40 protein-coding genes are annotated in these 51867 nt (G+C 42.8%); 23 read left to right on the top strand and 17 right to left on the bottom strand.

Annotation, left to right across the window (positions count from 1 at the left end; all coding sequences use genetic code 11):
* Positions 1-181 precede the first annotated feature (181 nt).
* A complete protein-coding gene (locus tag LZ23_RS19435; RefSeq protein ID WP_045216930.1) occupies positions 182-1249 on the bottom strand; it encodes a phosphotransacetylase family protein in 1068 nt (355 codons plus the stop codon).
* 202 nt (positions 1250-1451) lie between these two features.
* Between LZ23_RS19435 and rnc the strand changes: the two genes are divergently transcribed.
* Positions 1452-2189 (top strand): ribonuclease III, encoded by a 738-nt coding sequence (rnc, locus tag LZ23_RS19430; RefSeq protein WP_435050746.1) that lies wholly within the window; start codon positions 1452-1454, stop codon positions 2187-2189.
* 79 nt (positions 2190-2268) lie between these two features.
* Here rnc and LZ23_RS19425 read toward each other — a convergent pair whose 3' ends face one another.
* Positions 2269-3186: a flagellin N-terminal helical domain-containing protein gene (locus LZ23_RS19425; protein WP_045216928.1), complete on the bottom strand. Its 918-nt coding sequence runs from the start codon at positions 3184-3186 to the stop codon at positions 2269-2271.
* A gap of 233 nt (positions 3187-3419) precedes the next feature.
* Positions 3420-5033 carry a glycosyltransferase family 4 protein gene (locus LZ23_RS19420; RefSeq protein ID WP_045216926.1) on the bottom strand — a complete coding sequence of 538 codons (1614 nt, stop codon included), beginning with the start codon at positions 5031-5033 and terminating at the stop codon, positions 3420-3422.
* Between the two features lie 136 nt (positions 5034-5169).
* Between LZ23_RS19420 and LZ23_RS19415 the strand changes: the two genes are divergently transcribed.
* The 10 genes from LZ23_RS19415 to LZ23_RS19370 all read left to right on the top strand — a co-directional run bounded on the left by LZ23_RS19415 (position 5170) and on the right by LZ23_RS19370 (position 16161).
* Positions 5170-6672 carry a sensor domain-containing diguanylate cyclase gene (locus tag LZ23_RS19415; RefSeq protein ID WP_084591149.1) on the top strand — a complete coding sequence of 501 codons (1503 nt, stop codon included), beginning with the start codon at positions 5170-5172 and terminating at the stop codon, positions 6670-6672.
* Positions 6673-7258: 586 nt separating this feature from the next.
* The gene (locus LZ23_RS19410; RefSeq protein ID WP_045216923.1) at positions 7259-8167 is read left to right on the top strand and encodes an NAD(P)/FAD-dependent oxidoreductase; all 909 of its coding nucleotides are present in this window, start codon (positions 7259-7261) and stop codon (positions 8165-8167) included.
* A gap of 2 nt (positions 8168-8169) precedes the next feature.
* Positions 8170-8718, top strand: a complete 549-nt coding sequence (gene amrA, locus LZ23_RS19405; protein WP_045216922.1) for an AmmeMemoRadiSam system protein A — start codon at positions 8170-8172, stop codon at positions 8716-8718.
* A gap of 109 nt (positions 8719-8827) precedes the next feature.
* A complete protein-coding gene (locus tag LZ23_RS19400) occupies positions 8828-9289 on the top strand; it encodes a chemotaxis protein CheW (protein WP_045216920.1) in 462 nt (153 codons plus the stop codon).
* A gap of 361 nt (positions 9290-9650) precedes the next feature.
* On the top strand, positions 9651-10787 hold the full coding sequence (locus LZ23_RS19395) for a response regulator (protein WP_045216918.1): 1137 nt from the start codon (positions 9651-9653) through the stop codon (positions 10785-10787).
* The gene (locus LZ23_RS19390; RefSeq protein WP_045216916.1) at positions 10787-11248 is read left to right on the top strand and encodes an ATP-binding protein; all 462 of its coding nucleotides are present in this window, start codon (positions 10787-10789) and stop codon (positions 11246-11248) included. Before LZ23_RS19395 ends, LZ23_RS19390 begins: the two co-directional genes overlap by 1 nt.
* A 137-nt stretch (positions 11249-11385) precedes the next feature.
* Entirely contained in the window at positions 11386-12465 is a 1080-nt protein-coding gene (locus LZ23_RS19385; protein WP_045216915.1) for a protein-glutamate methylesterase/protein-glutamine glutaminase, read from the top strand.
* The gene (locus LZ23_RS19380; RefSeq protein ID WP_052507537.1) at positions 12462-13301 is read left to right on the top strand and encodes a CheR family methyltransferase; all 840 of its coding nucleotides are present in this window, start codon (positions 12462-12464) and stop codon (positions 13299-13301) included. Before LZ23_RS19385 ends, LZ23_RS19380 begins: the two co-directional genes overlap by 4 nt.
* A gap of 443 nt (positions 13302-13744) precedes the next feature.
* Positions 13745-15175 (top strand): cardiolipin synthase, encoded by a 1431-nt coding sequence (gene cls, locus LZ23_RS19375; RefSeq protein ID WP_045216913.1) that lies wholly within the window; start codon positions 13745-13747, stop codon positions 15173-15175.
* Between the two features lie 161 nt (positions 15176-15336).
* On the top strand, positions 15337-16161 hold the full coding sequence (locus tag LZ23_RS19370) for a rhodanese-like domain-containing protein (protein WP_045216912.1): 825 nt from the start codon (positions 15337-15339) through the stop codon (positions 16159-16161).
* A 370-nt stretch (positions 16162-16531) separates the two neighbouring features.
* Here the strand turns inward: LZ23_RS19370 and LZ23_RS19360 are convergent, their stop codons facing one another.
* Positions 16532-16933, bottom strand: a complete 402-nt coding sequence (locus LZ23_RS19360; protein ID WP_045216909.1) for a response regulator — start codon at positions 16931-16933, stop codon at positions 16532-16534.
* Between the two features lie 458 nt (positions 16934-17391).
* Between LZ23_RS19360 and LZ23_RS22970 the strand changes: the two genes are divergently transcribed.
* From LZ23_RS22970 to dxs, 4 genes are all read left to right on the top strand, one after another.
* On the top strand, positions 17392-18174 hold the full coding sequence (locus LZ23_RS22970) for a biotin--[acetyl-CoA-carboxylase] ligase (RefSeq protein WP_084591148.1): 783 nt from the start codon (positions 17392-17394) through the stop codon (positions 18172-18174).
* 183 nt (positions 18175-18357) lie between these two features.
* Entirely contained in the window at positions 18358-22038 is a 3681-nt protein-coding gene (locus tag LZ23_RS19350; RefSeq protein ID WP_045216907.1) for a pyruvate carboxylase, read from the top strand.
* A 208-nt stretch (positions 22039-22246) separates the two neighbouring features.
* A complete protein-coding gene (locus LZ23_RS19345) occupies positions 22247-25846 on the top strand; it encodes a PEP/pyruvate-binding domain-containing protein (RefSeq protein WP_045216905.1) in 3600 nt (1199 codons plus the stop codon).
* Positions 25847-26182: 336 nt separating this feature from the next.
* Positions 26183-28075: a 1-deoxy-D-xylulose-5-phosphate synthase gene (gene dxs, locus LZ23_RS19340; RefSeq protein ID WP_045216903.1), complete on the top strand. Its 1893-nt coding sequence runs from the start codon at positions 26183-26185 to the stop codon at positions 28073-28075.
* Positions 28076-28103: 28 nt separating this feature from the next.
* On the opposite strand, the gene tmcA is transcribed toward dxs, so the two are convergent.
* The 10 genes from tmcA to LZ23_RS19290 all read right to left on the bottom strand — a co-directional run bounded on the left by tmcA (position 28104) and on the right by LZ23_RS19290 (position 38867).
* The gene (gene tmcA, locus LZ23_RS19335; RefSeq protein ID WP_052507535.1) at positions 28104-28502 is read right to left on the bottom strand and encodes an acidic tetraheme cytochrome c3 TmcA; all 399 of its coding nucleotides are present in this window, start codon (positions 28500-28502) and stop codon (positions 28104-28106) included.
* Positions 28471-29784 (bottom strand): electron transfer complex ferredoxin TmcB, encoded by a 1314-nt coding sequence (tmcB, locus tag LZ23_RS19330; RefSeq protein WP_045216901.1) that lies wholly within the window; start codon positions 29782-29784, stop codon positions 28471-28473. The genes tmcA and tmcB overlap by 32 nt, the downstream gene beginning before the upstream one ends.
* Positions 29785-29878: 94 nt before the next feature.
* The gene (gene tmcC, locus LZ23_RS19325) at positions 29879-30538 is read right to left on the bottom strand and encodes a TmcC family electron transfer complex membrane anchor subunit (RefSeq protein WP_045216900.1); all 660 of its coding nucleotides are present in this window, start codon (positions 30536-30538) and stop codon (positions 29879-29881) included.
* 114 nt (positions 30539-30652) lie between these two features.
* On the bottom strand, positions 30653-31906 hold the full coding sequence (gene tmcD, locus LZ23_RS19320; RefSeq protein WP_045216898.1) for an electron transfer complex subunit TmcD: 1254 nt from the start codon (positions 31904-31906) through the stop codon (positions 30653-30655).
* Between the two features lie 238 nt (positions 31907-32144).
* Positions 32145-33218 (bottom strand): phosphotransacetylase family protein, encoded by a 1074-nt coding sequence (locus LZ23_RS19315; RefSeq protein WP_045216896.1) that lies wholly within the window; start codon positions 33216-33218, stop codon positions 32145-32147.
* 258 nt (positions 33219-33476) lie between these two features.
* Positions 33477-35582 (bottom strand): acetate--CoA ligase alpha subunit, encoded by a 2106-nt coding sequence (acs, locus tag LZ23_RS19310; protein ID WP_045216895.1) that lies wholly within the window; start codon positions 35580-35582, stop codon positions 33477-33479.
* A gap of 143 nt (positions 35583-35725) precedes the next feature.
* Positions 35726-36679, bottom strand: coding sequence for a pyruvate synthase subunit PorB (gene porB / locus LZ23_RS19305; protein WP_084591147.1), 954 nt, complete (start codon positions 36677-36679; stop codon positions 35726-35728).
* The gene (porA, locus tag LZ23_RS19300) at positions 36672-37844 is read right to left on the bottom strand and encodes a pyruvate ferredoxin oxidoreductase (protein WP_045216893.1); all 1173 of its coding nucleotides are present in this window, start codon (positions 37842-37844) and stop codon (positions 36672-36674) included. Before porA ends, porB begins: the two co-directional genes overlap by 8 nt.
* Before the next feature lie 175 nt (positions 37845-38019).
* A complete protein-coding gene (locus LZ23_RS19295) occupies positions 38020-38304 on the bottom strand; it encodes a 4Fe-4S binding protein (protein ID WP_045216892.1) in 285 nt (94 codons plus the stop codon).
* A 17-nt stretch (positions 38305-38321) separates the two neighbouring features.
* Positions 38322-38867, bottom strand: coding sequence for a pyruvate ferredoxin oxidoreductase subunit gamma (locus tag LZ23_RS19290; RefSeq protein WP_045216890.1), 546 nt, complete (start codon positions 38865-38867; stop codon positions 38322-38324).
* 1088 nt (positions 38868-39955) lie between these two features.
* Between LZ23_RS19290 and LZ23_RS19285 the strand changes: the two genes are divergently transcribed.
* The 3 genes from LZ23_RS19285 to prxU all read left to right on the top strand — a co-directional run bounded on the left by LZ23_RS19285 (position 39956) and on the right by prxU (position 42347).
* Entirely contained in the window at positions 39956-40378 is a 423-nt protein-coding gene (locus LZ23_RS19285) for a DUF4079 family protein (protein ID WP_045216888.1), read from the top strand.
* 197 nt (positions 40379-40575) lie between these two features.
* Positions 40576-41079, top strand: a complete 504-nt coding sequence (locus LZ23_RS19280) for a CinA family protein (protein ID WP_045216886.1) — start codon at positions 40576-40578, stop codon at positions 41077-41079.
* A 548-nt stretch (positions 41080-41627) separates the two neighbouring features.
* Positions 41628-42347 (top strand): thioredoxin-dependent peroxiredoxin, encoded by a 720-nt coding sequence (gene prxU / locus LZ23_RS23705; protein WP_084591146.1) that lies wholly within the window; start codon positions 41628-41630, stop codon positions 42345-42347.
* Between the two features lie 220 nt (positions 42348-42567).
* Here the strand turns inward: prxU and LZ23_RS19265 are convergent, their stop codons facing one another.
* Positions 42568-42984 (bottom strand): secondary thiamine-phosphate synthase enzyme YjbQ, encoded by a 417-nt coding sequence (locus tag LZ23_RS19265; protein ID WP_045216881.1) that lies wholly within the window; start codon positions 42982-42984, stop codon positions 42568-42570.
* An 868-nt stretch (positions 42985-43852) separates the two neighbouring features.
* Here LZ23_RS19265 and cobT point away from each other — a divergent pair.
* From cobT to LZ23_RS19250, 3 genes are all read left to right on the top strand, one after another.
* Positions 43853-44914 (top strand): nicotinate-nucleotide--dimethylbenzimidazole phosphoribosyltransferase, encoded by a 1062-nt coding sequence (cobT, locus tag LZ23_RS19260; RefSeq protein ID WP_045216879.1) that lies wholly within the window; start codon positions 43853-43855, stop codon positions 44912-44914.
* Positions 44915-44936: 22 nt separating this feature from the next.
* Complete coding sequence (locus LZ23_RS19255; RefSeq protein WP_045216878.1) at positions 44937-46079, top strand: site-2 protease family protein; 1143 nt, start codon at positions 44937-44939, stop codon at positions 46077-46079.
* A gap of 289 nt (positions 46080-46368) precedes the next feature.
* Entirely contained in the window at positions 46369-47067 is a 699-nt protein-coding gene (locus LZ23_RS19250) for a hypothetical protein (RefSeq protein WP_045216876.1), read from the top strand.
* Positions 47068-47225: 158 nt separating this feature from the next.
* On the opposite strand, the gene LZ23_RS19245 is transcribed toward LZ23_RS19250, so the two are convergent.
* Positions 47226-48476, bottom strand: coding sequence for a BaiN/RdsA family NAD(P)/FAD-dependent oxidoreductase (locus LZ23_RS19245; protein WP_045216874.1), 1251 nt, complete (start codon positions 48474-48476; stop codon positions 47226-47228).
* A gap of 1057 nt (positions 48477-49533) precedes the next feature.
* Positions 49534-49938: a permease gene (locus LZ23_RS19235; RefSeq protein WP_045216968.1), complete on the bottom strand. Its 405-nt coding sequence runs from the start codon at positions 49936-49938 to the stop codon at positions 49534-49536.
* 229 nt (positions 49939-50167) lie between these two features.
* Between LZ23_RS19235 and LZ23_RS19230 the strand changes: the two genes are divergently transcribed.
* Both LZ23_RS19230 and LZ23_RS19225 read left to right on the top strand, forming a co-directional pair.
* Positions 50168-50842 carry a phosphoadenosine phosphosulfate reductase family protein gene (locus LZ23_RS19230; RefSeq protein ID WP_052507532.1) on the top strand — a complete coding sequence of 225 codons (675 nt, stop codon included), beginning with the start codon at positions 50168-50170 and terminating at the stop codon, positions 50840-50842.
* A gap of 215 nt (positions 50843-51057) precedes the next feature.
* Positions 51058-51684, top strand: a complete 627-nt coding sequence (locus LZ23_RS19225) for a DUF3334 family protein (protein WP_045216871.1) — start codon at positions 51058-51060, stop codon at positions 51682-51684.
* The last annotated feature ends 183 nt before the right edge of the window (positions 51685-51867 follow it).

Below are 51867 nucleotides of genomic sequence, written 5' to 3'. Positions count from 1 at the left end.
AGGCAAATGTGCATCAATCATAAGCAAAAATCGTAAAAATATGAGAATTGTAACCGTCTGATTTTGTTAGCAAAACGATTATAGTTACTTGTAAGTTTTTCTTTAAAAGGGCTAAACTGTTACCTTAGAATTGATTGGCTCTCACGCTTAACGTGAGAGCCATGGCAACGAAGAAAGTCTGCTACCACTTTAAGTCAAAAGTTTCCTTAATATATTGATAGTCTACTGCTGAATTGACAAGCTGGCTGCCGTGCTGAATTTTGATGACGTCTCTTAATTTGTGCCTGGAAAGCAGGGTGTCCATTTCTCTGGCAACTGCATAAGTATCGTCGCGGACCATAATGATGGGTATCCCCAGTACTTCAGAGCGAGTGAGAATGATATCATTGGGGTAAAGATTGCCTGTCAGGATAAGGCATTGTGCATTTCCTTCCAACGCTACAAGCTGAACATCAGAGCGATCTCCACCTACGATTACTGCAGAGCGTTTGCTTTTTTTAAAGTGCAGCATGAAGTTTTCCACCTGCATGGTTCCAATGATAAAATTTTCCACTACCTTGTCTGCTTTATCCGGGGCGGAAATTATTTTTCCACCAAGTCGTTTTGCCAGGTCTGAAACTTTTATGGCTCCCATAAGGGGATCTTTGGGAATGATTCCCAGGATCTTGATCCCTTTGCTCTCAAGAAACGGGGCAAGCATGGAGTTTATTTCTTCATTAAAGTAGGGTGGAATATCATTAAGAATGGCCCCGAGCATCCTGTCTCCAAGAGAGTCTTTAAGCACTGTCATGTAGTCATAGTTGAGTTCTTTGTTGAATCGGTCAATAACAACTGCGTTCAAATTCAAGGCCTCTACTACACTTACTCCGTCCAGACCGCAATATTTGCCTGAATACATGCTTCCTGAACCAGAGACGATCATTACGTCTTTGTCCTGGCTTATATCTTGATAGTTTTTTTTTATCACAGGCAAAAGATCCTCGCATTGTCCACGAAAGGCCTTGACCTTGAAATCCTGGTCTACGAGAACAGGGGTAACCTTGGATGGATCCTCAGACAGCCCTAAAACTTCCTGAACAAAAAATGCATCTTCATCCCCCAGCTTTCCATCGATTTCCTTGGGCATTACACCAACTGGCTTCATGTATCCTACGTTAAGTCCCATTTTCTGGAATTTTTTGCCCATTGACATGGCAATCATGTTTTTTCCGGAATATCCTGTAGTTGAACCGATATACAAACCAAGCATAAGCCCTCCTAAAAATAATTATATGAACTTGAGAATTAAAACTATATGTTGGCTTACGGTAAAGATCCAAAAGAAATAGACGAAAGGGTAGAAATTTCAGGTAAGAGGGTAAAAGATTTTTAGTCTGATATTCAGGGGATTGACCGTTGATGATTTGTGTGTAAAAAGAAAATCAATATTTTGACACAGGAAGTGTTTTCAAATGATAATTAATTCAACGCAACATGAGGCAATTTTTACCGTAATCATGGAAAATCAGGAACTAATTCAAAAAAAAATTGGTTATTATTTTAAACACAAAGACCTTCTTAGCCAGGCGTTGACTCACAGTTCATATGCCAATGAACATGGAATTGAGCATAATGAGCGTTTGGAGTTTTTAGGGGACGCAGTGCTTGAGTTATGTATTTCGCGTATTTTGTTTTATTCTTTTCCTGAAGCTTCTGAAGGGCACTTAACCAAACTCAGGGCAGGTCTTGTCAGTGAACCGTCCCTGGCAAGGATTGCCAGGACACTTTCTCTCGGGGATTATATTTTACTGGGAAAAGGTGAGGATCATCAAGGAGGACGAGAAAGGGATTCTGTACTCAGCGATACTCTTGAGGCTGTTCTGGGTGCTGTGTATCTTGATTCGGGATATGAAACTGCTCATGAATGCATAAAAAAAATTTTCATGAATTTCATACCGGACAGCGTTGAAAGCCTTCCTTCCTGCAAAGATTATAAAAGCAGGCTTCAGGAGGCCACTCAAAGTCTTTTCAAAGCTCGCCCGGTTTATGCCCTTATGGAAAGCTCGGGTCCGGAACATGAAAAAACTTATCGGGTAAGAGTGGAATTGCCCAATGGCGTATACGTGGATGCCTCAGCCAGCAGTGTGAAAAAGGCGGAACAAAAGGCTGCAGGCAAAGCAATTCAAGAGCTTTCCCGTGCTTCTGCCTGATTAGTGACCACTTTTTTGGTTGAATGGCTGGAGTCGTGACTCCAGCCATTCATGTCTCTGGTCACACCTCAATCACGTCTTATCCCTGGATAAGCTGCATTGCCATTCTAGGCAGGTTGTTGGCCTGAGCCAGCATGGCGACCGCTCCCTGGGTAAGAATCTGGTTACGGACAAATTCTGTCATTTCCTGAGCCACATCAACGTCGGAGATGCGTGATTCTGCTGCCTGCAGATTTTCAGACTGGATCTGAAGATTAGTGATGGTGTTTTCGAGTCTGTTTTGCAGCGCACCTAACTGAGCTCTGATTTTATCCTTGGATATAATGGCCTCATCCAGGGCTTCCAAGGCTTCCTGCGCTCCCTGTTGGGTAGATATGGAAAAGCCTGCTCCTGCTGCGGCTGAGTTTCCTACTCCAAGAGCTGAAGCCGTGGAAGTTCCTATTTCAATATAGTAGTAGTCCTCAGCTGCGTCATTTCCAGGGCCAAAGTGGATTTTCAAAGGCCCCTGAGGCTGGACGCCTGAGCCGTCATAGCTCCCCCCCCATTCAGCAGGATTGCCTGCACTGGCTGAAATATTGCCGTTTAGAAGATATATACCGTTAAACTTTGTGGCATTGGCGATACGGGTGATTTCCGAGGCCATAGCCTGGTACTCTGAATCAATAATAAGTCTTTGATCAGAATTATAAGTACCAGTTGCTGCCTGTTCAGCCAATTCTTTCATGCGAATGAGTTTCTCATCGATAACTCCGAGAGCACCGTCAGCTGTTTGAATCAGGGATATGCCGTCATTGGCATTGCGAATGCCCTGGTTCATGGCTGCTATATCTGCTCGCATAAGCTCTCTGACAGCTAGTCCTGCAGCATCATCTGCTGCTGTTCCTATTCTGAGACCTGATGAAAGACGTCTCGTGGATGTTGCAAGGTTGCCATAAGCGTCACCAAGGTTGCGTGACGCGTTCATTGCCATTAAATTGTGATTGATGACCAAAGACATAGGATTAACCTCCTCAATTAGTATTCAAGTATATCGCAATCCGTGTGAGTTGTTTTGAAAACTTTTAAGCAATGGGTGTGCCATTGAAAAAAAATCTTTTTATTACAGTTAGTTACGTGAATTGATTAAGGTGCGATATTTGAGAAAGTCAAAATCAGGACAAAATTTCCCAGTTGAAATTCCGGACTAAAAAATTGATAGCCGGAGTTTAAGTTGCGAAAAATTGGTCAGACTCAGGAGGTTTGCAGGAGTCCCTGCTTGACAGCCCAGGATACTAGTATGCGGGAAACAGACGGAGAAAGATCTAAGGATGCGGAAAGCCTTGCAATTAGGTTGGATGATTTTATAGGAGCGCGGGATAAAAATAAAAGCATTCTTATTTTCTGGGGATCGATCATCTCGGACATGCCAGCATATATAACAGGAAAATCTTTCTTTTTATATACAGCCTGTCCAAGTTTGCTCAGACTTAAAACTGAATTGATCCAGGAATTTGTGGTGTAGTGTTTAAAAATCTGCGCGTATGGAGTGTGCGCGGCATGGCTGGTAATGTCCATACTCTCTCTATGTTCAGCCTTATAAAGGTTGTCCCAGAGTTCCAGATACTGCTGGATAACCCGGGACCAGTCATAATCTTGTACTGATTTTTTCAGGTTGGCACCCAAACTTTTTCTCAAGTCAGGATTGACTATGAGTAAGGATAAGGCTTTGATCAGGGCATGAATATCCACAGCACAACTTTGAGCCAGCAAAAGATGTGATTCGCTGTCGAATAAAATTGGGGCCAGATCATCGATAAACTCTGTGCTGTCAGGTCCAAGAGTAGGTATGAGAAAACCGTTTTCCTGATCTTTAATCAATTCCTTATAACCATTATAGTCTGAAGCTACCACGGCAAGTTCTGCTGCACCTGCCTCTAAGATGGTTAGCCCAAAAGTTTCCTGAGGATTGTCAGACATGGAAACAAAAATATCTGCATGATGCATCAATTCCATTTTCTTTGCCTGGTCCGGGTTGGGAAAAACCATAAGTTCCAGGCCAATGTTACGGGCAAACAGTGCGAGTTTTTTTATAGTATCATCTTTTTGATCCACACCTCCTGCCATGACCAGTCTGACAGAATCAAGGTTCAGTCCGTATATTTTTCCCAACTGAAAGCTTCTAAGGATGGGCAGGACATCCATTTTGGAATAACAGGAAATCCTGCCAAGGCACAAAATATTGACTTTATCATTTTTTAAAAGATTTGAGTTCCCAGGCTTTTTTGCAGCACTGGCTATATCTTCTGTATTGATGCCGAGAGGAATAGTTACCAGTTGTGGATGGGTAAAGTCAGCTGACAGCCTGTAGTACTTATGGAGATGTTCAAAATAATTCTCAAGAACCTTTCTGCCGCATGCTGATGAGCAGATAATAGCGTCTTTTGCTGACCAGCCAGGCCAGAGTTGCTTAAGAAGTTGATGAGAATAGCTGCTGTAGCTTAAACTGTGTGTGATGCTGGTTATGGAAAAAAGCGATTTGCTGTATTTATTCCTTAGCAAGGCAAGATGTACAGGGTAGTTGATGCAATCAGAGAGATGGAAAACCTTATATGGATTATTTTGCAGGCATTGAATCAGTCTTGTTCTTGGAATAAATGATATTTTTGGATGAATGGCTGTAAAGTTTTGCTTAATGAATGCTTTACAGGTGGAGGCAGTTTTTTCTGAAGACACAAAGAAATGGTACTCGTCAAAAGGGTCTGCCTCGAGCAGCGCCCTGAGAAATCCTGTGTTGGCCTCTATTCGTCCCAGAAAAGGACCTGCCTCATAGAAAGGGTCTAAGGTGCCCCAGATATGCCTGATCATTTGTAATATGTATCTGAAGTTGTGTTTTAGAGTTTTTGGTCATAGCCAGCTTCTTGAGGTAAAACTGGTAGACATTTACTTTCAATCAATCAAGTGATTATTTTTGGATCTTTTTTTGCATGCAAGTTAATAATCAATGATCTTAAATGATAACACCATCACTAAGGAGCTGAGCATGCAGCAGGAAACCATATTCTGGCTTCTGGACTTACCTGAGGAAATAGCAAAGGAAATAGAGCATAATTTGCCACATGGATGTCAATTGTTTGTCACTAACTCCATAGGCACAATGGACCTGAATAACACTGACCCATCGAGCGCTTCAATTATTTTTCTCACGGCCAGTACTTTTGAGAAGTCTGAAAGTGATTTTCATCAAGCTGTTGCTGATCAATATAATGTTCATCAGGTTCTGGTTATTGATGAAAAGAGCCATGTCAATGAAGCTGAAAGTAATGATATGGGGTCATTCCTGGGCATAATACGCAGACCAATAACTCCTGGATCATTGAGCAGACTCAGGGATAAGGCACTGGAAATCCAGGAGCTTTACACAGATTTACACCTCATGGCCAGGGAGATAACCTTAGAAAGGGAATTGCTGGCCAGAAAAAATCTTCAGCTTGAGTTTCTTAACAGAATATTGACCAAATCATCTTCCTCTCTCAAGATAGATGATGTTTTGAGGATTGCCAAACAGGAATTTTCAGGTCTGATAGACTCCAGAGCCATAGCTACAGTATTCTGGAAAAAAAATGAAAACCAGGAAATAAATGCCGAGCTGCACTTGCCTGAGTTTAAAAATAAAAATCTCAAAAACAAGTGGCGGGAGAATCTTTTAGGGATAGGGAGAAGATTTACCCACAGGAACATTGAAAACTTTAAAGAGATCAATCTCAATTTTGAAGATAATACAATAAGCTGGATGCCCAACCCTCTGCAACAGATAGTTATTCCTCTGAAAACCGGTCAAGAAAGTTTTGGAGCCCTGGTTGTGGCATCAGACAATGTTTTGAAACTTGGTAAAGATCAGCTGCAAATTATCCACAGTGCCGGGAATCACCTGGCTTTGGCATTGCGTAACGCTCTTAAATACAGAGATTTGAGATTTGAAGCAGATTTGGACGGCTTGACCAGTGTGTATAATCGTCAGCATTTTAATAGGGTGTTGCGCATAGAGTTGAAAAGACACCAGAGAAATCCCAAGCCTTTAAGCCTGATTATGCTGGATCTCGACTATTTCAAACGCCTCAATGATACGTATGGCCATATTGCCGGTGATTTGGTATTAAAAAAAGTTGGATCACTGCTTGAAGAGACTGTTCGTGAAACAGATATCGCAGCTCGATATGGGGGCGAGGAGTTTGTAGTTATTCTACCTGAGACTAATGAGGAACAGGCGTGGCTTCTGGCGGAAAGACTCAGGAAAAAAATTGGTAAAACAAGTTTTTCTTATGATAATAAAAGGTTCAATGTTACTGCCAGCATTGGTGTGGCTTCACTTAAGCCCAACCCTCTTACCCCGGGAGACAGTCTAATCAGCCAGGCTGATCAGGCCCTGTACATGGCAAAAAACAGCGGCAGAAACATGGTCTGTACTTCAGCAGATATATGTGTTGGAGAGGCTGTCTCAAGTTAAAATTTTTGTAACAGCTTCTACCCCATGGATTCACATGGTCAATCCATGAGGTAGAAGCTGTTACTATTTTAAAATGTGTAATGCTCCCTTCCAGCTTTCGCCGGAATGACGGAGAAAGGCAGCTGCCTGCTTTAACCGTCATCCCGGTCCCAGGTCTTCTTATCCGATTTTGCTGAAAACTAAGTCTCTGGACAGTCAAAAGTTCTTGTGCAACCCCTTGGATTTATTGCCATTTTACAAGCTTTAGATATCCAGTCGTTTTCAAAGCCTAACCATTTGAAATCATAATGTTTTTTTCTTAAACTAATAACAATTAACTGATAACTTTTAACTCTCAAGTAAGTCTATTGAATCATTTTAATCCAGTTACTGCTGGTTGAATTTTATTCTGTCTTTAGATCAAACGGCCGAAATCAGATTTGCCCGACTACTTTTCCCATGCAGTTGATGCTGCTCTTGTTCACTGTTTTATAAAAGTTTGCCAAATCCAAAGTTTACAAACGGGGTAAAAGTACTGTATAAGATACTGAGTGTTTCCTGAGTGTTTTGCAGTCTTCATTTTATAGTTAATTTAGAGGTAAACTTTATGGATACAACAGACATTGCCATTATCGGACAGGGGCCAGCAGGTCTTTCTGCTGCCATATATACTGCCAGGGCCGGAATCAAAACTACTGTGCTGGGCTGCGACCCAAAGGTTGCCGGTAATTATGACATTGACAACTATTTTGGTTTTCCAGACTCAATAACCGGAAAAGAGTTAATTGAACTGGGGTGTAGCCATGCTGCCAAATTCGGGGCTGATCTTCGCTGTGAAAAGGTGCTTGGAATATATCATAACGATCAGGGTGGTTTTGATATCAAGACTGACAAGAAAAAAGTTTCCAGCAAAGCCATCATTCTGGCAACTGGAGTAAGCAGGGTACGTCCAGGAATTAAGAATATTTCTGAATATGAAGGTCGCGGCATTTCTTATTGTGTCAGTTGCGATGGATTCTTTTTTAAGGGTAAAAAAGTCTTTGTTCTTGGCGAAGGAATATTTGCCGCCAATCAGGCCTTAGAGCTTAAGAACTACACTTCTGATGTTAAGATCTGCACTCAAGGTAAGAAGGAAAAAATTACTGAAAGCTATGCAGAACTTTTAAAAAATGAACATATAGAGATTTTGTCTCAAAAAGTTGTTGAGCTTAAGGGTGATAATTTTTTACAGCAGGCAGTCCTTAGCGATGGCAATGTAATGGATGTTGATGGAATTTTTATCGCCATGGGCGAAGCCTCATCAACTGATTTTGCTTATGCTTTGGGTATTACCACAAGAGGAGTATTTATCGAGGCTGATTATGATCAAAAGACCAATATTCCTGGTGTTTTTGCCGCAGGTGACTGCGTGGGCAGGTTTTTACAGATCAGTGTAGCTGTAGGTGAAGGAGCAATTGCAGCGCATTCAGCAATTGCTTATCTGAAAGAAAAAAAAGCTGCTGAGAATCAGGGGTGATTATGAGCGATTTTACTTTTGAACTTTCAGCACAGGAAAAAGATTATCTGAAGCAGTTAGCCTGGCTGAGCATTAAGGTCGCTTTTGAAGAAAATATAAATTACCCTGAGCCTCCAACGGAAAAAATGAAGGAAAAGTTAGGGGCATTTGTTACCTTGAAGATAAAAGGTAAGTTAAGGGGATGTATAGGGCATATTATTGGTGATAAGCCTTTGTGGAAAACAATTATCAGAATGGCCTCTCAGGCTGCCTTTCATGATCCTCGCTTTCCACCTTTACAGAAAGCCGAACTTAATTCAATCAATCTGGAAATTTCCATTCTGAGTCCTTTATCCAAAGTAGACAATCCTCAAGATATTGTACCAGGTAAACATGGCCTGCTCATCAGGCAGGGAGCCCATAGTGGCCTGCTTTTGCCTCAGGTAGCAGTGGAATGGAAATGGGACAGAAATACCTTTTTGGCTAATACATGTCGTAAAGCAGGCCTTCTGGACAATTGCTGGCAGGACCCGAATACTGAAATATTCTGGTTTCAGGCTGCAGTGTTTTAGACGCCCCCTTCAGTTTTGTGTGTCTCAAGATTGGAGTTCGGGGCACATACTATGGACAAAAACTTTAAGTAATCAGGCAACTTTCCAAGGCAGATAAAGGGGAAATATAATGACAGAAGACAATATTGCCAAGCATGGTAAGAAAGGAACTTTTCAGATTTCCTGTTTTTATGTAGGAGAAGCTTTATGCGGCATAGACATAGGGTTTGTTCAAGAGATCAATAAGCAGGTATTGCTGACATCAGTCCCTCACTCTCCGGATTATGTCGTAGGTATTATGAATCTTCGAGGAAAAATTGTAACCATTATCGACCTTGGGAAGAAACTGGGTATTGAATCAACAGCAAACATTACAGATGATACCAGAATAATTATTGTAAATTCAAAACAGGAATTTATTGGTTTTCTTGTTAATAAGGTAACGGATGTAGTTGTAGCAGACCGGGAAAATGTTTCACCTGCCCCTTCCAATATAAAAGGGGTCAAGGGCAAATTTTTTCAGGGAGTGTATAAGTATAAAAACAAACTGGTAGCTATACTTGATGTTGAAGAAGTGCTTGAAAACGAGTAAAATTATATTTTACATATGAGGTACCAGTTTAGCCCCCATGGGCTGACAGTGTCAATTCATGAGGTTTAGATTATTGCAAAATTCTTTTTTGTTGCTTAAAATATTTGTTCAATTTGTTTTTTTTACTGTGTTCTGACCTGAAAACCTCGTAACAGTTTAGCCTTTTTTTAAGGAAAGCAGGGGACAGGCACCCCCGCACTTATTATTCTGATGGGTGATTGACAGTATTTAATAATAAGTGCGGGGAGAGCCAGTCCTCATGCCGCATGCAAATGGCTAAACTGTTACAAAACTTCAAACTTCAACTCTTAAGACTACCTGCATAATGCTTTGACTGACTTTTGAGTAATACAAAATATACATGAATCAAGAAAAAAAATTCAGGCCCGCGCTAATCCTAATTGTAGATGATTCTCCCTTGAACAGAAGGCTACTAAAGGTCGTTCTCCAAAATTCCGGTTACCAGACTATGGAGGCTGAAAATGGAAAGATGGCCAGAAGTATGGCTTCTGAGAATTTGCCGGACCTGATCTTGCTCGATGTAATGATGCCTGTTGAAGACGGTTTTGATACATGTAAAGGTTTAAAGCAAAATCCTCTTACCAAGGATATACCCATCATCTTCATTTCCGCACTGAACGATACTGAAAATATTGTAAAGGGATTGGAACTCGGTGGTGTGGATTATATAGGGAAACCCTTTGCCAGGACAGAAGTGCTGGCCCGAATCAGGGTTCACCTTGAGCTTAAGTTTGCCAAGGAAAAGCTTGTTGAATCTCAGGTCAGACACTTTGCTGACATCAGAGAAGCCCAGGAATCGTTTTTAGTTGATCCTGAAATGTATCCGGAAGCGCGATTCAAGTATATTTTTCGGCCCATATTAGAAGCGGGCGGAGATTTTCTTGATGTCATCAGAACCGGAGAAAACACCTATGTATACACAGTTGCGGATATAAGCGGGCATAACCTTGGCACTGCTTATGTAACATCTGCCCTGAAAGTATTGTTTGATCAGAATATTAACCCCTACACCCCGGTGGAGGAAGGCTTGCGGATGACGAACGCAGTTTTAAACAGAATTCTGCAACCTTCCCAGCACCTGACTGCAGCCTTCCTTTTGGTGGATAAAGGTATGAACAAGGCATTTCTCTATAATGCAGGTCATCTGCCTGCGGTTAATGTCAAGGCTTCGACAAAAGAGGCTAAGCTGCTGGAAGCTGAAGGAGACATTTTAGGACCTTTTGAACAGGTTGAGTTTTATCCGACTCAAGAACATGTTGAGCCTGGAGACAGATTCTTTCTTTTTACTGATGGACTGGTGGAACTTTTTGGCGATTCGATGAGGACACGGACCCAAGGCATTGAAGAGGTGATGAAGCAAGCTGCTGCATCTGCAGACCTCCCCTTAGGAGAATCCCTTGAATTTATTTTTGAGCATTTATGCCCGGATAAAAATTTGCTCCAGGATGATGTAGTTATTCTTGGGACGGAGGTCTGATGACTATAGATTGCAAAATCACTAAAACCAGCTTGAGTTGTGAATTTCCTGCTGACCCAACTCTTGTGGAATCACTAATGGAAAAGGTTAAGCTTTTCCTTGATGCTGCGTGTGATGAAAAAACTTTTTTTAATTTGACTATTGTCTTGAGAGAATCGCTGAATAATGCTATTTTTCATGGAGCAGACCAGGATCATTCCAAAATTATTTCCTGCAGGGCCTTGTTGACTAAGGACAAAGTGGAGTTTGAAGTTTCAGGGCCTGGTCCTGGTTTTGACTGGCGGGACAGCCTTAAAAGAAATCCTGCAGGCAGTACTTCTCATTGCGGTTGGGGGCTTTTTTTAATAAGACAATATTCTGACGGGTTCGAGTATAATGATTCAGGAACAGTTTTAAGGTTCTGGATTATGTTGAATCCCCGCAGGTCTGAGCACACAGTCAAATTAAATGATTGCTCCTGATTACATTTATATTTCCGTTGCTAAAATGATAAGTACACAATCACAAAGTTTAAAATATAAATTCCATGTAGTTTAACAATTTTACCAATAACCATGTTTTGACTGTGTTTTAGCTGTTAAGACATGCAGGAGTTGAGATGGCTCTCAGGGTTCTCGTTGTTGATGACACAATTGTATACCGAAAAATCATTGGTGATGTGTTAAATGATTTTCCTGATGTCGAGGTGGTCGGAACAGCAAGCAATGGTAAGATTGCGCTGAATAGGATTGAATCTCTTAAACCTGATCTGATAACCCTTGATGTAGAAATGCCGGTTATGGACGGCGTGCAGACTCTTGAAGAAATTCAAAAGAGAAAGATCAATGTCGGGGTGGTGATGGTCAGCACCCTGACTAAAAGAGGCAGCGATATCACCATGAAGGCCCTTGAATTAGGGGCATTTGACTTTATTACTAAGCCAGACAAGGAGTCGCGCGAAGAAAATATCAGTATTCTGCAAAGAGCCCTTTCTCCCCGGGTCAAGCATTTTTTAAAACGCTTGGACATTAAGAAAGCACTACGGAAAACTGATAAGGATCCCCGGGTCAAACCCAAACCTGCCTCAACTCCTACAATCCATTCAGCGAGAATGGCGCATGAAAAGTCAGATATTGTTGCCATCGGTATATCTACAGGTGGGCCCAATGCCTTGACAAGAATGCTGCCCATGTTGCCAGGAAATCTTAATGTTCCAGTGGTAATTGTGCAGCATATGCCTCCCATATTTACCAAATCTCTGGCAGAAAGTCTTGATCAGAAATGCAGCCTGCGCATCAAGGAAGCAGAAGATGGAGAGATCCTGCGTTCTAATCATGTTTATATTGCCCCTGGTGGAAAGCAGACTAAAGTTGTCACCGGTGCAGCTCAGAAAAAGATTTTACGTATTACTGATGATCCACCTGAAAATAATTGCAAGCCTGCGGCAGATTATCTTTTTCGTTCCGTAGCCCGGGAATTTAAAAACAAAGTCACAGGTGTGATTATGACAGGGATGGGCAATGACGGCACCTTGGGGCTCAAAGTAATGAAGGCCCTTGGAGCTGTTGTGATTGGACAGGATGAGGATACCTGTGTTGTGTATGGCATGCCTAAGATGGCCCATGATGCAGGAGTCGTTGATATTATGGTACCTTTAGAACGGATAGCAGCCGAAATAGTCAGCACTGTCAAAAGATGAAAATTACTCCCGACGAACTGAAGATTATTTCACAGTATATATATAATCTTTCAGGAATCTACCTTGACCAAAGTAAGGCATACTTGCTGGAAAACAGGCTCAAACCGTTGTTGCAGCAGGAAAAACTTGCCTCCTACAGGGACCTTTACAACAAATCCAGATCTGATGGCACCAAAAAGCTGGAAAAAGCCATAATTGATGCCATCACAACTAAGGAAACTCTTTTTTTCAGGGACAATGCTCCTTTTGAGCTTTTGAAGCATAAAATTTTGCCGGATATCATTGATGCCAGAAGTAAAAAGACACATTCTTCCATGCCGGTTAAACTCAGAATCTGGAGTGCTGCATGTTCCACAGGCCAGGAAGTTTACAGCATAGCTATTGCTGTCAAAGAGATCATCCCTGACCTCAATAAGTATCAAGTGAACATTCTTGGCACGGACATTTCTGATGAAGCCATAGCCAAGTCAAGCTACGGTAAATACAATAAATTTGAGATTGAAAGAGGCTTGACCAGTGACAAACTTAACAAATTTTTTAATCCCACTCCTGATGGCAACTGGAGAATAAAAGACGAGATCAGAGCCTTAGCGAATTTTCGCAAGATCAATCTTATGCAGCCTTTCTCAGTGCTTGGTAAGTTTGATATCGTTTTTTGCAGAAATGTAGCCATATATTTCAAGCCAGACGACAAAAAAAGGCTTTTTGAAAGAATTGCTGGCGTATTACAGCCTGATGGGTGTCTTCTTATTGGCTCAACTGAGTCTCTTTCAGGCGTGACAAGGTCATTTGTTCCCAAAAGATATCTTCGTTCCATTTTTTATCAATTAGATTAGTAACTTAATCTTGAAAGCCTGTCATAAAAAACAAGAAATTGTTATCAGTTAGTAGTTAGTAGCTCCTCCCCCGGGCGGCCCGGGACCGAACCTGCGAGTAAATTGATATAGCCTCAACGCGAGATTGCTTCGCTTCGCTCGCAACAAGGATTGCCGCGCTCGAAGACTCGCTCGCAATGACACCTGAGTTGTCAGGGATGTGGTAGCTGAAAACCTGTCACCCACGAGGGAGCCTAAGCGACCGAAGCAATCTGTATCGTAAAACCGTAATGCTCTGAATTTATTACATATACGTTTGTAGTTACTTGTAAGCTAAAAGTTATTTAACATCCTGATTCTTAAACTTTCTGTTTGATTTTCATGAATGCGTAATGCATGAATTGATTCTATTTTAGCTGCTTTGAGCAGATTATTGTTATCCTCCAAAGGCTTTTTTTACCTTGATGGCCCTGTTTATCTTTTTCCTGATCATGCTTTTAAATGTCTGGGCAGCCGGACATGCTCTAATGTACAAACGAGACCCGAGAACTGCATGGGGTTGGATTGTAACCTGTCTGCTTATCCCCACATTAGGACCAATTCTCTATTATCTTCTGGGCATCAACCGCATTAAAACCAGAGCTAAAAAACTTAAGGCTGAACCTCTGGCTCTGACTCAACAGGGGAGGGGGGCTCCTCAAAGCACCCTGACTTCCAGAGTATTAGTGCAGGATGTTGATAAGTTTCACTCAAATTTAAGAGCTGGATTGACGGACAAACTGACCAACCGCCCTTTGCTGGGGGGTAATAAAGTACATGTTTTGTTTAATGGCAATCAGGCCTTTCCTGAAATGCTTGCGGCCATTAACAGCGCAAGGAAATATGTATATCTCCAGACGTTTATTTTTGAAAGTAACAATTGGGGGATGCGTTTTGTGGGGGCTTTATCCCAGGCATGTAAGCGTGGTCTGGATGTTAGGGTTTTGGTGGATGGAATTGGAGAGTTGTATTCATGGCCAAAGATAAGTCGCTACCTCAAAAGGGCAGGTGTTCCTTTTTCTCGTTTTCTCCCTCCAAAGCTTATTCCAGTGTCTCCTTTTCTCAACCTGCGCAATCATAGAAAAATGTTAATTATTGATGATATGATGGGATTTACAGGTGGTATGAATATAGGCGACAGACATGTTGTTGACTATGAAAAAAGCAAAGGAGCACAGGATATTCAATTTCAGTTCAAAGGCCCTGTAGTATCCCAGATGAAAGACGTATTCATGGAAGACTGGTCTTTCTGTAAAGGATTTCATTTGCCGACCAGGGATTCAGGCCATGATCTGCAGGTCTTTGGAGATGCTTTTTGCAGAACTATCACTGTTGGACCTAACCAGGATATAGATAAATTGAGAATGCTTTATACAGGGATGGTTTCTCAGGCGAAAAGTAAGATTATTATCATGACTCCATACTTTCTTCCATCTCAGGAACTCCTTGGTGCGCTCCAGGTAGCTTCCCTGAGAGGTGTAGAAGTTACTATTGTTCTGCCTGAAAAGAACAACCTTCCATTTGTTCACTGGGCTACCCGCAATATGCTTTGGGAAATCCTTCAATACAGGGTTAATGTATATTACCAGCCACCACCTTTTGATCATTCCAAGCTGTTTCTCGTGGATGATGAGTACTGTGTTATCGGGTCGGCAAATATGGATCCCCGCAGTCTGAGATTGAACTTTGAAATGGTGGTGGAGGTATATTCCAAAAGGCTGGCAGCTATTCTTTACTCTCACGTTGAGCAAAAGATAATGTCGTCCAGGAAGCTGACTCTGGAGGAAGTGGACTCACGTTCTATTCCTGCCAGACTCAGAGATTCCTTATGCTGGCTGTTCAGCCCATACCTATGAATATGTAAATGCATGAGACTCATTTCAATATAAACTTAAATGGTTGAGATGAGAATCTTCAGACGGGTAATATGGTCAGGCATATTTATACATGAGAGTTTGCATTGCCAGCCGGTGAGTTCTTCTTCCCATTAACTTTTTTCTAAGATACGGAGATTGTCGTGAATGAACAGCAGATAATTGACCTTTCAGCACAGGAGTTTAAAGATTTCACAGGTAAGCAAAAAGAGGATTCATTCAATCTTGTTGATGTAAGAACACCCCAGGAATACGCACATTTTCATATTCCCGGAGCCGTTCTTGTGCCTCTTTACGAGCTTGAGGGCAGGCTTGGTGAAATTGCAGCTGATAAAAACACAGTTTTTTATTGTCGCAGCGGCAAAAGATCCATGAGCGCTTCCATCCTGGCCAGGGATAGTGGGCTCTTGCATCAGGATATTTATAACCTGGCAGGCGGTATTCTCGCTTACCAGGGAAAAACATTGGCTAATTATCCCAAGATTAATCTTTTTTCCAGACTGACTAATCAAAAACTGGTATTGCAAAAAGCCATTGATTTAGAAAAAGGTGCTCAAAATTTTTACTCGATTCTGGCTGACAGTATACAAGACCAGGAGTTGCAAAATAAAATCAGCAAGCTGGCCAAGCTTGAAAAGGGGCACGCTAAAATGGTCTACAGTCTGAATGCTCAAGCCTTTGATGATGATTTTGAAATGGTTTTTGCCAAGGCTGGTGGCGATATCATGGAAGGCGGGTCAGAAATTTCTGCCTGGATTGATGAACTCAAAAATGTCGATGAACCAGGATTGCATTCATATCTGCTGGAAATGGCTCTTGAGGTGGAAACAATGGCGTATGACATGTACCGTAACTTAGCTCAGAAAAGTAACTCTCAAGAATTGTCAGAATGTTTTTTCAAACTTGCTGAACAGGAAAAAGCTCATATGCGTATTGTCTCTTCCATGTTTAAAGACTTGAATATCTAATGCGGGCTGTGCCCACATCCCAAAAATATTTTAACCGCCCGTTCGAAGATTTACCCATTTGAATAGGGCTTTGCCGTAGACCGAAGGTCTATTCAACAGGGCGAGCTCAAGGCGCCCAGTTAAACCCTGCTGCGCAGGAACGCTTTCAGCGTTGTTTAACCAGGCAGGCAAAGGGTGCAAAGGAAGAAAGAAGTTTTTTTATTTTCCGGGGAACCCAGTTAAACCCGTCTGCGACGGAGACTATGCCTGTTTAACAAGGCAGGCGGCAAATAAAATGGCAGCCTTTTTTATTGTCTTTAACTTTGAGTCCTTCGCTCCTTTGCGGTTCTAATTTTCCTGTTTTTTATGACAGGGTTTCAGGAGTAAGTTACTAATCTTCCAACAGTCTAACTTCGCGCAGAGCCTCGAAGACCTTATCCTTGGAGATGGGCTTAGATATGTAAGCGTCTGCCTGTCCTTGAAAAAATGCTTCAGTGACATTTTTGGTATCAGACAAAGCAGTAGTCATGACAGCTTTAACTTCATCTCCAATTGGTACATTCATCTTGGTTTCCGTTTCTCTGATGGCCTTGAGGGAACTTTGCCCATCCATTACGGGCATCATAATATCCATAAAAACCAGGGTGTAGGGATCATTATTCTGCAGGGCCTCGCGAAACATTTCCACAGCCTGCAGCCCATTTTCAGCAGTATCACATGTAAAATGCTGAGAAAGAATTTTGGCAAGTACCATTCTACTTGTCATATCGTCTTCTACAACCAGAGCTTTCATTATTTCCTCCGCTTTTTTTTAAAGTAACGCAATATTCCTAATAAAATAATATTCATGTCCTATTTTTATCGATATCTTATTAAGTTCAGTTGCAATAGTCAATAATTACTATTATTTTATCTTTTCCCGGGAACCAAAGTAATATTAATCTGTTATATATTTCCTCGCAGGGGTTGTCCCAGTTTCCAGAAAAAGGACTGTGCCTTAAAGTAATTCTCAGGTTTGATCCCGGGGCGCTCGGGTCAAACCCCTTTTTTACAAAAATACTGGTAATCATTTTAAAACTATGTATAATCAATATTTACGGGGAGTTGGAAGTTTAGCGACAGGGTAACTATTCACCTTGTTGCGAAATCAGCCAGCATCCTCATTTGTTTTCTGTTGCTGCAAACTCCCAGCATGAGCTCGTAAGTCAAAACCATTAATTGTTTCAAATTGCTTAGAGGTCTTCCCTGCCCATGTGTAAATCTGTTTCTTGTGCTATATTGCCCGAATCAGCAGGGTTGAGAACTTTTAGTTTTGAATCATGCACTTCTGCTCTGGATGAAATGTGGAGCTTAATTGAAGAAAACTCTGCTGCCCATGGTGACTCAGTGATTTGCCATGTGCAGACACGAGGACGCGGACAAATGGGCAGACAATGGTTTTCTCCCTCTGGCAACCTTTATGCTGCCTGGTATATTCCATCAGTTGAATCCATTTTGAAAAAAGAGCTTCTACCCCTTGTTATAGGTTTATCACTTAAACGAGCTCTTGCTGAATTTGGCTTTCAATTGTCAATTAAATGGCCTAACGACTTGATATATAATGAAACTAAAATCGGAGGTATTCTCATTGAAGACAAGCAGGGTGCTCAGGTTGCGGGTATAGGATTAAATTTATGCTCTTGTCCTAAGCCGGCACAAATGAGGGAATTCAGCATTGTTCCAGCTGGCAGTCTTGGGTTGGACAGGAACACAGTTGATGTTAATGTTTTCTGGTCTGAACTGGTTAAATATTTATATTCCAGCTATATTTATATATTGTGCAATTTTTCTTTAATTGACTTTATACGGGAAATTAACTTAAATATGTGGCTGATAGGTGAAAAAGTACGTGTTGATTCCAGCAATGGAGTCAATTATGGAGTTTTTTCAGGAATAGGACAATGTGGCGAGATACTGCTCATCAATGAGCATGGAGAGCAGGGAATCGAGCACAAGGTCAGTAGCGGCACTATTTCCCGTTTGATCCAGGATTAAAGAAATGCTCACTGAATGTGCCATTTAGACAGATAATTATCCATTTATGCATTGTTTGTGAATGGTTCAGACTGATCTTACATAGATAATCTTGCATGGATGATAATGGTTTAAGCTGTTTTTTATTGTGGTTGCGGGCACAGTTCGCATTTAAGTATTAAATTTTTAAAGGAGCTGATTTTTATGGGTATTAAATCTTTCGAAGAAGTTGTGTCTGAGCTTAAGGGCAAAAGGATACTGGTGGCCAACAGAGGAATTCCGGCCAGAAGGATTGTTCGTTCCATCAGGGAAGTTTTTCATGCTACACCGATGATGACTGCTACTGATGTTGATAAGACAGCTCCTTTTACTTCAGGTGCTCAAGAGTTGCTTTTACTTGGGAAAAATCCAAGAGCGTATCTAAACATTGACAGGATTATTTCCAGGGCCAAGGCTTTGAAAGTGAGAGCTATTCATCCGGGTTGGGGATTTTCTTCCGAGGACTTTTCCTTTCCTACAAAATGCAAAGAAGCAGGCATGGTTTTCATTGGACCGGATCCTGAAGCCATGGAAACTCTTGGCAACAAGGTGGCTGTGCGAAATCTGGCCAAGAAACTCGGAGTACCTGTTGTACCAGGTTCTGAAGGGGCGGTTACTGTAGAAGAAGCATTGGATCTGGCCTATGAAATAGGCTTTCCGGTCATGCTTAAGGCAGAGGGTGGCGGCGGAGGTCGCGGTATTTATGAAGTTTTTAAAGAGGAGCAGTTGGAAAGGGCTTATGTAAAGGCCTCTGCTCTTGCTCAGGCTTCTTTTGGCAATCCCAGACTTTATGTTGAAAAGCTTCTGACTTCTGTAAGACATATTGAAATCCAGGTGATTGCTGACAAGTATGGCAATGTGTTTGCCTTTGATGAAAGGGATTGCACGCTGCAGAGAAATCATCAGAAGCTGGTGGAGATAACCCCTTCTCCATGGCCTAAAATGACTGAAGAGTTGCGTGAGAATCTAAAAGAATATGCAAGAAAACTGATTAAGGCTGTTAACTATCATTCTCTGGCGACTGTTGAATTTCTGGTGGACAATGAAGGCAATCCCTATTTAATTGAAGTAAATACCAGGCTTCAGGTTGAGCATGGCATAACTGAATGCAGATATGGTGTTGATCTTGTTGAAGAACAGATTGCTGTTTCATTTGGTTCAAAGCTGCGTTCCAATGAATCCAATATGACAGCCACCAGCCATGCCATGCAGGTTCGGGTAAACTGTGAAGATCCCCAGAAAAACTTTTCCCCCAATGCAGGTCTGGTGACAAGGTACCAGTCTCCCGGTGGCCAGGGCGTAAGAGTGGATTCATGTATTACTGCAGGTTACACTTTTCCTTCCCAGTATGACTCAGCAGCATCCCTTCTTATTGTTTACGGCAAATCCTGGGACAAAATCCTGGGTACAATGGAAAGGGCCTTGCGAGAGTATATTATAGGGGGTGTCAAAACCACCATCCCCTTCCACCGCAAAATAATTACTCATCCACAATTCAGGGAAGGGCATTATGATACCAATTTTGTAGCCAATACTCCTGAATTGATGGTTTACCGTGATCAGGAGCCTGAGTCACTTCGTCTGTCCTGCCTTGTTGCTGAGATTTCCGCCAAGGGATATAATCCTTATGTTCAGCTTGGGGAATACAGAACAGTACACGATAAAAGGCTGGGCAGATTCAAACCTTCATATCCGGAATTTCATGATGATCATGACAGCCCTTACCCCAGAGGGGACAGGGATGCTATTCTTGATTATATTCGCGATTCAGATCATGTACACTTCTGTGATACAACGACCAGAGATATAACTCAGTCCAATAGCGGCAACAGGTTTCGTCTGGCTGAAGATCGACTGATTGGACCCTACCTTGATAATTGTGGCTTCTTCTCCCTTGAAAACGGTGGAGGTGCTCATTTTCATGTGGCTATGATGGCTAACATGACGTATCCGTTTACAGAAGCCAAAGAATGGAATCAATTTGCTCCCAAGTCTCTTAAGCAGATACTTATCCGTTCCACCAATGTTCTGGGCTATAAACCCCAACCCAGAAATATTATGCGTCTGACAGGTGAAATGATTTGCGAAGACTACGATGTTATCCGATGCTTTGATTTTTTAAATCATATTGACAACATGGTTCCTTTTGCTGAGGTGGCCATGAATTCCAGAAAAAATATCTTTGAACCAGCAATTTCCATGTCTTATGCGCGAGACTTTGATATAGAACACTATATGGGAGTTGTGGAAGAAATAATTGACATGATTAAGAAGGTTACCGGATTGTCCAGGTCTGCAGCTCAGAAAAAATTTATTCTGGGGCTTAAGGATATGGCTGGGGTCTGTCCGCCAGCCTTTATCCGTCAGTTGGTTACAGAAATTCGTGATGAATATCCGGAGCTTGTGGTTCACTATCATCGTCATTATACAGACGGTCTGTTTGTTCCTGCTGTTGCTGAGGCAGCAAGGGCAGGGGCGCACATTGTGGATACAGCCATTGGAGCTGCCGTAAGATGGTATGGTCAGGGAGAAGTTCTTTCCACTGCTGCCTACATTGAAGAGCTTGGCATGAAAACCAATCTGAATAAGGAAATGATTCGCAAGTGCGGCTTTCTTCTAAAACAGATTATGCCCTATTATGATCGTTATACAGCACCTTATTTTCAGGGTATTGATTATGATGTTGTAGAGCATGGCATGCCTGGTGGAGCAACTTCTTCTTCTCAGGAAGGTGCCATGAAACAGGGGTATATCCATTTGCTGCCCTACATGCTTAAGTTTCTCGCCGGTATTCGCAAAATCACCAGATACCATGATGTAACTCCTGGTTCTCAGATAACCTGGAACACATCCTTTTTGACAATTTCCAATGTTTATAAAGAAAAAGGTGATCATGGGGTTAGAAAGCTGCTGAGGGTTCTTGATAAAGTCAATTCTACACCTGAAGACCAGCTGGATGAAAAAACAAAGGAAGACAGGCTTGAAATATACAAGCACAGCAATGATGCATTCAGAAATCTCTTGATTGGCAAGTTCGGAAGGCTTCCTCTCGGCTTTCCTCCAGACTGGGTGTATGAAAGTGCTTTTGGTGAAAAATTTGAAGAGGCCTTGCGTACGAGAACAGAAGATTCTCCTCTTGCCAGTCTGGAAGATATTGATGTTGATAAGGAAAGAGAGAATCTTATCTCTCACATAGATAGAGAGCCTACAGATGAAGAACTTGTTATTTACCTGAACCATCCAGGGGATGCTTTGACAAATATTCAGTTTAAGTGTCAGTTTGGTGATCCCAACCAACTGCCCTTAGATGTCTGGTTTGAAGGTCTCCGCTCAGGCGAAGAGATGACCTTTGAGGACAGCAACGGCAAACCTCACAACCTGATGATTCTGGATATTTCCGCGCCTGATCATAATGGTATGAGTGTGGTTCGCTACTCTCTTGATTCTGAGTTTTTAACTTATCAGGTAAAAGTCAGTGAGGGATTCGGAGGTCCTAAAGATGCCTTAGAAATGGCAGATCCAAAGGATATCTATCAGATTGGCGCTCCCAACAATTGTGACTTATGGGTAATGCATGTCAAACCCGGTGATAAAGTCAAAAAAGGAGAAGAGCTTTTCAACATATCCATTATGAAGCAGGAAAAAGCAGTTACATCTCCTGTTGATGGCATAGTCAGACGAGTTCTCAAATTTGCTGATTATCAGGAAGACAAGATTATGGTTCCTGTTCAGGAAGGTGAACTCCTTATAGAGTTAGGTCCTGTTCCCAATACCTGCACCGGATGTGGTGGGCATATTGTTCTGGAAGAATGCAAATTCTGCCCGGAATGCGGAAACAGGGTTTAATAAGCTTTTTCTGCCCTTAGCGGTTGTAAAAGAATAAAAAAAAGTTCATTTCAATATTGACTATTCGTATTGCAAAAGGCTACTAAAATGACTTTATTTCAGTCATTAAAAATCGGAGCGTTTCTGTCCGAGTAACGTTTGGGAGCAATACTTCAGTAGCTTGCATTTTTTGTGCAGCAGGAATTATATTCTACAAGGAGAGCAGTGAATGGCAAAGTCCACCAAGCAGCAAGATGAAAAAAAGGCTTCAGCTCAAAAAGCAAAGCAAACAGGTAAACAGGATCAGGCAATTGAACAAATTAAAGCGCAGTTGGTTCTCAATGCCCGGGAAATAATGGATATCGGAGTTGAATCCGAGCTTCTTGTTGGCGGTAAAAATTACAACACCGCCATCATGAATACCATTGAAAATATCAGGGCGCCTCAATTTAGAGCAATTTCCGCAATTGCTTTTCATAAGCTTCTTGATGAGACCAAGGTTAACGCTGCCATGCTCAGGGGCGCTGTGGATAAGGAATACGACTCCATTGACTGGGGTGAAGCTTCCATTAACAGTGATCCGGAGTTTCTCAGGAAATTTGTGCGTAAACTGGCCATGAAGATCAAACGCAGTGTTAAGCCTGAAGGAACTTCAATCAAGCTGCGTACTTTTATCAACAATGTTGTGGAGGGCTTTGCTGTTTCCCCTGAGGGTATTGATCAACTCAGGAAGAGGTCAGTACTGGTTCAGGTTGCTATTTTGAGCGTTGATTTGCCTCAAGAAGTTGAAGATGCGGTCAGGCTTTCCTACCAATTTATTTGCAAAGAGGCGGGCCAGGAAAATGTGCCTGTTGCCGTTAGATCTTCGGCAGCAGGAGAAGACAGCCGCAAAAAGGCTTTTGCAGGACTGCAGGACACTTACCTGAATATAGTCGGGGAAAACAGTGTAGTAGAAGCTTATCACTGGGATTGTGCTTCCGCATATAATCTGCGCAGCATGACTTATCGCAGGGAGGCCATTCTGGATGCTGTGGCCAAAGCTGAACGTACTGGAGACGATGCAATAGCTGCCAAGGCTAAGGAAGAATGGTCCATTGAAAATACCTCGCTGTCAGTGTGTATTATGCGCATGATTAATCCTGTTATTTCCGGAACTGCTTTTAGTGCTGATACTTCTACTGGATGTCAGGGTACTGACCGAAAAGATCTTGTATCCATAGATGCCAGTTATGGGCTTGGAGAGGCTGTTGTAAGTGGCATGGTCACTCCGGACAAATTTTTTGTCTATCAACGCGATGATGGCGAAGAAATTGTTATACGAAATATGGGTTTTAAAGACTGCAAGATTATTTATGATGAAACCGGTGCTGGAACAAAGGAAGAAGAGGTTCCAGAAGATCAGATATATCGCTGGTCTCTTTCTCTGGCTCAGGCTGAAATGGTAGCCAAGGGTGTAAGGGCCATCAGCAAGGCCTATAATGGCATGATCATGGATACAGAGTTCTGCATTGATCAATGGGACAGACTCTGGTTTGTCCAGGCCAGGCCGGAAACAAGATGGAATGAAGAGTTTGAAAAGTTTCCCAGCACCATCTTCATGCGCAGAATGGAGGTGGATGAAACTGCTCTGCACAAAGCTGAAGTATTACTTGAAGGTAATGGAGCTTCCCGTGGAGCAGGTCAAGGTACCATAAAATTTCTCCGCTCTGCTCTGGAGCTTAACCGCATCAATAAGGGTGATGTTCTTGCTGCGGACAGGACCGATCCTGATATGGTTCCTGGAATGCGCATAGCTTCCGCCATTCTGGCTGATGCTGGTGGAGACACAAGTCATGCCGCCATTACTTCAAGAGAACTAGGCATTCCTGCTGTAATTGGAATAAAAAGGTTAGAGGCTTTAAGAGCCTTGGACGGTCAGGAAGTAACCGTAGATGGTTCGCGGGGCACTGTTTATCGTGGACTTATTCCTCTTGTGGAAGTCGGCGGTGAGATGGATGTCAGTAAGCTGCCTCCCACCAAAACCAAGGTTGGTCTTATACTTGCTGATGTCGGGCAGGCACTGTTCCTTTCCAGACTCAGACAGACATCTGATTTTGAGGTTGGCCTGCTCAGGGCGGAATTTATGCTGGGCAATATTGGTGTCCATCCTCAGGCCTTGGAGGCCTATGATAAAGGCTATCTGCAAAAGGTGGTGGACAAGAAAGAGCGTGAATTTGAAAATGATCTGACCAAGGTTGTCAGGGATCAGCTATCTGCTGGAGTGGTGTCTCTTGATTTTAACCTGAGAAAGTATGTTGGTACTATTTCCGGCCTTGAAAACAGGGTTAATGAACTTACGGAAAAAACAGGTGCAAAAGGCACAGATGAGGTTCTTGCCCTGCATCGTCAGTTGAGAGAACTGGACAATAAACTTGATGAACACATCGATCTGGCAACTAAAAGGTTGGATATTCTTAAAACCTCAGTAAATCTTCGAGAGCATATTGCTATTATAATGGGTTTTGCTGACGATCTTATGCTGCTGGTGGGCGATGACCCTGAAACTGTGCAATCGCGAAGGGAAATCGAAGACCGCATTGAGTCTATCTACAAGCGGGTGAAAGGTGATGAATATATTAACGAGGTTTTTGATAAAATTAAATATTTAAGAACTGATGTTGCACAGAAAGTAGGCCTTAAGCAGAAAATGGATGATGTACGCAACTTGCCGGATAATATCGCTAAAAGTATCCTGGCCAAAGGCTACCGAACAGGCAAGGAGTTATATGTCCAAACCCTTTCTCAGGGTCTGGCACTTTTTGCCATGGCATTTTATGGTCGTGAAATAATTTACAGAACTACTGACTATAAATCCAATGAGTACCGTAATCTACTGGGCGGGATGCTTTTCGAAGATTATGAAGATAACCCCATGCTTGGATATCGTGGTGTTTCCAGAGATATTCATGATTGGGAACTTGAAGCCTTTAAGCTGGCGAGAGGTGCTTTTGGCGGGAGCAACCTCCAGCTGATGCTGCCTTTTGTGCGTACCCTGGAGGAAGCCAGAAGCATGAAAAGATACCTGGCTAATGTCCATAAACTACGTTCAGGAGAAGATGGTCTGAAAATCATCCTGATGTCTGAGATTCCCAGCAATGCCATCATTGCCAAGGAATTTATCCGGGAATTTGATGGTTTTTCCATTGGTTCCAATGATATGACCCAGCTGGTGCTGGGAACGGATCGTGACAACTCAAGAATGCGCCATATCTATGATGAAGAAGATCCAGCTGTTGTCTGGGCTATACTGTGCACAATTTTTACTGGACAGAAGTTTGGTAAAAAGGTCGGATTTTGTGGCCAGGGAGTATCCAACAGCAAAATTATCAGAGGGCTGGTCTGCATTGCAGGCATTGTATCAGCTTCTGTTGTTCCAGATACCTATGCCCAGACCAAGTATGATTTTGCTGAGACCGAACAGGAAGACATAAGTATAGACAGACTTGGGGCATGGATTAAAAAGCAGCATTTCAACAACCTTCGTGAAATTCTAAAAGACCACAACTACGAACATATTCTTAAAAAATATTCATCTGAAAAAGATATCCTGGATTGGTATGAAGGTGAACTGGGCAGGCTGCACGATCAGCTGTATTCAAGTTTGGGTTCTTCCAAGGAAGATTTTTACAGACAAGAACTTAACCGTTTCCGTGCTGTCTTTCATAAACCCGTAATTTACTCAAACTGGGACTGGTCGACTACTGTGGAAGACGCGCTCCATCACGCAGGGTTTGCTACTTTTGAAGAACAACAGAAAGCATATGCAGTGCAGGCCAAAAAAACCTGGTAGCTGATTATATGCAGAGCGGCCGGATTCCGGCCGCTTTTTTTGGTTGATACGTATTGAGAGAATATTTTTGAAGCTGTTCAGTACACTTATGAGACATAGGCGTTAGTCCATAGCTTCGGCCGACTGGTTTGGTATGTTTCAGATCAGATCAGGTCTGTGAGTGCCTGTTCATTTTTTATCATAGAGTCTGGTTTTCTCAGGAATGACAGTTATGGTGATCATATTTTTTTGATTATCATTTTTGATGCCGGATCAGAATGGGACTGGCTTTGATTCTTGGGCTATCTTTTTTGGAGCTACTTGAAGAGCAATCTCGAACCAATAATATTAATAAAAATGTCTGATAAAGAACAAAAAATTCTTCCTGCCATAGATTCTCCCCAAAAGATTATGGAACTCAGCCCTGAAGAGCTGGAGCAGCTTGCAGCAGAGGTTCGTGGGTTAATTATCAGGGTTGTATCAAAAAATGGAGGTCATCTGGCACCTTCTCTTGGGGTGGTGGAGCTGACTCTGGCTTTGATGAATGTTTATGACTTCAATAAGGACAGAATAATCTGGGATGTCGGGCATCAAGCTTATGCCTACAAAATTCTTACCGGTAGAATGCAACAGTTTCACACCCTGAGAAAGCTTGACGGTATCAGCGGTTTTCCCAGAATAGAAGAAAGTGAATACGACCATTTTGGAGTAGGGCATTCCAGCACTTCAATTTCAGCTGCTCTTGGTATGGCGGTGGCCAGAGATATTCTTCAGGAGCAAGGCAAGGTCCTCGCTGTTATTGGTGATGGCTCCATGACTGCGGGTCTTGCTTATGAAGGCTTGAACCAGGCTGGTGATCTGGACCGTGACCTTGTTGTTATCCTGAATGACAATGAAATGTCCATTTCCAGAAATGTAGGGGCCCTGTCATCTTTTTTGAGCCGGAAGCTTTCTTCAAGATGGATTGTGCGCTTTAAAAAGGAAGTAGAGGGATGGATGCGCCAGATTCCCAAAATTGGCGATGATATCCTGAATTATGCCAGACGCAGTGAAGAATCTCTAAAAGGTTTTTTTACACCGGGCATTCTCTTTGAAGCTTTTAAGTTCAACTATATAGGACCTGTGGACGGGCACAATATCAAGTCTATGATACCAGTGTTTCGTCAGCTGAAAGATCTTGAAGGTCCTATCCTGGTCCATGTCCTGACCAAAAAGGGCAAAGGCTATAAACCTGCTGAGGATAATCCAACTTATTTTCATGGAGTAGGCTGCTTTGAGCCTGAAACTGGGCTGGCGAAGCAGGTATCGGGGAAATGTCTTCCAAGCTATACTGAAGTCTTTGGTAAAACCTTATGTTCCATTGCTGAAAAGAACCAGAAGGTTGTTGCCATTACAGCAGCCATGCCTGAAGGAACAGGACTCAGCCGGTTCGCAGAAAAATTTCCTGAACGTTTTTTTGATGTAGGTATTTGTGAACAGCACGCCGTTACTTTTGCAGCAGGACTTGCAGCTAAGGGATTTAAACCCGTGGTTGCGGTTTATTCTACGTTTCTTCAACGCTCTTACGATCAGGTTATTCATGATGTCTGCCTGCAAAATTTGCCTGTAACGCTTTGCCTTGACCGGGGAGGACTTGTAGGAGAAGACGGTGGCACTCACCACGGAGCGTTCGATTTTTCCTTTCTTCGACATATACCAAATTTAGTATGTATGGCACCCAAGGACGAGGCTGAAATGCAGATGATGCTTCTGACAGCCATAGAACATGATGGACCTGCCTCTTTAAGGTATCCACGAGGCGTTGGTGTTGGCTCATCCATATCACAAGCTGTGCAGCCCATTGATATGGGGCAGGGCGAACTGGTAAAAGAAGGGGATCATGGTTTGATCATGGCTGTTGGAAGCAGGCTTTACCCGGCCTTAGAAGCTGCACTGGAACTGGAAAGTGATGGTTTATCGTTGTCAGTCTTTAATCCTCGTTTTGTTAAACCCTTGCCAGCTGATATGATCCGGGAGTTATCAGGCAGGTTCAAAAAGATTCTGATTATTGAAGAAAATGTGCTTGCTGGTGGATTTTCTTCAGCTGTTCTGGAGTTTTTGTCTGATCACAATCTATTGTCTGGAGTTCAGATCAAGCGAATTGGTATCCCTGATATTTTTGTTGAGCATGGAGCCCAGAAAGAGCTCCGCCAGATGCTGGGCATGTGCAAAGGGGGCATCAAAAACACAAGCCTGAAATTCTTCAGGTAGCTTTGTCGCTGCTTATGTTATGATCTGATCATCGTACATGACATTCGGCACAGGTGAAAGGACCGGATCTCTCTTCTATATGACAGCTTTTGCACTGTACATGGTAGGCCTGACGTAAAGGCAGAATATTACCTTCACCTTCCAGGGTGTGACAGTCCGAACACCTTAGATCTATGGAAGCAACTCCTTCCAGCAACTTTCCATCCTCATCGTATTCATGATGGCATCTTTCGCAGTCGTAAAATAAAGAGTGTTCGTCATGATCAAATATTACCGGCCCCCTTTTGGGGTCAACAAAGGTATCATCTTTGAATAAGATCCTGTAATCGTCAGAAAGGATAAGACCCGGCAGGAGAAACAGGACGGCCATTAAAATACATAACGCCGGAAACAGTTTATTGAGCACTGCTTTTATCCATACATTCATAAATAATATCTCCAAGAAATTTAATTTTCATATCCACTTTATAGTAATGCAGAATATCTTCAAGTCCTCCATGACAATTATGGCAGGGGGCAATAATTATTCCAACTCCGGTACTCTTAAGTTGCTCAGCTTTGATTTTATTACCCAAAATTCTGGTTTTCTTATGAGGGGGTCCGCAATTAATGACTCCTCCACCAGCGCAGCAGCAATAATTATGTTCTCTGTTGGGACTCATTTCCACTACGTTCTCACAAAATGCGTTGACCACTTCTCTAGCTTTTTCATGCAGTCCCATGCCACGCACAATATTACAGGGGTCATGAAAGGTTACAGGCTCCTGAAATTTTTCCTTTACCCTGATTTTCCCATCGTTGAGTAGTTCCCAGTAAAATTGAACAGCATGTACTATGGGGATTGGAGGCTCTTTCCATCCCAGCCACCTTGAACCAGTATCATAAACAGACCTGAAGGCGTGTCCGCATTCTCCCATTACTATCTTTTTACATTTTAGTCGCAAAGCAGTTTCAAAGTGAACCTTTTTCAACCTGCCCATAAGTTCGTAGTCGCCTACATACATGGCCATATCACTGTTGTCCCATCCCGGTGTGGCAGGCATGGTCCAGTCTACCTGGGCCACATTCATAATGACTGCAGCCTGATATATGAGCTGGGAGCGAAATTTCGGCTCAGGGCCGATGACAGAATAAAATACATCAGCTCCATTTTTTTCCAGAGGGATGCGCAGCATGGGCAGTTCATCGCGCGCTTCTTCTTCCTGCCATTGCAGGCTGTCAATCCACTCGTCTTCCTTTACCCACATCTGATTCATAGTTGCCGCATGGCTGTGAGCAGTATCCTGGATGTATTGAGGAGTTACACCAAGCAGGTGACACAACCGACGCACCAGGGTTATCTGGTAGGCAGTGTCAATACCCATGGGGCAGTACATAGAGCAGCGTCTGCACAGATTGCACTCAGTAAAAGCTATTTGGGCTGCATTGACAATGAACTCCGGTGTAATCTCGCGTCTGGGTTTTAATAACTCCCACACAGTCTGCTTGATTTTACCAACAGGACTGTAGGCAGGATCGTTATCCATGGACAGAAAGTAATGACAGGCCGGAGAACATAGACCGCAGCGCACGCAGGAGTGTTGATAGGCTCTCAGTCTTGGCCCTGCTTCTTTATAGAAAACCTGGTTTATAGCTTTACGGATTCTGTCACGGTCGAGCTTTTTGGCTCCCTGCACCAGTCCGGGGTCTTTAGTTTGTCTGGTATTCATAAAATATCTTGAAAGTTAAAAGTTAAGTAACTGTTTAGCCCTGTTTAAGCGTCTCGCCAGTGGGACCGGGACCGAAAGAGCGCTCATAGAATTGTTACCAGTCCTTGACGTGACGAACACCACCAAATTCTGATGCAGTATAAGATCGTGTAAAAGGGGCAAAGATCATATGTACCAGCCTGGTAAAAGGGATACAAATCAAAAGGATCTCGGCGCTCAAGATATGCAGGATCATGATAAGCTGTGGATCAAACCAGCCGTGAAATGCAGCGTATCCAGTCATGAAAGGCATAAAAACGAGTAGTAATATGAGATAATCCTGAAATTGGGAAACATATTTGACTTCTTTTACAGTCAGCCGGCGAATAAGGAAAAAGGCCAGTGAAAACAGAACAATAAGAGTCATTATATCAGCAGCTCTATCTGGCAGAGCCCATAAACTGATACCAAAATACTCTTCCCACAAAATAATGTGCCCTAAGGCGAATAGGGGAACTGCTACTACACAGATATGAAACGCAAAAGACACAATGGTCATTACTGGGTGCAGACGTGAATTTTTCGGTAAAAAGGGTATACTCCAGGCAGCCATGGAGCGCAGGGAGTATTTTAACCTGAAGTAGTTAACAACTACTGGATCCTTGTTGATGCTGGTGGCTACCAGATGAATAATTCTTCCCACAGAGCCAAAGATAAATACAGCCCATGCAAACCAGGCCAGCGGGCCGGATACAAATTCATATAATTGATGCATAATTATTCCTGACTTAAAGTTCAAGGTATGAAGTTGGCTGTTTTTTTACACGGCAAAAGTGCCAGTAGCCGTGTCATATACAGACAGCCAAATTTTCCAGGCTTTGCTGCAGAATTATTTGACCTTGTCAATAATCCTTACATACTGGTGCCCTACAATGCCTCTGATCATTATTCTGGAGCTGTCAGGGTTGAATACCGGGTCCCAGACAAAGCTGAAATCACGGGGATATACTTTACCATTAATTATGATGGAATACTTCCCCCTTTTCTCAACCTTAGCGGCAGCATGTTTCTCATTAGGGCTGAAAACTGGTTTCCAGGCCATATCAAAAGATCCGGCCCATACTTGGCCATCCACAACGATATGCCAGTTATTCCTTGTTTTACCCACAGCAGCGACCCGATCTCCAAGAGGACCATAGGTCAGCTCATGAACAAGATTGTCAAACCTGGTCTTCCAGGGAATGCCTCCTACTGCTACTGTCCACTTGCCGAATTCAGGAGCAGCTACAACTGCCCAATTATGTCCTGTGGGAGAAAAACAGAGGTGCCACATCTGAACAAACCCAGGCTTCATGACTATTTCACCATCTTGGGCCAGGGCCCAGTGCTTGCCATCACGCACAGGAGCAGCAACGGATGATGTGGCAGGATTAAAAGCAGGTCGCCAGACACTGGAGAAAGATTTATTCCATGTACGATCATTTTCAACTATGGTATAGTCATAAAGAGAGGTTCTGCACTGAGCGGCCACACTGTTTTGAGCTGGATGAAATACCGGAGTCCAGACATTGACAAACTCTGAGTCCCATGGCTTTCCATCTACAGCAATGGAATAACAGCCCTGTTGAAAGCCGAATATATCAGCCTGCTCCATGGCCCTTGTCTGAATTACCGCACAGGAATGGTTGCCATCAGGACTTAAGGTGAAATTGTTGGCATTGATATATAATTCTGGCCATTGTTGATCATTAACACACATCCCATAACGCAATTCTTTTTGAATTGCAGCTGAGATACTCTTCCCCTTACTGCTGAACTGAATGTCCCATACATAGTCAAACTTTTCCTTCCAGCTCTGACCATCTACGCAAATTGTCCATTCATCATCCTGCATGACAATGGCGGTCAGCCTGCCATCAGGACTGTAGTGCAGCCCCCAGACTTTTTCAAATGAAACATCCCAGTTACGAAGATTTTCGCAGACGCTGAACTGATAGTCTCCGGTATTGATTACCGATGCAATTTTTTGACCGTCAGGACTGACCTGGGGTTCTTCACGCCAGACGTAAAGAAGAGGGCAGTTAAGGGAGTCAACAACTATTTTGGTTCCTGGATTCCAATCCCAGTCTGATTTATTTATCATATTGTATTCTATGCCTGGTGATATTTTGAAAGCAGCGGTAAAAAGCTGCTGTTAGTGTTAGATAATTTGAAGTTACTCGAAGATACGAACTCTTGACCGCCCAGACGAGACGTTAATAAAATGAAAATTTAAAATCAATGCTCAATATTCACTATTTATCAGGAAAAATCAAGAAAAAAAGGCCCGGACTTACGTCCAGGCCTTAGTTACAAAACATTAAGCTCAATAAAAAAATTTTTTATTTTGGGTCAAGACCCAGGCCTTTATAAAGAGTGGCGTAGTCAAGATTTTCGTTAACAAGCTGACATCCTTGATTGATTTTGACTTCTTCTCTGAGTTTGGTCCGGTTAAGGATGTTTTCCATTTTTTGTGCTACTGTGAAAGTATCTTCACGGGCCACAATGATGGGAACTCCAAGAACTTCAGACCTGGTCAATATAATATCATTGGGGTATATATTGCCTGTAAGTATAAGGCAAGGACAATTACCTTCCAGAGCAACAAGCTGCAGGTCAGAACGGTCACCGCCCACAATGACGGCAACATTTTTATTGCGATGGAAGTGGGTCATAAAGTTTTCAATCTGCATGGTACCAATTAGAAAGCTTTGAATGATCTGATCAGACTTGGTATGCATGGAGATTATTTTTCCTCCGAGCTGGGTGGCCAGGTCTCCAATGGTAATGGCCTTGAGGACGTCATCGTGAGGAATAACTCCCAGCACATCAACCTGTCTGTTTTGAAGCATTGGCACTATAAAATCTTTGGTTTCCTGCATGAAATACTCAGGCACATCATTGAGAATAACGCCAATGAGATCGTCTCCAAGGACTTCCTTGGCAGCAATAAGGTAATCATAATTAAGCTCCCGCATATATCTGTCTATGATAATAACCTTAGAACCAAGAAGGCGTGAAATATTGTAGCCATCAAGCTGGCAGTATTTACCAGAATAAAGAAAACTGCCTGAGCCTCCAATCATCATCAGTTCCTTGTTCTGACTCAACTCTTCATATGCTTTTTTGATATCGTCCTTGTAAAGCAGGCACTCTCCGGTGTAGGCTTTCATTTTAAAGTCCTGGGAGACCAGAACAGGTGTCAATTTTTCTGGATCAGACTGGATTTGCAGATACTGAGTGGTTTTGTAAGCGTCTTCATCAACCATTTTTCCGTCAATTTCTTTTGGAATAGCGCCTACAGGTTTCATAAAGCCAATATTGAGGCCATCGTCCTGGAATTTTTTGCCAAGAGCCAAGGTTATCAGGTTTTTACCTGAAAAACCAAATGTAGATCCAATATAAAGTCCGACCATGTCAATATCCTCCTCCTGTTGTTTGTTCAGTTCCGAAAACAGTTATATTTATGTTTGATAGCTCTAAAGAGTAAATTAATTCAAAGTTGCCTTTTCTTTCAGTTTTTCAGTTTCTAAATAGTTATAGATTCGGTTATTGAAATATTACCCATTATAGGATAATTAAATGAAAAACAAGAATGTGATTAAAATCATTAGCTCAGAAACTGGTTAATTGTGCAATGAAAATGTTCTGCTTATTGAGTCATAGCATGAAAATCAACCCAGTGTCATTCTGACATCAGCAACGATTGCCTGTTCAGAGTTTACCAGGATTGGATTGAATTCAGCTTCGTAAATTTCTGGAAAATCCATGGACATTTGCGACATTGTTAAAATGATGTCTTCAACAGCGTTAAAATCAATAGGCAAATCCCCTCTGAAGCCCTTTAGAAGCATGTAAGACTTGATTTCCCTGATCATTTTCTGGGCGTCATCCTTGGTCACCGGGGCCAGGCGAAATGAAATATCTTTTAGCACTTCCACATATATTCCTCCTAAGCCGAACATGATAAGGGGGCCGAACTGCTCATCTCTTTTAAAGCCTACAATAACCTCTTTGCAATTTTTTGGGGCCATTTCCTGTACCAGACAACCAGCAATATGAGCATCAGGCCTCAGCCTGGCAGAACGTCCTGTTATTTCCAGAAATACTTTTCTTACTTCTTCAGATGTCTGCAGACCGATTTTAACACCATCAACATCAGTTTTATGAGAAATGTTCGGTGATGCAATTTTTAAAACCACTGGGTATCCAAATTTTTCAGCAAGCTCTACTGCTTCATGACTGGAACGGGCTAAAGCTGTTTTGGGAACTGGAAGATTGTAGGCCTGTAATATTTCCTGGGCCTGAAATTCCACAATATCACTTTGTCCGCTTTTTTTGACCCGATCCATTATAAGTGCAGCTCGTCCCTTGTCACGTTCAACACGAGAGGGCAAAGGGCATGGGTTGTTTTTCCACTGATAATGCTTGTACATCTGCTCCATGCATCTTATGGCAGGCTCAGGGAAAGAATAGCAGGGTACATTCCCATCCATGAGAATCTTTTCCCCGATGGAAATGATTTTTTTGCCCATAAAACATGCAAATACCGGCTTGGATGTATTTTGACAAAGCTTGACAATACCATGACAGATTTCATCGATTTCATCAGCTGCAGAAGAAGTTGGGGTTAAGAGTACAAGCAGGGCGTTGACATTATTGTCCTGGATTACAGTTTCCATGGTTTGGATGTATCTCTGAGCCCCGGCATCTCCTATGATGTCAATAGGGTTATAAAGTGATGCATAAGAGGGCAGAAACTCCTTCATCTTGTCAATGCTGGCAGCAGAAATTCTGGCCATGCTAAGGGAAGACTTTTCACAGGCATCAGCAGCCATTATGCCTGGTCCACCTGAATTGGTAACTATTGCCAGGCTGGGTCCTGTGGGCAGTGGCTGCGTAGAAAAGGCCCGGGCAAGATTAAACAGGGTTTCTACATCATGAGCTCTGATAATACCAGCCTTTTGAAAGGCTGAAGTGTATGCCTGATCTGAACCTGCAATGGCTCCTGTATGAGAAGACGCAGCCTTGGCACCGGCTGATGTCGTTCCGGACTTGATAATAATAATGGGCTTTTCATTACTGTGCTGGACTGCTTCCTGGACAAACCTTTGGCCATTGCTGACATTTTCTATATATCCCAGAATGACGTCGGTCTGGGAATCTTTTCCGAGGTAGGCAATCATGTCAGCTTCGTCCAGAACTGCTTTATTTCCAAGGCTTACAAATTTGGAAAAACCAATATTCTCTCCGAGAGCCCAGTCCAGGATAGCCACACACAGGGCTCCAGACTGAGAAAAAAAAGCAATATTGCCCTGTTCTGGCTTGCCTGCGGCAAAAGAGGCGTTAACCATGCCATGGGTATTAATCATCCCCAGGCAGTTAGGCCCAAGCACTGCCATTTCATATTTTTGGGCGACTTCTATAAGTTCCTGCTCAAGATAATAGCCTTTGCCTCCAATTTCCTTGAAACCTGCGGTTATAACAATTGCAGATTTTGTATTCTTGGAGCCGAGTTTTTCAATGGAAGGAATGACAAGTTTGCGGGGGATGGTAATTACAGCAAGATCTATTTCATCGGGCAGGTCTTCAATATCATTTACTGCCTCTAAGTTCAGAATAGTTGTGGCCTTGGGGTTAACCGGGTAGATTTTTCCCTTAAATCCTGCTCCCAGCATATTTTTGAGTATGCTGTGTCCAATCTTTCCAGGCTTTGCTGATGCTCCGATTACAGCCACGCTTTCCGGGTTGAACATGGCGTGGAGTTGGTTATCGGTCATTAAAGACTCCTTGTTGTGTATGGATGTCGGGGTGTCAGACTCAAAGAGTTATCCATATTAAATTAGTACCCGGATTGACAAGGGAAAAATAAAGGGGTGTGAAATTCACACCCCTTGGGTTGTCAACTGACTTTGCTGGTCAATCAGCTTTCCTGGGTATCACCTTCGAGGTAAAGCAGCTTGGAGTACTGCTCATCAACACCTTCCTGAATAAGCTTAATATCATCTTCTTTAAGATGAGCAAATCTGCGCTGAGTTTTGAGGTAGTCAACAACTGGCTTGGGCTTGTTGATTTTCTTCGTAATAGTCAGTTTGCCGTTAATAATCTCATATAGCGGGAACACTTTGGTTTGCACTGCCAGCTTTGATACTTCTATACCTTTTTCAGGCTTACTCCTCCATCCAGTCGGGCAGGCAGAGTAAATATGCAAATATGCTGGTCCATTTATGGTCAATGCCTTTTTTACTTTGTTCATCAGGTCTAAGTGAAAACCTGGATTGGCAGTGGCCACATATGGAATATTATGAGCAGCTGCTATGGCAGGCATATCCTTTTTCCAGGTTGTCTGACCAATACTATGCGAGCCAAACGGTGAAGTTGTGGTAGATGCTCCGTAGGGTGTGGAACTCGATCTCTGGATACCGGTGTTCATATAGGCTTCGTTATCAAGGCATACATAAAGAAAGTTATGCCCTCTTTCAAGGGCACCGGACAGGGCCTGGATCCCAATATCAGCAGTGGCACCGTCACCGCCCACAGCAATAATATTGGGCAACTCCTTGGAATACCTTCCTTTTCTGCTCATGGCCTTAATTCCGGCCTCTATGCCTGAAGCAACTGCTGAGGTGTTTTCAAACGCAACATGAATCCAGGGAATTTTCCAGGCAGTTTGCGGGAAGGGTGAGGTTACAATTTCCATGCATCCTGTGGCATTGGCTACAATAGTATTAGGGCCAGCAACCTTCATCACCATGCCAAGGGCAAGGATTTCAGCGCATCCCTGGCAGGCACGATGCCCGGGTGAAATATAGTTTTCAGTTGGAATATTCTTGGCAGTTATTTTTTCAAAATTTTCTAATTCAGGTAAATTAAGCATCTGAGCGTACCCCCCATATAAGATAGTTTGGTCCCAGTTCATCGGCTTTGGCCATGGCGTACATTTTCTGGAAATCCTTGACAGTCACGTCACGGCCGCCAAGACCTGCAATTACATTATGAACTTTAGGTCTTTTAGATTCATTAAAAAGAAGTGCCTTGATTTCCTGGGCCACAGGACCATTGTGTGCTCCGGGGCTCAGCGCACGGTCTATGACAATTAGTTCATCAGCGTCGGCAATGGCTTCTAAGAATTCTTCTCTCGGAAAGGGTCTCCACAGTCTGATTCTGACTTGACCTGCAGACTCCCCGGACTCTTCCAGTTCTTTTACTGCAGTCATTGTAGTTTCGCCTAATGAACCCATGGTTATAAACAAGATTTTGGCCTTGTCATTACCATTTTTTTCTACCAGCTTGTATTTTCCTCCACAAGATTTGCCCCAGTCTTCCAGAACCTGTTGAACCACAGCTTTGGAATTAAGAAGAGCCTGTTCACACTGTTTGCGAGATTCAATGTAAACTTCTGGAACTCCAACAGGACCAAAGGTTGCGGGTTTGTCAGGGTCTAAGGTCAGGGCCGGGCTGTAAGGGGGCAGAAAGTCATCAATCTTTTTCTGATCTATAAAAGTCACCGGTTCTATCATATGGGTAAGTATAAAACCATCCACATTGACGCAAATAGGTAAAAGCACCTTGCGATCTTCAGCAATTTTAAATGCAGCTATGGTCAGCTCATAAGCTTCCTGACCATTTTCAGCAAATATTTGAATCCAGCCGATATCTCTTTCAGCCATGATATCGCCATGGTCATTCCAGATGGAAATGGGGGCAGACATGGCTCGGTTGGCGACAGTCATTACCACGGGCAGTCTCAATCCTGAAGTAATGAACAAAATTTCATGCATAAAAGCCAACCCCTGTGCAGCCGTAGCAGTATAGGTTCTTGCTCCGGCTGCACTGGAACCAACAGCCGCACTCAGTGCAGAATGCTCTGACTCTACCGGAATATATTCTGCATCTAACTCACCATTAGCCACATATACAGATAATTCTTCAACTATATGCGTCTGGGGAGTAATAGGGTAGGCTGCCACTACATCTACGTTGGCCTGTTTCACCGCTTCGGCAATGGCCAGCGAAACTTCCAACCCAATAGCCTTGGTCATATTCATTCCTCCATTATTTTCATTATATCCGACCCGGGACTTTAAGGTCGATCAATTACAGGACCTTCAATCAGGCAGCGAAAAATTTGCTTAAGCCATGATTTAAATCTGGTCTGCCCTTTATGTAAAGATATCAAATTTTTCCGTTTTACTTGTTTGTAGAACAAACAAAATATCAGTCCATTACCATGGAAATAGCCTGTTTCGGGCACTCATTAGCACATATACCGCATCCCTTGCAGTAGAAAAGATCTGCTGGATAATAACCCTCTTCATTCTCACTGATACAGAATTCAGGACAGTAAATACTGCACATTCCGCACTTTATACATTTTTCTGTATCAGTTTCAGGGCGCAGAGTTTTCCAGTCTCCGGTCCTGAGCTGGGCAGCATTCCCCGGTTGGGTGATAACTGTTCCCAATTCCAGTTTTTGCCAGGCGCAAATAGCTAATTCGGACATAATCTTCTCCTGAAAAATTAGTTGATGTTGGTTACTTCGTAGGCCTTTGACATGGCATTGAAGTTTTTAGGGCCCAGTTTTGGGCCGAAACGATCAAGTATGACCGCTTCCATGTCAGCTGGTTCAAGGATGCCTGACGCTTTGAGCAAAGCGCCAATCATGGTTGTGTTGGTAATGGGCACGGACAAAATGTCCATGGCGATTCTTGTGGCATTGACAGCAGCAACATTGGGCCAGCTGTACTTCTTCTTCAGTTCATCATTGGCCTGAGGTGAGTTGACTACCACTGTTCCGTCCTCTTTAAGGCCTTCAGCCACATTCACCACGTCAAGCAGAGTGGGGTCAAGAACCATGACCATGTTTGGTTCATAAATTTTTTCTCTTTTGAGAATTTTTTTGTCATCTACCCTGACAAAGGCCTGGACTGGAGCTCCTCTTCTTTCCGGACCAAAACTGGGAAAAGCCTGGGCAAATTTACCCTGAGCAATTGCCGCTCTGGCCAGAAGTTCTGCCGAGGTTACCGCACCCTGACCTCCTCTGCCGTGAAGTCTGATTTCCCACATACAAGTTCTCCTGATGGTTGATTGTTGATTAATTTTATCGGGGAAGAGATGATTTCAATTTCCCCTGGTGTATATGCCAAGTTTATAAACGTGCATGACCATACCGAATTTGTTCTGTAGCTAATAATACTCGTAATGGTTACTTTTTTAACGATCAGCCAAGAAATAAACCATAGCTTCAATATATTGAACATTTTTTTTTAGGTAAACGGCAAATTATTTCAGTCTATGGGCAATAATTTCAGGTAAGGTTTTGTGAAAAAATATTCAATCATGTATAATCTGAAAGTATTTTGTTTGCCTTGCCGCTTTATTCCAATACTTAGAAACAAGAAAAGAGTTCAGCAGTTTGCATGTGGTATGGGACCAGCTCTCCCGGCCCTTGATTTATTAGTCTGTTTTACTTCAACTAATAAGGGCTGGGCTGCATGCCCCTTCTTTCCTTGAAAAAGAGATAGATTGTTACAACATTAGAAAACTGTTGGACACTGACAAGAGCACTAATGCGGGCTGTGCCCACAACCCCAAAAAAAATATTTTAACCGCCCGTTCGAAGACTCACTCAAGACGCAAAGGGCGCAAAGGAAGAAAGAGGTTTTTTCATTTGCCGGGGAACGGCAAATGAAAAGGCAGCCTTTTTGAAAACCGATGCCCGGTTTTCAAAAAAATATCTTCTTTATCGTCTTTAACTTTGAGTCCTTCGCTTCTTTGCGGTTCAAATTTTCTTGTTTTTTATTACAGGGCTTCAGGAGTAAGTTACTAATGTCCAAGACCCTCAATACTTAATCTTCAGCCTTCGCCCTTCATCATTCAGTATGAAAAGCCCGGCTGTCATGTTGCCTTATTACTAACGAATTCGCAAATAATTTGCAAGGTAACTTGCTAAAATGTGCAAAATAATAGATAGTGTATTTTCTTTCATGTCTGGTAGAAGTTTAGCTCTTTGCATGCTGTTCAGGGACAGGCTCTTCAAAGGGATCCACTTGCCTCATAAATATCGCCTTCAAAACATCGGTTGTTGCTCAACTGAGGCCCGAGTGCCTGTGCCTGCTTAGCTAGTAAGATAATATACAAAATTGGAGGTTTCAATGCTCTGGATTCATCCTGTTCTACAGTTATGGGCAACACTTATGGCCTTTTATGTCCTTTTTCTCGGGTTGCAGCGTTTTAGAGTTCTGCATTTAAATCACAAGGCAAAATTTGAATGGAGAAAGCACGTTTTCTGGGGCAGGATTGTAATTATTGTCTGGCTTGCAGGTCTGGTTCTGGGAAGATTCGCCACTCATAATCAATGGGGCGAGGGGGGGATTTTTTTAAGCCATGTTCAAGGGGCCATGTTTATGACTCCTTTGATGATCATTGCTTACTTTACCGGATCCATTATGGACAGGCAAAAAAAGAAACGCAAATGGCTGCCTGCCCTGCACGGCCTGAACAACCTGGTTATGTCGGGACTGGCTTTGTATCAGTTCTACACCGGCTATTTCATTATCCAGAACTTTATTCTTTAGAGCCAGGAGTTGGCAAGAGTTCAGCTCTTTTTTTGAGAAAGCAGAGGGCAGACATATCCCCAGGCATTTCTCTCGGAACAGATCTACATATATATAATAAATACGGGGAAATCCGCTTTCCATGCCACTATGCTAATGGTGCAGACATTTTTTTACATGAATTTTAATCATGTTCCGACGAAACGCAGGTGATGACAATGAATATAGATCAGACTATTGAGCGATTAGCTAATATCTTATTAAGACAAAAAATTATGCTGTGTACTGCGGAATCATGCACAGGCGGACTCATCAGCCATTGGCTGACTAACTATTCCGGCAGTTCAGGATGGTTTGAAGGAGGTATTGTTTCCTATTCCAATGCCATGAAAATACACATTCTTGGCGTGAATATAAACACTATTGAAGATTATGGTGCTGTCAGCAGTCAATGTGTCATTGAAATGGCAGAAGGAATATCAAGAGCCACTGGCGCGCAGATAAGCATTGCTGTTTCGGGAATTGCCGGACCTTCTGGAGGAACTGACTTCAAGCCGGTAGGATCAGTATATGTTGCTTTCAAAATACACAACAAAGTATACTCAGAGCATAATTTATTTCATGGTAATCGCCTGGAAATCAAAATGCTGACTGCACAAAGAGCTTTGTCAGGATTGCTGGAACTGTTTTCTAAATCGGACTCTTCCCGCGACCCAACTTAAGCAAGTATTGTTAATTTTGGAGTTGAGCTGTAATTTTCAGGCTGAAGACTGAAGATCTATTCTATTGGACTTTACTGGCCTTGTCTGTGTCCTGAAATTTTCTTGTTTTTTGCTTTAGGACGGCAGCATTACGCGTTTCAGACAACCAGACAGGGGACAGTCCCGAAGCCAGGGACAGTCCCCCTCCGGGCAGGAAGCCGTGCCAAGGCATGATAAACCGCTTTTAACCCCAAAAAAACTGTGACAAACACATCAATTTTTTCAGTTGTCAGAAGCGAGTAATGCTCTCTTTAGTACTTATGCAATTAGTTACCAACTGACCTTTCGTATTATATGTTTATACTTTAGATTAAACTCAAAAACGCTCTTGACAAGTTTTTTCACTAATAGTAATCATTACTGATAGCTGATAGCTGATAGCTGATAGCTGATAGCTGATAGCTGATAGCTGATAGCTGATAGCTGATAGCTGAAAATGTGCTTATTGTGGAGTGAGTATTAGCTCGCATGTCAATTTTTGTTAATTGAAAAATATGAAGGAGGTTTTTATGGCTGAAGAATTGCCTGCAGGATGCGCGCGTCCCACAGGTGGTCCAGTGGGCGAGGAAGTAGTTGAAGAAGTTGAGACTGAACAAACCATAAAAAAGGAGAAAAAAAATATGATTCAGGTGGGTAGAAAAGCTCCAGATTTTACTGCTCCAGGCTACCAGGATGGAAAGTTTATTAACGTCAAACTCTCTGACTACCTTGGAAAATGGGTAGTACTTTGCTTCTATCCTGGTGATTTCACCTTTGTATGAGCAACAGAAATTTCAGCAGTTGCTGAAAAACATTCCGAATTCCAGAAGCTTGGCGTTGAAGTATTGTCCATGAGCATTGACAGTATGTTTGTGCACAAGATGTGGGTTGATCATGAGCTTTCCAAAATGGTTGAGGGAGGGGTACCCTTTCCAATGCTTTCTGATGCAGGAGGCAGAGTAGGTAAGGTTTATGGAGTCTATGATGAGGAAGCCGGAGTTGAGACAAGAGGCCGATTTCTTATTGATCCTGATGGTGTAGTCCAGGGATTTGAAGTTTTGACTCCACCTGTTGGACGTAATGTAAGTGAAACACTGCGTCAGATTCAGGCCTTTCAGCTCGTAAGAGAAACCAAGGGCGCGGAAGCAACACCTTCAGGCTGGAAACCCGGTAAAATGACACTTAAGCCCGGCCCTGAGCTTGTAGGTAATGTCTGGAAGGAATGGAAAACCGACATGGCTTTTGACTAATCTTGATGCTCTGCAAACAGACCCCTGAAAGACAGCTGTTTGTGAGAGTTTTATTAATTGGGGCCTGCTTTTGGCAGGCCCTGAAAACATACAGCATTTTCACGACATTGCTTTCATTTGCCGAAAAAAGTAACACATTGTGTAACAATTTTCAGTTCTGTAGGGGTTGTTGAGGTGGAAAAGATAATACATATATTTCCATACTGGTAAATAAAAGTGCTTATTCTCCAATTATTTTAATCAAAACCCTTTTTTTTCTTCTGCCGTCAAACTCTCCATAAAATATTCTTTCCCAGGTACCAAAATCGAGTTTGCCATCAGTAATGGCTACAACTACCTCTCGCCCCATGATCTGTCTTTTCATGTGAGCATCAGCGTTGTCCTCACCGACATTATGTCTGTAACTTGACACAGGCTCGTGGGGTGCAAGCCTTTCCAACCATAACTTATAATCATGGTGCAGTCCTGACTCATCATCATTGATGAACACACTTGCTGTAATGTGCATGGCATTTACAAGCACAATTCCCTCCTGGACCTGGCTTTCGTCTATTGCTTTTTGCACTTCAGGTGTTATGTTAACAAAGTCCATTCTGGCCGGAACATTCATCCAAAGTTCTTTGCGAAAACTTTTCATTAAAAAGACTCCTTTAAGGGGGCATTACGCGTTTCTGAAAAGTCAATTAAGGACAGCCCCGTGTCGAGCAAATCCGCCATGATCATGTTTAAACACCAAAAATTGCTATGACTGACAATCCAATTTAATGTTCTCAGAAACGCGTAATTCTCTCCTCTTTTTCATGTTTACAGATTTTCAGTCTTGTGTTTACAGACCTGTGACCTTAGATATGTGTGCAGGCAATTTATGATTTTAAGGCACCTGGAGGGCTTCCGATGCCCACCTGTCAGTTACAAGCTCTTCACCCGGGCGGCCCGGGACCGAACCTGCGAGTAACTTTACGAATCTGTCACTTTTCTGAAAATTGGGACAGTCCCCGCGAGGTATTTTAAAAAGATTGATACTGCATTGGTTCCTGGAAAAAATTTGCTTAAATGAAAAAATTTACACAGCGAGGGACAGTCCCTGTGCCAGGCGCAAAGTTCCCATCTTTGACGGAATTTTTCAGGCAAATGTGCATCATTCATAAGCAAAAATCGTAAAAATATGAAAATTGTAACCGTCTGATTTTGTTAGCAAAACAACTGTAGTTACTTGTAAGCTCCTCACCCGGGCGGACCAGGACCGAACCTGCGAGTAACTAAAAAATCAGCCTTAACACGTTAGAGATTGCCGCGCTCGAAGACTCGCTCGCAATGACAGCTGAGGTGTCAGGGATGTAGTTGCTGAAAACTTGTCACCCACGAGGGAACCTAAGCGACCGAAGCAATCTTTATGGTAAAAGCATAATGCTTTGAATTTATTACTAATTTGGTTTTAGTTACTTAGAAGCATAATTAACACCATGTCACAATGAAAGTAAAGTCTGCAGAATTGGAGCAAATTAATGAATAAGTTTATTAACGAAGTAGTCTACAGTATTCAGCCTGTAAGCACGGACCTGATCACTAAAGCATTTCTTCACCTTGACAATTTGACCAAACCTCAAGGCAGCCTGGGGCGACTGGAGGAAATTGCTGCCCAGCTATATGCCATCGGCAATGGATCAAATCCAAGAGTGGAGCCAGGTATGGTCTTTACTTGTGCTGCAGATCATGGTGTAGCACGCCGGGGAACCAGTCTTTATCCTCAAGAGGTTACAAGGCAGATGGTTCTGAACTTTGTTGAGGGTGGTGCAGCAATCAATGTTCTTGCTGAAGCTGCAGGGCTGGATCTTTCAGTTGTGGACGTGGGAGTTATGGGCGAAGAATTTTCATCTGACAGCCTTATTCTCAACCGTAAAGTTATGTCTGGTACAAAAGACATGTCGGTTGAGCCTGCTATGAATATGGAACAATGCTCAGAGGCAGTGCTTGCAGGGATTGATCTTGCTGAATCTGCTTATAATAGAGGCTTCAAATCTCTTTGTACTGGTGAAATGGGCATAGGCAACACTACAGCAGCCACTGCCCTTTTTTGCGCTTTTTTGCTTGAAGATCCTGTGTCACTTTCTGGAGCAGGCACAGGACTTGATCCAGATGGAATAATAAAAAAAGCTGAGATTATTGACAGGACCTTAAAACTGCATCATGCTGTTATTGATCAAAAAAATCCCTGGAATATTCTGGCGGTTATGGGTGGACTGGAAATTGCCTGCCTGACGGGATTGATCATTGGAGGTTCTGCGAGACGGATGAATATTATTGTGGACGGTTATATATCCACAGCTGCATTTGTGTGTGCCTGGAATATTAATCCATTGGTAAAAGATTATTGTTTTTTTTCCCATCTTTCTGCAGAAAAGGGACATGCACGTATAGTTGAAATGCTTGGAGTAAGACCTGTTTTGAGCATGGATATGCGACTGGGTGAAGGCACAGGCGCAGCTATGGCTTATTTTGTTCTTAAGTGTGCAGCAGATATTTTCAATAAAATGGCAACCTTTGATACTGCAGGGGTCAGCAGGTAAATGGAAAGATAGGAGTAATATCATGTTTGGGAAAAGCATAAATCTTGTAAAAGTTTTCGGATTTCAAATCAAGGTGGACATAAGCTGGCTGGCGATAGCCGTGCTGGTTACATGGTCGCTTGCAGTGGGATTTTTTCCTCATTATCTTGAAGGGCTAAGGCCTTTAGACTACTGGATTCTGGCAGTTTTTGGTGCCCTGGGCCTGTTTTTCTCCATAATTTTCCATGAATTCTGGCACTCTTTTGTAGCGAGAAAGCTTGGAATACCCATCAGGGGTATCACTTTATTTGTTTTTGGCGGGGTGGCAGAAATGGAAGAAGACCCCAAAACTCCGAAAAGCGAATTCTGGATAGCCATTGCAGGACCGCTTGCCAGTCTGTTTCTGGCATTAGTGTTTTATCTTATTTTTGACATGTCTCAAAGACTGGATGTCACTCAAGGCATTACCAGTGTTTTCATGTACCTGGCCTTGATCAATTTTATACTGGCCATCTTTAATTTGATCCCGGCCTTTCCCATGGATGGCGGTAGAATTTTGCGCGCTATTTTATGGCATACTAAAAAAGATTTGCGTTGGGCCACCCAGACTGCTTCCAATATGGGCTCCATTTTTGGCTTCATCCTTATGGGGCTGGGCATCCTTAATATGCTGACCGGAAATCTGGTAGGCGGGCTCTGGTATTTTATTATCGGCATGTTTATCAGGTTTGTTGCCCAGAATTCCTACCGACAGCTTATGGTAAAGCATGCATTGGAGGGTGAAACTGTCAAAAGTTTGATGAATCGACCTGTATATGTTGATCCTGACATCAGTCTCCAGGACCTTGTAGATAACTATGTTTATAAACATCACTTCAAGATGTTTCCAGTCATTAACAGAAATACTTTAGAAGGGTGTATAACTACAAGACAGGTAGGAGAAATTGACAGGGAAAACTGGCCGGGAATCTTAGTTCGGGATATAGCCAGCAGTTGTTCCATGGAAAATACTGTATCACCTGATGAAGATGTAATGAAAGTGCTGGGCAAAATGAACCAGACCGGTCGCAGCAGAATGATGGTTGTGGAAGATGGTAATCTGATCGGGGTTATCTCCCTTAAGGATATCATGGCCTACCTTTCTGCGAGAATGGAGCTTGAGGGAGACCGGAGTTTTTCAGATTAGACCAAGTGTATCAGCTTGATTTTATTTAAAAAATTGAATAAGAAAAGATTCAGCATAACAGTCAATCCTTTGCGTATGGCACATAACTTGAAAGCCTGTAAACATAACACTGCAACGAAATTTTGAAAGCTTAGCACCCTTATGAAAATCGGCGGGAAGGTCATTTTTGCCGTGAAAAAAGCTTGAGCAGCTTAAAAATCACGGCAGAAAAATAGCCAATCCCAAGGGTTCAATGAATAATTTTCGCTGTAGTGATAATATTATCAAATGTTTTGACAAGAGGGATCAAATGTTATTCAAATCTTTCCGAAATATCTTTGTATTTGTCATGCTGAGTCTGATGCTGGGATGCGCTTACGCTGAGTCGCGCTTTGAGCAGAGAGTTGAGCCACAGTTAGACCGTATTATTTTTTATCAGCGACCAGTTCTGGATAAAGCACAAAGCGGGTATTATGTTTACCCTGCAAGCAACGCTCCTTTTGACATAAAGGCCATATTTTTTCCGTTTTATGCAAATCCGAATTCAGGGGGCAACTATAACACCGGCAGAAGAATAGGTCATATTTTCTGGAGAACCTGGTTGGGTCAGGAAGTTTTTACCACCATGCTTTATGAAGATATACAGGAATGGCCGGGGCGAAGAAGAGCAGGAGAGATTGCCAGAGCCAAGGGAGCTGACCTCTTCGTCATGGGACAAATAAACCACTATCTTAATGGCGGCACCCAGGGCACAACTTCTGTGGGCATTACTGTCAATATCTTTTCAGCACAAAATAACAGCCTTATCTGGTCCATGGAGCATGCAGGGCGCATAGACAACAGGGGAGAAATGGATTTTCTTCTGATTAAACGACGTACCTGGATGCCTGAATCTCCAGAATACGTTATTGTCAATAATCTGGCTTATGACCTTGCGCAACCAGTCAGAAACTGGACTCAAGGACTGTTTTTTGAACAAACCATGAACCAGCCAGGTCCGCAATACTGACATGCAAACTGCAATCACTGCAGCGGCACTTTGCAATAATTATTGCCTTGGCAACCGGGGACAGGCACTTTTGCCGACCTTAAACCATAAAACAGCCGGGCTATCCGGTGGCAAAAGGGGCATTCCCCTTCCAGCTTAAATAAAGTGTCGCTACAGAGTTAATGTCCAACACTGTTACCCGCCACCCAGCCGGTGGAAAAAGCGGCCTGAAGATTGAAACCTCCTGTGTCTGCATCAACATCCAGAACCTCTCCGGCAAAATAAAGTCCTTTAACTTTTCTGGACTCCATGGTTTTGGGATTAACTTCTTTGAGGTCAACGCCACCGGAAGTAACAATGGCTTCATTAAATGATCTATATCCGGTAATTTTTATAAGCAGTTCCTTGCACCATAGACGAAGCATTTTTTGTTCTTTGTTGTTTACAGCATTGCCTGGCTTGTCAGGATCAATGCAGCTTTGTTCAAGGAAAACCGGAATCATTTTTAAAGGCAGAAACTCCTTAAGAATATTGGAGATCTTTTTTTTCCCCTGCTGGTGCATGACCCTGGCAATTCTTTGCTTAAATTGTGCATGATCTACTGCAGGCTTAAGGTCAACTCGCAGAGTTACCTTATGCTTGTTCATTAAAGCCTGGACCGCAGTCCTGCTCATGGTCAGGATAATAGGTCCTGATACTCCAAAGTGTGTAAAAAGCATCTCTCCAAACAGCCCTGTCTTTTTTTTGTCGTCAATTAGAAGATCCGCCTGCACATTGCGCAAACTAAGCCCCTGCATCTGGTGGACTTTGTTGTCTTGAGTTTCCAATGGCACCAAAGCAGGGCAGGGCGTAATAATGTTATGCCCGGCTTCCCTGGCTAATCGGTATCCGTCTCCGGTTGATCCTGTCGCTGGATAAGAACATCCCCCTGTAGCGATAATAATCTGCTGTACTTCAATAAATTGGGTATCATCAGGGCCGTGGATACTTAACCCCTTGACTGAGTTATCCTCAATTACTAACCTGCCTGCCCTTGAGTCAGTCATAATAGTCACTCCCATGTCCCGGGCCCATTTTATCAATGACCTTACTATTTCAGAAGCCTGCTGTGAAGCAGGAAAGACTCTTCCTCCACGCTCTTCAACCATGTTGACATTGAGGTTTTTGAAAAAAGCAACAAGATGTTCAGAATCGAAGCGTCCCAGAGCAAAGCGCATAAAACTGGCACCATTGGCAAAAGCATTGAGAAAGGATTTATGTGTGGCTGTATTGGTCAGGTTGCAGCGACCCTTTCCGGTAATGCCCAGTTTTCTGGCAGGCAGATGTTTTTTCTCCAGCACCAGAACTTTAAGCCCTCTGGCCGATGCCTGGCCTGCAGCCATTAGTCCTGCAGGGCCACCTCCAATGACTATTAAATTAAATTTTGACATGGTAGAATTGTTCTATAAGCGATTATACCGTTCTGGAAACTGGGATTAAATATTAAACCGATAAGTTGCTCGCAGATTGGATCTTGGATCGCATGCTGGAGGAGCTTACAAGTAACTGGAATCGTATTGCCAATAAAATCAAATACTTACAAATTTCAGTATATTTGCTCTTGGTCCCAGGCTCCAGCCTGGGAGCACCTATTTTTTTGTGGCTCCAGCCACATTTTGAAGAAGCGGCTGGAGCCGCAAGAGTAAGACGTCCCCAGGCTGGAGCCTGGGAACGAGGTGTATGAGTTACTCGCAGGTTCGGTCCTGGTCCGCCCGGGTGAGGAGCTTCTAAGTAACTACAATCGTATATGTAATAAATTCAGAGCATTATGGTTTTATCTTGCAGATTGCTTCGGTCGCTTAGGCTCCCTCGTGGGTGACAGATTTACAGCAACCACATCCCTGACACCTCAGCTGTCATTGCGAGCGAGTCTTCGAGCGCGGCAATCTCGAACGCGTTAAGGTTATTACTTCTTTTTTTGTGGCTTAAGCCACATTTCAAAGAAGCGGCTGGAGCCGCAAGATCTAAACGTCCCCGGGCTGGAGTCTGGGAACGAGTGGTATAAGTTACTCACAGGTTCGGTCCCGGTCCCCCAAGGTGAGGAGCTTACAAGCAACTAAAACCAAATTATAAATAAAATCAGACGGTTATAATTTTCACAATTTTAAGATTTTTACATATGATTGATTCTCAATTACCACAAAAGTTCCGTCAAAGATGGGAACTTTGCGCCTGGCACAGCTTCCTGCCCGGAGGCTTACAGCCCGGAGGGGGACTGTCCCTCGCTGTGTAAATTTTTTCATTTAAGCAAATTTTTTCCAGGAACCAATGCAGCATCAATCTTTTTTATAGTACCTCGCGGGGACTGTCCCAATTTCCAAATATGGGACTGTTCTTCAAAGTGGAGGCGGCTTCCAGCCGCCTGGAATTAAATAGCCTGCAGGATGCAGGCTCCACTTTAAAGACAGTTACTCCCAGGTTCGGTCCCGGGCCACCCGGGTGAGAAGCTTACATAGAGTTGTATCGTGAATACATTCTCCATATTTGATCTGCAAAATAGCCAATAATAACTGGAAACACTAAGCTGGCCCCAAGTCTGCACAAGGTAAACTTCCATCCCATTATAGGAGCCTCAAATATCATTACTCTGTGCAGGCCTATCAATGCCCAGGAACTCAGGTAAGCCACTAAGGGGCCAATACCGGCACCAGCACTCATGAGCACTGCCATCATTGGAAACAATATAAACGGTCCACCTGGCATTATGGCCCCGGCAAATGTTCCGATCAAAAGGCCTTTAAAACCAGAATCCCACCCTAGAATCTGAGCCAGAAATTCTCGAGGGATAATTTTTTCCATCATTCCAGCCAAAATAAAGGCAACTACCAGAACAGGCAGTATTTTCCAAAGCATTTTCATACCCTGAAAAAAACCTTCTGGTACCAGTTGCGGATCTTTCTTAAAAGCAATAAAGCTTGCCGCAAGGCACAAGACAAGTATGAATAAAAAAGTTCCTTTCATTTTTGATGGTCAGTGCCAAGTAGCCGGATTGTATTTTTAAAATTTGAGCTGCTTTGCTCGCAAAGGGATGGACTGTTCAATTTAATTTAATTTAATTTAAAAGGAGGATAACCAGCCAGCCATGAATTTGCAGGAGAAAGTTAACTTGACAAGAGGTATTTTTGAGAGGGTCCTGTCTTTTTCCGGATATGAGGATGTTTATGTGGCCTGGACCGGAGGTAAAGACTCAACAGTTACTCTCAGCCTCTGGAATCATTTCTTAGAGGATAATGGAATCAAAATCAAGCCAGTTGCCATAAACTTAGATACCGGACTTAAATTTCCAGAGATCATTAAATTTCGCGATGAGATTTCCCAAAAATGGGATATTGAACTGCATGTTGTTAAACCGGAGGTTGATCTGGAAAATTATCCAGTTGCCAGGGATAAGGTTAATTGTTGTCGTGACCTGAAAGTTGAGCCTTTGAAAAGTGCAGTTTCCCGGTTCAATGTTAGGTCCCTTATAACCGGAATACGTAATGATGAGCACCCTACAAGAAGCATTAGGGATCAAGTCGAAGAAAAGACCAACCCTGATTATTTTCAGATAAATCCAATTTTGCATTGGAATGTAATGGACATCTGGTCATTCATAACACAGAAAAATCTGCCATACTGTTCATTATATGACCAGGGCTTTACCTCACTTGGTTGCATGCCATGTACAAGAAAATCAACTGGCGACGGGGAGAGGTCGGGCAGAGCCAGAGACAAGGAGGAAAGTTTGGATGTTCTTCGTGGACTGGGGTACTTTTAGAGAGACTGCCCACAACTCTGCTGATGCAAGGATCTTAAAGTCGGGGTTACTACAATGAGGCAGCATGCTGAATGCAGAAGGTACAATGAGGAAGGTTAAAGGAGGAACTATAGCTTGATTAGTAAACAATAACAGTTTAAGTATTAATTTTATAGACGATAAAGATAATTGACCTGGTCTGTTTATGTATACCAAAATTAAAGGAGTTAATGGTTATGGCTAAGAAAAAAAAAGTTAAAAGTACTGATGATATTTTATTGTTGTTGTGCCAGGCTATCCAGGGCACTCTTCAAACAACCACTGCCACTGATGTTCAATATTCTCCAACATTCATCAAGACAAACAAGTCCTGTCTAAGGCCGGATATTGGTTGTTTTGTTCTTTTTGAAGGTGGATTTTCCGGTCTGGTTGCCATAAATTTTTCCGCTGAAGCAGCCTTGGAAATATATACCAAGTACAATGTAAATATGGGTATGCCGGAAGATGATCTGGCTAAACATCATACCTCCAATGAAGTGGCTGATGCTATGGGAGAGCTTTTGAATCAGTCCATAGGAAAATTCAGGCAACTTTTGAAGAACGCTGTGGGAGTCGGAGTCAATCAGACTCAACCCAAAATGGTGGCCTTGAATCAGGCCATGAAATTATCCTTGGAAGCCGATCTTGATCGCCCCCAATATCGGCGGGTTGAATTTAAGACTGAAGGTCAGAAATTCTTTTATCTTGAAATCACTTTAGAAAAAGTTGACTTTATTTACCAGTTCGGTCAGTCCGGTGCTGAAAATAATGAAGAGGAGGTTAGCGAAAGCCCTGAAGATCTTATGAAAAAGCTTGGATTGTAATACTGCTGTAAAAGTTGCTGCATTTAACAAAAACTGGACCCCGGATCAGAGTCTGTCTTAACCCTGACTCGGGTACCAGTTATTTGTAGTTACTTAGAAGCTCCTCACCTGGGCGGACCGGGACCGAACTTGTGAGTAACTTTACGAGTCTGTCACTTTTCTGGAAATTGGGACAGTCCCCGC

Source organism: Desulfonatronovibrio magnus (assembly GCF_000934755.1).
In the GTDB taxonomy this organism is placed as follows: Bacteria; Desulfobacterota; Desulfovibrionia; order Desulfovibrionales; family Desulfonatronovibrionaceae; genus Desulfonatronovibrio; species Desulfonatronovibrio magnus.
The sequence above is the reverse complement of the archived record's forward strand: the minus strand, read 5'-3'. Positions and strand labels throughout refer to the sequence as shown.

What these genes read in the sequence shown, in the direction of transcription:
- LZ23_RS19435 (WP_045216930.1), bottom strand. Translation starts at nt 1,249, where the DNA reads ATGCTTGGTTTGTATATCGGTTCAACTACAGGATATTCCGGAAAAAAC.
- rnc (WP_435050746.1), top strand. Translation starts at nt 1,452, where the DNA reads ATGATAATTAATTCAACGCAACATGAGGCAATTTTTACCGTAATCATG.
- LZ23_RS19425 (WP_045216928.1), bottom strand. Translation starts at nt 3,186, where the DNA reads ATGTCTTTGGTCATCAATCACAATTTAATGGCAATGAACGCGTCACGC.
- LZ23_RS19420 (WP_045216926.1), bottom strand. Translation starts at nt 5,033, where the DNA reads ATGATCAGGCATATCTGGGGCACCTTAGACCCTTTCTATGAGGCAGGT.
- LZ23_RS19415 (WP_084591149.1), top strand. Translation starts at nt 5,170, where the DNA reads ATGATCTTAAATGATAACACCATCACTAAGGAGCTGAGCATGCAGCAG.
- LZ23_RS19410 (WP_045216923.1), top strand. Translation starts at nt 7,259, where the DNA reads ATGGATACAACAGACATTGCCATTATCGGACAGGGGCCAGCAGGTCTT.
- amrA (WP_045216922.1), top strand. Translation starts at nt 8,170, where the DNA reads ATGAGCGATTTTACTTTTGAACTTTCAGCACAGGAAAAAGATTATCTG.
- LZ23_RS19400 (WP_045216920.1), top strand. Translation starts at nt 8,828, where the DNA reads ATGACAGAAGACAATATTGCCAAGCATGGTAAGAAAGGAACTTTTCAG.
- LZ23_RS19395 (WP_045216918.1), top strand. Translation starts at nt 9,651, where the DNA reads ATGAATCAAGAAAAAAAATTCAGGCCCGCGCTAATCCTAATTGTAGAT.
- LZ23_RS19390 (WP_045216916.1), top strand. Translation starts at nt 10,787, where the DNA reads ATGACTATAGATTGCAAAATCACTAAAACCAGCTTGAGTTGTGAATTT.
- LZ23_RS19385 (WP_045216915.1), top strand. Translation starts at nt 11,386, where the DNA reads ATGGCTCTCAGGGTTCTCGTTGTTGATGACACAATTGTATACCGAAAA.
- LZ23_RS19380 (WP_052507537.1), top strand. Translation starts at nt 12,462, where the DNA reads ATGAAAATTACTCCCGACGAACTGAAGATTATTTCACAGTATATATAT.
- cls (WP_045216913.1), top strand. Translation starts at nt 13,745, where the DNA reads ATGGCCCTGTTTATCTTTTTCCTGATCATGCTTTTAAATGTCTGGGCA.
- LZ23_RS19360 (WP_045216909.1), bottom strand. Translation starts at nt 16,933, where the DNA reads ATGAAAGCTCTGGTTGTAGAAGACGATATGACAAGTAGAATGGTACTT.
- LZ23_RS22970 (WP_084591148.1), top strand. Translation starts at nt 17,392, where the DNA reads ATGTGTAAATCTGTTTCTTGTGCTATATTGCCCGAATCAGCAGGGTTG.
- LZ23_RS19350 (WP_045216907.1), top strand. Translation starts at nt 18,358, where the DNA reads ATGGGTATTAAATCTTTCGAAGAAGTTGTGTCTGAGCTTAAGGGCAAA.
- LZ23_RS19345 (WP_045216905.1), top strand. Translation starts at nt 22,247, where the DNA reads ATGGCAAAGTCCACCAAGCAGCAAGATGAAAAAAAGGCTTCAGCTCAA.
- dxs (WP_045216903.1), top strand. Translation starts at nt 26,183, where the DNA reads ATGTCTGATAAAGAACAAAAAATTCTTCCTGCCATAGATTCTCCCCAA.
- tmcA (WP_052507535.1), bottom strand. Translation starts at nt 28,502, where the DNA reads ATGAATGTATGGATAAAAGCAGTGCTCAATAAACTGTTTCCGGCGTTA.
- tmcB (WP_045216901.1), bottom strand. Translation starts at nt 29,784, where the DNA reads ATGAATACCAGACAAACTAAAGACCCCGGACTGGTGCAGGGAGCCAAA.
- tmcC (WP_045216900.1), bottom strand. Translation starts at nt 30,538, where the DNA reads ATGCATCAATTATATGAATTTGTATCCGGCCCGCTGGCCTGGTTTGCA.
- tmcD (WP_045216898.1), bottom strand. Translation starts at nt 31,906, where the DNA reads ATGATAAATAAATCAGACTGGGATTGGAATCCAGGAACCAAAATAGTT.
- LZ23_RS19315 (WP_045216896.1), bottom strand. Translation starts at nt 33,218, where the DNA reads ATGGTCGGACTTTATATTGGATCTACATTTGGTTTTTCAGGTAAAAAC.
- acs (WP_045216895.1), bottom strand. Translation starts at nt 35,582, where the DNA reads ATGACCGATAACCAACTCCACGCCATGTTCAACCCGGAAAGCGTGGCT.
- porB (WP_084591147.1), bottom strand. Translation starts at nt 36,679, where the DNA reads ATGCTTAATTTACCTGAATTAGAAAATTTTGAAAAAATAACTGCCAAG.
- porA (WP_045216893.1), bottom strand. Translation starts at nt 37,844, where the DNA reads ATGACCAAGGCTATTGGGTTGGAAGTTTCGCTGGCCATTGCCGAAGCG.
- LZ23_RS19295 (WP_045216892.1), bottom strand. Translation starts at nt 38,304, where the DNA reads ATGTCCGAATTAGCTATTTGCGCCTGGCAAAAACTGGAATTGGGAACA.
- LZ23_RS19290 (WP_045216890.1), bottom strand. Translation starts at nt 38,867, where the DNA reads ATGTGGGAAATCAGACTTCACGGCAGAGGAGGTCAGGGTGCGGTAACC.
- LZ23_RS19285 (WP_045216888.1), top strand. Translation starts at nt 39,956, where the DNA reads ATGCTCTGGATTCATCCTGTTCTACAGTTATGGGCAACACTTATGGCC.
- LZ23_RS19280 (WP_045216886.1), top strand. Translation starts at nt 40,576, where the DNA reads ATGAATATAGATCAGACTATTGAGCGATTAGCTAATATCTTATTAAGA.
- LZ23_RS19265 (WP_045216881.1), bottom strand. Translation starts at nt 42,984, where the DNA reads ATGAAAAGTTTTCGCAAAGAACTTTGGATGAATGTTCCGGCCAGAATG.
- cobT (WP_045216879.1), top strand. Translation starts at nt 43,853, where the DNA reads ATGAATAAGTTTATTAACGAAGTAGTCTACAGTATTCAGCCTGTAAGC.
- LZ23_RS19255 (WP_045216878.1), top strand. Translation starts at nt 44,937, where the DNA reads ATGTTTGGGAAAAGCATAAATCTTGTAAAAGTTTTCGGATTTCAAATC.
- LZ23_RS19250 (WP_045216876.1), top strand. Translation starts at nt 46,369, where the DNA reads ATGTTATTCAAATCTTTCCGAAATATCTTTGTATTTGTCATGCTGAGT.
- LZ23_RS19245 (WP_045216874.1), bottom strand. Translation starts at nt 48,476, where the DNA reads ATGTCAAAATTTAATTTAATAGTCATTGGAGGTGGCCCTGCAGGACTA.
- LZ23_RS19235 (WP_045216968.1), bottom strand. Translation starts at nt 49,938, where the DNA reads ATGCTTTGGAAAATACTGCCTGTTCTGGTAGTTGCCTTTATTTTGGCT.
- LZ23_RS19230 (WP_052507532.1), top strand. Translation starts at nt 50,168, where the DNA reads ATGAATTTGCAGGAGAAAGTTAACTTGACAAGAGGTATTTTTGAGAGG.
- LZ23_RS19225 (WP_045216871.1), top strand. Translation starts at nt 51,058, where the DNA reads ATGGCTAAGAAAAAAAAAGTTAAAAGTACTGATGATATTTTATTGTTG.